Raw genomic sequence first — 52,756 nt, forward strand, 5'->3', positions numbered from 1 at the left:
CGCAGGAAGTAGCGGCCACCTCTGGCATGGGCTGTGCAAGTTCCTCCACGTCCGAACCTGTTGTGGTGTGATAGTGGTCACTTCTAATTCTCAGTCATATTCTGCGCGCTGGGTCTGATAAACGTGGTTAAGTGGGGGTATTCGACTGGCCGATACTAGGGTAAGGCGTCGCTGGCACTACGGTAAGTGCCTGCACCGGCTACGGCACCGGTGCTCCAGTGATGGAGGTAAGGTCATGCCCAGCGTCGCAGAGTTGGAAGGCGAAGTGAGGCGAGAGGCGCCGGTTCGTAAGTTCCGGTGCCTGCGAGGGTTGCTGCACGGCGAAGCGGTCTTTCGGATCGCCGCGTGCCGGGCCGAACCGATGGCGGTTCGGCGGCGGCCCTCGGATTCCTGGATCGCGTCCGGCTTCTTCTCAGAGGATTTGCTGGACGAGTGAGGGTCGTTGGGAGGCCCCAAGGAGGCCGCCCGGGGGGACAGGCCGCAAGGCGGACAATCGGAGTTCGACAAACCAATGGGTACCATCAGTTCCAGCACAGGACTGATCAGCGGGCTGGACATCGAAAGTCTGGTCAGTTCGCTGATCGCGGTGGAAACCCGTCCGATCACGCTCCTCGAGAACCAGAAAAAGGGCCTCGAGGCGGAACGGACGGCGTTTATGACGGTTTCAGCAAGACTGCTGTCGCTGAAGCTCTCGGTCGTTCCGTTCAAATCGGGGGTGACGTTCCGGCCGCGAAGCGCCAGCAGCAGCGATGAGAACGTCCTGACCGCCAAGGCGTCATCGTCAGCCAGTCCGGGCAGCTACTCGTTCCGCGTCCGGCAGTTGGCCCAGACCCACCAGATGGTCAGCTCGGGCTTCAGCGATCCCGATCTGAGCCCGATCTCTCCCGGCACGATCACCATCGAGATGGGCCAGGGGCGGCTTGACCGCGAAACCGAACTGAACTTCCTCAACGGCCACCAGGGCGTTCGGCGGGGAGTAATACGAATTACGGACCGATCGGGCGGATCGGCCGAGGTCGATCTGGGCAGCGCGGTGACGGTCCAGGACGTGATTGATCAGATCAATCAGACCTCTGGGATCAGCGTCCGGGCGTCGATCGACGGCGACCGGCTGGTGCTGACCGACCAGACCGGCCAGAGCACCGGCAACCTGATCGTCGAGGATATGCACCAGGGGTACGCGGCTCAGGACCTGGGCATCGCCGGGATCGGCACGGAGGGTGTGATCACCGGCCAGGATCTGGTCCGGATCACGGAAACCACGACGCTCAAGGCGCTTAACGACGGGGCGGGCGTCCGCTCGTCGCGGGACGCCTCCGCGGACCTGCACATCAAGCTGCACAGCGGGGTCGAATTCGACGTGGGGTTGCCCGAGGCCCTGACCCTCGATACGTCGCTGAGCATGCTCAACCGCGGCAAGGGAGTCCGGCTGGGGGCGATCCAGATCACCATGCGCAACGGTGATGAGAAGATCGTCGATCTGACCGGCGCGACCACGCTGGGCGACGTGGCCTCTAAAATTAGCACTGCTACAGATGGTAAAGTGACGCTGGGAACGGTGGGTACCGGCGTGCGACTGAGCGATAGCACCGGCGGCGAGGGAACGCTGAAGATCGAGAATTTTGGCGGCAGCTACGCCGCCAGCGATCTGGGGATCGACAAGGAGAGCGAGGAGGGGCAGGCGATCGTCAGCGGGGACGATATCTTCTTCACGCTCAGCACGGTGGGCGACGTGATCCGGGCCGTCCAGGACGCTGCGGACCGCAGTGCGGCTGGGCCGGGGGCCCTGACCGCGCGGGTCGCGGCCGACGGCAAGCGGATCGAGTTGATCGACAATACGACCGGGGCCGGGGCATTCGAAATCAGTTCGGCCAACGAGTCGGGTCTGGCGGAGGACCTGGGCCTGGCCGGGGTTTTTGACGGTTCGACGGCTGAGGGTCGGCGGGTGGTTTCGGGGCTCAACGCCGTGCTGCTTCGGAGCCTTAACGGCGGGTCGGGGGTCGAGTTGGGCCAGATCCGGATCCAGGACCGCACGGGCGGCGAGGCGACGCTGGACCTTTCGACGGCTGAGACACTCGACGACGTGCTGGCTGCGATCAACAACTCGCCCGACGTCAACGTTCGGGCGGAGTTGAACCAAGCCGGTACGGGGATTGTAGTTCGCGATATGACCGGTGCGACCACGGGGAACTTCCGGATCAGCGGGGCGATGGCTGAGCAGTTGGGCATTGCCTACGACGGCGAGGCCGCGACGGTGGACAGCGGCAACAACCAGTTCCGTTACGTATCGGAGAACACGCTGCTATCGGAGCTCAACGGCGGGCGCGGCATCAGCAGCGGGAGCTTCACCGTCACGGACAGCACGGGCAACCAGAAGCGTTTTGCCGTGGCGTCGAACAACGACATGACGGTGGGCGCGCTGGTGGACATAATCAACAAAGAGACGGCTGAGGGACGTCTGAATGTCACCGCGTCGATCAACGCCAACGGCGACGGGATTCTCCTGACGGACACCGGCGACGGGGCGGGCACGCTGACCGTGGCGGACAATGCCGGCGGGCGGACGGCTCGCGATCTGCGGATCGCCGGCAAGAGCGAGACATCCGGCAACGGGACGATCGACGGTTCCTACGAGTACCGCATCGAGGTGGACAGCGGCGACGGGCTCCAGGCGGTGGTCGACAAGATCAACGCGTTGGGCGTTCCGATCAAGGCCGGCATCATCAACGACGGCAGCCAGATCAACGGGTATCGCCTGAGCCTTTCGAGCGAGCTGAGCGGCAAGGACGGCCGCATGATCGTCAACTGGGGCCAGACGGACCTGGCCATGTTCGACCTGGTCAAGCCGCAGGACGCGGTGATCGCGTTCGGCGGGGCTGGGTACAACAATCCGATTGTGGCCAGTTCGAGCACGAACACGTTCACCGGCACGATTCCGGGCGTGACACTCAACGTCCAGGCGGTCTCCGACAAGCCGGTCACGGTGACGGTGGCGACGGATGTGGACGGCGTGGTCGCCAAGATCGACGACTTCGTGGCGAAGTTCAACGAGGTGATCGACCTGATAACGCAGTTGACCGACTACGATCCGGAGACCGAAGAGGCCGGCGTGCTGTTGGGCGAGACCACGGTCGATCTGGTCAAGACGCGGCTGTACAACACGCTTCGCGCCGCGGTGCAGGGCGTCGGGGATCTGGACCGGGTTTCGGAACTCGGGATCAGCGTCGGCACCGGCGGCAAGCTTCAGTTCGACGAGGAGAAATTCCGCACCGTCTACGAGAACGATCCGGACGCGGTGGAGGAGTTCTTCTCCAGCTTCGACCAGGACAAGTATCGGGCGGCCGCGGCCGACGGCGAGGACGCCCTGGATCGGTTCTACGCCAACGAGCCGATGGGCTTCGGCCACGTGATGGACCGCCTGCTGGACGTGATGACCCGGACCGACGGGATCATCGCCCGAAAGACCAGCAGCTATCAGCGGCGGGAATCGCTGTTTTCCGACCGCATCGAGTATCTCGAGGAGATGCTGGAGCGCAAGGAGCAGCGGCTTTACCAGCAGTTTTACAATATGGAGCTGGCCCTTTCGCGGATGCAGGAAATGCAGTCCGCGTTGTCAAGTTACACCCCGATTTCACCGATCACTACCAGCAGTTCGACGAGCAGAGCATGAGACGGTGACAATCCAGGTGAGGCCAAGAGATCATGAGCCAGTATGACAAGGCGAAGAGCGAGTACCTGCGGACCAAGATCCTGACCGCGTCTCCGGAAGAGCTTCAGTTGATGCTTTACGACGGCGCGATCAAGTTCACCGAAGAGGCCCGCCTGGCCATTTCCGAGGGCCGGCTCGAGGAGGCCCACGCCGCCAGCGTTCGCGCCCAGAACATCGTTCTGGAGCTCTCATCCAGCCTCGACCACGAGGCCGAACCGGAGCTCTGCGGCAAACTCGCCAGCCTGTACAATTTCATCTACCGCCGGCTGATCGAAGGCAACGTCAAACGGGACGCCGCCGCCCTGGAAGACGCACTGAAGATCCTGACGTATCAACGGGAGACGTGGGAGATGCTGATGGCCAAACTCGCCGCGCAGAAGAAGGCGGATCAGGCGGAGGTCGAAGACGGGAATCCCGCCGAGGAGCCGGCGGAACGGCCGAGCCTCAGCCTCAGCGTCTAGCGCCTGTCGCGGAGTCGGATCGCCCCGCTATTCGCCCGACTCCACTGACGCGGTGATCGTGTTGAACTTCTGGTCCTCGATCTCGAGGGCGAAATCGTCGAACTCCAGTTCGGCGAATTTTTCGACGAACTTCTCAGCGGTGTCGGTGGTCTTGATCTCGAATTTGGCCACCGGCTTGTTCCACTGGCGGTGAACCTCCTTGACCCCGTCGATCGCCTCGAGCTTCTTCTGGATCGCCAGCATCTGCTTGAAGGCGAGGTTGTTGACGGTGACCACGACCTGTCCGCCGCTCGTGGCCTGCCTCGACCACTTCTGGAGGATGGCCTGGAGGCACTTTTTGGCCAGGTCCTGGCCGGATTTTTCGATCGCCTTCTTGGCCCCGGGCGGTCCCTGGGTTCGCGAGCCGCTGCGGTCGCCGACCTTGTTTTCGGCGAAGAGGATGGCGGCGGTCTCGGACCAGAAGGCCTTGAGGGTCACGTCGGTTTCCCACATGTAGAGCGTGGTTCCGTAGGCGTCGGTGAGCTGCGGGCCCGAGGCGCGGGCGTTGCCCACGATGTACATCTGGGCGCCCAGTTCGGTGGCAAGCCGCTTGAGGGCGGCGGTGTCGTTGTCGAGGGTGGCCTGGCGGATCTGGTCCTGCTTGAGCTGCTCGATCTGTCCCTTGTCCACAAGGGCGAAGCCCTTATCGACCAGGAGCTTTTCGATCATGTTGCCCAGCAGGCTGTCGGCGTCGACCTGTTCGACCCGCTTGTCGGCGCGGGTGGTGTCGTGGATGCGTTCGACGATGCTGACGAGGATCTTGGGCCGTCCGAGCTGTCGCAGCAGGATTTCAACCTGGCCCCAGGTGGCGTCGACGACCTGGCGGTCGATCACGGCCTCGATTTCGACGAAATAGCCGCCCAGATCGTCCTCGCCCTTCTTGAGCACCTTGTACTCCTTGATGAGTCCGGTGGCCTGGGAGAGGATGGTGTCGTGGATCAGCTCGTAGTTCTCGGTCTTGCTCTCGGCGTAGAGCTTGAGCTTGCCGCCCTGTTCGACCGCTTTGCGGAGGCCGTCGTCCAGCGCACTCTGCTCATCGGTGCCGAGGCCCTTGACGGTTACCGTGTTCAGGTCTTCTTTGGCGTCATCCGCCGGGGCGAAAGGGGCAGCCATCATCAGGACGATCATCAGGGCCAGTACGTACCGTTTCATGTGGGGGTGTCCTTTACTGGGGCAGATGTTTGGCGATCTCGGAGAGGATGTGGACCAGCGACTCGGCGTCGGCGGTCCAGCTTCCGAGCAGATACCGTCCTCGCGGGGCCAGCACGATGGTATTGCGGTGCAGCGGGCTGGTGGTCGGCAGTTTGAGCATGTCCTGGTAGTTGCGGTAGACCTCCTGGGCCTGCTCGTGGCTGGCGTAGCTGACGATCCAGGCGACGTTGCGGCTTGGCCAATCCTCAACCTGGAAGGCGCCGACGGCCAGGGGGGTCTGCGGGTTCAGCTTCAGGAGTTCAGTCAGCGCTTCGGGATTGTCCATGCCGATCTGCGTTCGGAGGTCCTGAGGCAGGCTGGTCAATCCGTAGACGTAGTAGGTGTCGGCGGGCGGGAGGCCCTCGGCCTGGAAGATCTGGACCAGCACCGGCGCGCCGCCCCGGCCGGGCAGGTTGAACATCACCTTACCCGCGAATTCCTCGAGAGCCTCGTCGGTCAGGCGGGTCTGGCTGGTGGTGCGGTCGGCGAAGATGCCCAGATAGTTGCCGCGCAGGGCGCAGATTCGTCCGGGCCCCGCGAGGCGGTAGACGTCGGCGATCTTGATCTGGTCCTGACCGGGGCACAGCACCGTCATGATACCGTAGGCGTCCTGTCCGTCGGCCGCCTCGATGATGGTCACTTCGACGGTCTGCAGGTCTCCCCTGGCGTATCGCTGGTAGGTCGCGGCGGCCGCTGCATTGATCCGATAGGGCCGCACGAGGCCCGCCGCCTCGGGCAGCAGTTGGGCGACGTTTTCGCCCTGGTTGCCGCGGACGGCCTGGGTCTTGGTCCACTCCTTGAGTTTCTCGCTGGTCGGGAACCACTGGGCGTAAGGGGCCTGGTCGCGGGCGTCGGCCGGTTCGAGCGCGGGAGTCGGCGCGGCCGGAGCGCCGGTCGGGCTGACCTGTGTCCGTCCGGCGGGCCCGTTTGGTTTGCCGGCGGGTTCCTCTTCGTCGCGTCCGCAGCCTGCGATCAGTACGGTAATCAGTAAGACAATCGCGATCCGTTTTGATGACGGCATGCCGGCGACCTCCACGACAATCGAATGGGACCGGGACCGTTGCCTGTTGTACCGCCGGCAACGCGTGCCCGGCTGCGAATTCCTTTCGAACATCGTACCTTCGCCGCAGGCCGTTGACAAGTCCCGGCCGCCGGTTTGTTGGACCCGGCGGAACGTTGCACCGCGGCGGACGCGGGCATACAATCGCTTCGTCAATGCGGTAGTCCATGAGCCTGCAGTTGGAGAACCACGAGATGCAAGCGTTGATGGCTGTCCCTCAGGAGACGTTCAAGAGCTGTTTCACCTGCGAGCAGATCGACCGGCTCAGGCGGCAGCTTGCGGTGGCGCCCTCAAATCCGTGCGAGGAACTGCCCGAGACGATCGATCTGGACTGGATCGGCCGGCGGATCGGCGAGGCGGACATCCTGATCACCGGCTGGGGCACGCCGGGACTGACCGACGAGATCATCGCCAGGGCGCCGAAGCTCCGGGCGATCGCCCACTCAGCCGGGTCGATCAAGCACCTGGCGCCGGCGTCGGCGTATCAACGGCACATCGCGGTGACCAACTGCCGTCACGCGCTGGCCCTGGGCGTGGCCGAGTCGACGGTCGGCATGATCATCGCGGCGTGCAAGATGTTCATCCCGCTGGACCGGGTGATCGAGCGGGGCGGCTGGCGCGGCACGGAGTGGGATGAGTGGGTCATGGAATTGTACAACATCCGGATCGGCGTGGTCGGAGCCAGCGAGGTCGGCAAGCACCTGCTGAACCTGTTGAAGAGCTTTCAGGTCGAGCGGGTGGTCTACGATCCCTACGCCTCCGCCGAACGAATCGCGGAATACGGGGCGGCGAAGGTCGAACTCGACGAGCTGTGCGCGAGCAGCGAGGTGGTTGTGCTGTGCGCTCCGGCCACCGATGAGACGCGGCACATGATCGGCCGCAGGCAGCTCGCTCTGATGAAGGATCGCGTGCGTTTCGTCAACCCGTCGCGAGGCTCGATCGTCGATGAGCAGGCGTTGATCGAGAAGCTGGCGGAGGGCCGCATGTACGCGGTTTTGGACGTGACGGACCCGGAGCCGCCGGCCAAGGACAATCCGCTTCGCCAGAGTCCGTACTGCGCGATGTTCACGCACATCGCCGGCCACGCCTCGAACGGCCGCAGGCGGCAGGGCCAGCTCGTGGTCGAGGAGATCGAGAAGTTCCTCGCCGACGGGACGTTTCGATGGCAGGTGGACCCCAAGACCCTGGGCCGCATGGCGTAGCCGTCGCTCCAGGGCTGCCATGAACCCGCTCAGCGGCGGCGTTTGCCTCGCCGCGCGCCGGATTTCGACTTGCCGCGTTCCTTGGCGGGTTTGGCCCGTTCGCCGCGTTCGGGTCGTCTGGGCGAACGTTCGGCGCGGGCCAGCAGCTTCTCGTCGACCGGGGCCAGGTCGAGCCGTCGCCGCAGCGGATCGGCGGCGACGATCTTGACCTCGATGGGGTCGCCGATGGCGATCCGGCGCTTGGAGCGCCGTCCCTGGATGTAGCCGCCCTCGACGTTCAGTTCCCACCAGTCGCTGCCGAGTTCCTCGACCTTCAGTAGTCCATCGGCCAGGAACTTGCTGAGCTGCACGAACGCGCCAAGGGCGCTGACGCCGCTGACGACGCCCTGGTAGTGCCGGCCGATCTGCTGAGCGAGCAGTTGCAGGACCAGCGTTTCGGTAAGCTGGCGCTCGGCGCTTTCGGCCTGACGTTCGGTGAAGTTGCAGCGGCTGCCGATTTCCTCCAGCGCATAGGCGTGGTCGCGCAGCTTCCGGGCGTTTTTCTTGAGCCGTCCGGCGAAATGCTCGTCGAGCAGGCGGTGCACGGTCAGGTCCGGATAGCGCCTGATCGGCGAGGTGAAGTGGCAGTAGTGGCTGCTGGCGAGGGCGAAGTGACCGGGGTTCTTGGTGGAATACTCCGCCTTCTGGAGGCTTCGCAGGATCGCGATGTTGACCGCGAAACTCGACGGTTTACCGGCCGAGGTCTGGATCAGCCGCTGGAGGTCCGACCGGTCGGGCTGCTTGGGCAGCTTGAGTCCGAAGAGGGTCAGAAACTTGCTGAGCTGCTCGAAGGCCGCCTGTTCGGGCTCCGGATGGATTCGCTGCAGGAAGGGCACGTTGCAGGAGTCCAGAAGCCGGGCGACCGCCTCGTTGGCCTCGACCATGAACATTTCGATGATGGTGTGCGAAAAGCTGTCGTCGGCCGGATGGGCGTCGACGACCTCACCCTTGTCGTTGTAGACCAGTTCGACCTCCGGCAGCATCAGGTGGAGCATGCCTTCGGCGCGTCGGCGTTGCAGGATCCTCTTGGCCAGGTCTTCAGCCTGTTTGATGGCCGCCACGACGGCTGGGGCGATCCCGTCGGTTTTGCCGTCGAGGACTCCGGTCGCCTGGTCGTAGGTCAGCCGCTGTTTCGAGCGGATCACGCTGTTGGCGAACCGCGTGCCTTTGACCTGGCCTTTGCGGTCGTAGGCGATAAAGACGCTCTTGGTCATCCGATCCTGATCCTGCTGAAGGCTGCACAAGCCGTTGCTCAGGGCCTCGGGGATCATTGGAATGACCTTCCGCGGCAGGTAGACGCTGTTGCCGCGTTCGGCGGCTTCGCGGTCGATCGGTCCTTCGGTTTCGACGAAGTAGGAGACGTCGGCGATGTGCACGCCCAGTTCGAAGCCGTCGCGGGTGGCGCGGATCGAGATGGCGTCGTCGAAGTCCCGTGCGTCGACCGGATCGATGGTGAAGGTCAGTTCATCCCGCAGGTCCTGCCGGCCCGCGGGCAGCTTGCCCTTGGTCAGTTCCGGAAGCACCTGGCGGTTGAACCGTTCGATGACCCGGTCCAGATCGTTATCGACCTCGGCTGGAAACGCCTCGGGCAGGTCGAACTCGCGGATCACCGCGCCCAGTTCCGCTTCGTACTCGCCTTCGGCGCCGAGCACCTCGATTACCACGCCGCGGGCAAGCTGCTCCTGTTGCGGAAATTCGGTCAGCCGCACCACCACGCGGTCGCCCGGCCGGGCCTCCTTGGCGCCGACGTCATCGACCGCGATCGGTTGATGGATCACCCTGCCGTCGGTCTGGACCATCCATCGGTTGGCCGCCCGCATGAGCGTGCCGACGAACTTGTCCTTGCCCCGCGTGATGATTCGCGTGATCTCGCCGTAGGAGCGCATCTGGCCGCGGACCTGTCGGCGGCGGACGGTGGCCTCGACCACGTCGCCGGTCATCGCGTCCAGCGTCTCCTGGGCTGGGATGTAGAGGTCTTCGGTCGATGATGGATCAAAGGGAGAGACGAACCCGAAACCCTTTTGGTTGCCCTGGAAGGTGCCGATGATCCGGCCGCCGGGCGGCGGCAGGTGAATCGAGTTGTCTTCGCCGATCACCAGCCGTCCGTCGCGGCGGAGCTGGTCGATGGCGGCTTTGAACTGCGGATACTGATCCTTGTTGACCCCCAACTTCTCCGCCAGGTCCTGCCAGTCGGTCGGTTGCCCCTGCGCCCCGGCCAGGCCGGCCAGGATATTCTTCTGCATCGTCTGTTGCTTGCTCATGTCTTCCCGTTTCGAAAGGACTATCAGTCGGGTTTATCGATTTTTACATTTATCGACCCCCGAAGTCTCTCTATAATAACAGGAAACATGCACCGAATGTAAGCCTGATATTATAAAGGGATTACCATGGCGGACGTGATCAAGATGGCGGAAGACCTCGGCAAGGAGATTGCCAAAGACGCCGCGACCAAACGCTACATCGCGCTGCAGAACGAGTTGAACGCGGACCCGCAGGCCCAGAAGCTGCTGGAGGAATACGAGCAGCAGGCCCACCGGATGGCTGGGCTGGAGGCTCAGGGCCAGCCGATCGAGCCGGAGGACAAGCACAAGCTCTCGCGTCTCCAGGCCGACCTGTCGGGCAACGCGAGCGTCAAGAAGTTCATGGCCGCCCAGGTCGAATACGCCAATCTGATGCGCAAGGTCAATCAGGCGGTGATGGGCCAGGTGTTCCCGGCGGAGAAGGGGCAGTCGGGCCCGCAGGTCGCCCAGTAGGTCGTTTTGGGTTTCCCGCGCCGGTGGCGGTCGGTGTTTCGTTGGCAAGGTGGTTTCGATGCGCCTGGTTCTCGTGCAGTGGCTGATCCTGCTTCCGCTTCCTTCGCTGGCCGCCCAGTCGCTGCGGTTCGCCGTGGTGGCGGACAGCCAGGGATCGGGCGGGTTGGCCGTTAGCGAGAACGCCTTTAACAAGGTCGTGCACCTGGTGCTTCGGGCCGATCCGCCGGTGGACTGCGTAATCGTGGCTGGCGACCTGACCTACGGATTCTACGACAATCGCATCACGGCGGAGGGTTTCGATCTCTGGCGACGGATCGCCTCGCCGTGGTACGAGTCCGAGATGCTCGGCTTGAAGGTCTATCCGGTGCCCGGCAACCACGACCTGGAGAATTTCTTCTGGTGCCAGATGCAGTGGCAGCTTGCGTTTCCGGAACTGCCCGACAACGGCCCGGACTATGAGCGCAAGATGAGCTATTCGTTCGACCTCGGGCCGGTGCACTTTGCGGCCGTCAGCACGTCCAGCCCGATGCGCCGTCACCGGGTGGACCTGGAGTGGCTCGCCCGCGATCTGGGTAATTCCACCGCGCCGGTCCGCTTCGTTTTCGGGCACGCTCCCGCGTTTCCCTACGGCCGTCACGTGGGCGGTTCGCTGGACGCCCATCCGGAAGATCGCGACCGGTTCTGGCAACTGCTTGTCGACCATAACGTCGCGGCGTACTTCTGCGGCCACACGCATATTTACGACCACTGGGCCAAAGACGGCGTGCACCAGATCACCGCCCCGCCGGCCGGCGCCTGCGGTGACGCGACCGGTTACCTGATTGTCGACGTTGACGAGAACGGCGCGCGGGTCACGGTCTACGACCGGGACGGATCGGTCCAGGAGGCGTTCGCTCTTGCCGATTACGGCCCGAATCTCGTTGAGCAGCGGGTCGCCTCGGAGGCATCGCCTTCGCCGGTAGGCTGCGGTGCGCCGCTGCTGTGCCTGGCTGTCGCTATCGGCTTAGCCGGTGTGCTTCTTTCTGGTCAGGACGGCTTCTCATGACGAAGATACTCGGACACGGCATCGATCTGGTCGAGGTCCATCGCATCGAGGAACTCGCGGAGCGGTATGGCGAGCGGTTTCTCGCCCGTGTGTTCACCGAGACGGAGCTGGAGTACTGCCGGGCCCGCAAACGCCGCTGGGAGCATCTGGCTGGGCGGTTCGCGGTCAAGGAGGCGGTGCTCAAGGCGATCGGGACGGGATGGCGGGGGCAGATCGCGTGGACCGACGTGGCGGTGGTGAACGATCCGTTGGGCCGGCCCACCGTTGTCCTGGGCGGCCACACCAAAATGCTGGCGGAGCAGAAGGGGATCGCCGAGATCCAGATTTCGATCAGCCACACCGAGCAGCACGCCATCGCTTCGGCTTTGGCGCTGGGGGAATGAAAGGTCGGTCTATCTGCGTGGTTCGCGATTCCCGATCAGAAGGGCGGCGAGGGCGGCGGCGGCGGTTTCCACCCGCATGACGTAATGTCCCAATCGCACCGGCTGAACTCCGCGTTCGATCAGGAGGCGTTCCTCCTCGTCGCAGAGGCCGCCTTCAGGACCGACGAACACGATGGCGGTTCGCCACGCCTTCGCGAGCGGTTCGCGGGCTAATTGATCCGTCTGGGTCGAGCCGAAGACTTTCAGGTCGAAATCCCCGGTGCGATCCAGTGCCTCAGCCAGCGTGACCGGTTCGGCCACCTCCGGAAGCGAGTTTCGGCCGGACTGCTTGCACGTTTCGACCAGCCACCGTTGCCACCTCGCCGCGGAGACGTCCCGCACGGCGCTGTACCGGCAGACCACCGGCCAGAAGGCGTCCACGCCGACCTCCGCGGCGTGGCTGACCAGGCACGGCTGGACCGGCCCTTTGGGAATGGCGGTGGCCAACACCAGTCGGGTCTCAGCCGGCGGATCGGTCCGGATTTCGCCCACCGTCAGTTCCAGGGCATCTTTGTCGGCCGAGCGGACCTGGGCCGCTGCGCTTCGACCGGCGCCATCGAAGAGTTCCACCGTCTCGCCCGCACCCAGCCGCAACACGCTGCGGGCGTGGTGGGCTTCCGGGCCGGTCACCCTGACCGGTCCGGCCTCGATCCGCGGGACGTAGAGCCGGGTCTGCCGAGCCATCCAACCTTCCTGTGCAACTCAAGGACCGTCTGATAATGATCGATAATCATGATTATAGGGGGCGTTGCCGCGCCCCGTACAGGGAGTTTCGAGGCGATGGCCGATCCGATGGAAGACAATTCGCCGGCCTCCGAAGAGTCGATCGAAGGGGAACTGGCCGATCTGCTGAACGAGGTCAGCCAACTCGGCGAGGAACTCAACGCCGTCACTCAGACCGCTGAGGCGGTCGCGACGGATGTCCCACCGCCACAGGAAGGCGGCGAGTCCCAAGCCGCTCTCGAGGCCGAACCGCCGCCCGCCGAACCGGAAGCGTCCGGCGGCAAGGCGTCATCGGAGCCAGCCGCCGAACAACCGCCGGACCCGCCCAAAAGTCGCCGGCCCAGCTTCCTGAGCCGCAAAAAAACGGACACGCCTCCTGAGGGCAAATCCGCCACGGATCAACCCAACGACCAGGCCGGGACCGCCACTCCGTCTCCCGAGCCAGCATCGGAACCCGACATACCGGAACTGTCCACCGAGCCGGTCATGGACCCGGAAATCCCGGACGATCAGGATTCGAATCTTGACGAGGCGCCGGAAGACGAGGGGGCGGAGATGCCGTCCGACGAGATCGTCGTTCCCGGCGAAGAGGATCTGGAGGTCGGCCCGGAAGACGACCTGGTGGCCGAGGAAGAGATATCTTCGGCTTTGGGCCGGCTTGACGAAGTGCAGAGCGGCGTCTCGGCCTCGCCGCCCACGACCGGGGCTGTGACTCCTGCCTATCGGTTGCCAATGCCGGTCAGAATTGCCGTTGGTCTCGTCAATCTGTTCGACTGGCCGTTCTACTGGGTGCCCAGACCGGTCAAGAATTTTCTGGGTTATTTGGCTGTTTCCACGTTCCTTTTAGGTATCATTGTATGGATACTGCTGCTGGCCCGCTGACAGGCCCGCGCGAGGCCCACACGTGCTTTCCCACAAGGTCAATCCAAGGAGCAAGTACATGAACACCCGCTACCTGCCCCGTAAGTCCTTTATTCTGCCGGTTTTACTGCTATTGTCCATGGCGGCGGTTGGCGGATGCGACGGCAGCGGCCCCAGCATTCTTCCAAGCAACTTCCTTTCGCCCGAGCAGGAGGCCGTCCTGTCGCAGGAGGTGTTGGAATTGACCAACGACGAGCGGGTCGAGGCGGGGTTGGCTCCGCTGACCTGGAATGCGACGTTGGCTGAGGCGGCGGCCGCCCACGGCGAGGACATGATCGAGCGGAACTACTTCGACCACGAATCGCCGGAGGGCGAAAACGTGGCCGATCGCGTGACCGCGCGGGGCTACGTGTACATGCTGGTCGGCGAGAACATCGCAGCGGGACAGGACTCGCCCGAAGAGGTCGTTGACGCCTGGATGAACAGCGAAGGGCACCGGGCGAACATCCTGCGGCCGGAGTTCATCGAACTGGGCGTGGGCGTCAAGCGCAACTACGCGGGCCGCTACTACTGGGTCCAGGTTTTCGGCACGCCGATGCCGGAGTAGTCGCGACGCGGATGGCGGCTAATCGGCGTTGAGTGCCGGGGACGTTTCCGATTCGCCCTGGGGCGTGTCCGCCGTCGGTTTGGCCGGCTGAGTGGCGGCCACCAGCTTCTCGACCATCTGGTCGTACTGGTCCGCCCGCTGGGGGTCGAGCCGTTTGGCCTCGCTGACCGCTTCGATCGCCTTCTGGACCGCTGCTTGCGGGTTCATCCGCAGTTCGACCGCCATGAATCGGGCGAGATTCTCGTAGGCCCTGGCGGTCGCCACGTGCAGGTTGGCCATTTCCGGGTTCTTCTGGATCGCCCGGCTCAGGTAGATGATCGAGCGGACGTGTGCGTACAGCATGTCGACTTCCTTGGTGCGGATCAGGACCAGATCGGCCAGGGCCAGGTAGGGCCTGGGGTCTTGCGGGTTCCGCTGGGTTTCCGCATCGTAGACGCCGCTGATCCCGTCGTAGCACTGGCTGAGCAGATTGATTGTCTCAGGGTTGGCCGGGTCGCTCTGTACGTGCTGGCGGACCAGCTTCATGGCGTCGCCGAACAGCTTGACCGCTTCGCCGAAGTTCGCTCCGCCCGATCCCTGTTCGAGGATCTTCTGGTAATTGAAATTCAGCCGGGCCAGACGGATTCGCAGGTCCGGCAGCATGGCTTGGGCTGTCGGATCTTCCGGTGAGGCCTCAGCCAGCTCCACCGCCCGCTGAATGTGACCGACCGCCTCCTTCATCATTTCCGGGTCGTAGTTTTTCTCCGCGGCCCGGCCGGCGGTGGCCAGACCGAGGTTGGTCAGGCCCGGGATGTGGTTGGGGTTGAGTTCCTGAACCAGGCGCTTGAGGTCGGCGATGGCCAGGGAATAGGCCTCGCGGCCCAAGTAGCAGGACCCTCGCCCGAACAGGGCGGCTTGGCTGTTGGGGTTGGCTTCGAGGTACAGATTGTAGTAATTGACGGCCCGCAGCGGACTGGTATGACGGTAGATCTCGGCCAGGTTGAACAGCGCCCCCATGTGCCTGGGGTCCAGGTCCAGGATGCTCCGCAGGATCGAGGTCGAAACCTCTGAATCCTTGATGGAGAAACCTTGCCGAGCGATCTCCACCAGTTCATCCAGGGACTTCTGGGCCTCAGCCGTCTTGCCGAGCAGGGTCGCCTCGCGGGCCTTGTCCAGCAACACCCTGATCTGCTGCTGATCGATCTTGGGTTCTTCGGTCGGTTCGACCGACTCCGTCTGGGCCGCAGCCGCAGCGATCAGGCACAACACAACGGCAAGGGTTGCCAACGCTTTTGTCATCGAGAAAACCTCCTGCTTATTATAAGCAGAGCTGCGATATTAGTTTTGATAGCCAAATATTGATCCGGCAAAGAGATTATCGGCAAGAAAGGGAGGCGCAAACCCGTAAAATGAGGCGCACTTGCCGTTCTCGCCGAGGCCGCGACTTACCTATTCTACGAGCGGTGTTGGACGCCAGTTCATCGGCCACCCAGCAGCAGGCGGGCCAGGTCGGCTGGCGTATCGACGATCGCCTGGGCGCCGGAGTCCTCGAGTTCCCGACGGTCGCGAAAGCCCCAGGTCACCCCGATGGCGAACATGCCGGCCTTCACCGCCGTCTCCATGTCGATCCAGGTATCGCCCACGTAGGCGATCGTGGCGGGCGGCAGATCGAGTTTTTCCGCGATCGCCAGGGCTCCGGCCGGGTCGGGTTTGCGGGCGATACCCGCGCCCTCGCCGCAGACCGCGTCGAACCGGAACGCCCCGAAGAGCTTTTCGATGGTCAGGTCGACGAACGGCTGGGGCTTGTTCGACAGCACAGCCATACGGATGTTGGCCGCCTGGAGGGCCTTGAGCAGTTCCTCGATGCCCGGATAGGGGGCGGTGAAATCGAAGCAGTGCTCGCCGTAGTACCGGGTCATCAGTTCCTCGAGCCGGGGCGTGAGGTCCTGGCGGTCGGACGGCAAAGCCCGCTGGCAGAGGACGTTACGTCCTTCGCCGACCATGAGGCGGTAGGCCTGCACGGGATGGGTCGGCTGGCCCAGTTCGGCCAGGCCCCAGTTGGTGGCGTCGGCTAGGTCGCGCAGGGTGTCAGCCAGGGTGCCGTCGAGGTCGAAGATCGCAGCCGGGTAGGTCATCGGATGCTCCGGAGGCAGGGTCAGGTCAATCTTGACAGAAGTCCTCGTGGTGGACGATGCTGCTGAGCCGCCGCTTGGGCACGTGCAGGACGTCCTGTTCGTCGAGCCAGTATTCAATCGAGTCTTCGAGGATCTCGGCGACGGGGCGCTCCGCCGGATAGCCCAGGGCGAGCACGCCGAAGAGGTGCCGGTCTTCGGGCACGCTGAACAGCTCGATCACCTTCTGGCGGGTCACCGACCCGATCCAGCAGGAGCCCACGCCGGCGGCCCAGGCGGTCAGGATCATGTTCTGCATGGCGGCCCCGGCGTCGGCGGCGTTAATCCAGTTCAGCTCCTTATCGCGGACCAGGACGATCACGTAGGCCATCGGGCGTTTGCCTTCGGGCGGCGTGCGGCGCGGCTTGACGTAGCCGGCCCAGGCGGTCTGCTCGAAGAGTTTCTGGCGGTTCTGAGGCTCCTCGATCACGAGGAACTCCAGGACCTGGCGATTGGCCGCTGAGGGGGCCAGCCGGCCGGCGTCCAGAATTTTCTCCATCAGGTCGGCTGGGATGGGTTTCTGTTGAAACAGCCGGATCGTCCTTCGCGAGGTCGCGGCTTGATAGACGTCCATGATCCGTTGCCCTCCTTCCGCAGGTCTCCGCTGGGCGGGTGCAGAACCGATGGGGTCTATTATTGCGGTTCGGCGGTCTGTGGCAAGAGTCTGTTGAGGTTTCCGTAGCGGTAGCCGGCCAGATCGACGGCGGTGAAGGCAAAGCCCAGTTCCCGCAGCTTCTCCTCGATCTTCTCCCGCATCGGCAGTTCAGCGGCGCGGGCGATCTGCCCGGCGGCCAGTTCGAGCCTGGCCACCGGCCCGTGGACGCGGACGCGAACCGGCTCGAAGCCCTCAGCCCGCAGGAAAGCTTCAGCCTGGTCGATCTGCTGGAGCAGTTCGGTGGTGATCGTCTGGCCGTAGGCCACCCGCGAAGCCAGGCACGGGCTGGGCGGTTCCGCCCAGTTGGGCAACCCCCATTGCCGCGACAGCACGCGGATCTCCGCTTTGGAAATCTGTGCATCCTTGAGCGGGGTGTGGACGCCCAGTTCCTGCAGGGCTCGGTGGCCCGGCCGGTAGTCGAGCGCGTCGTCGGCGTTCTCAGCGGCCAGAACGTGCTCAAAGCCCTGCTCGCGGGCCAGATTCCTGATCCGGGTCATAAGGAACGTTTTGCAGTGATAGCATCGCTGCGGCGTGTTCCGAACGAATTCGGGCAACCGCTGGACCTCGACCAGCAACTCGAGATGCCTCGCGTGAAGGCCGGAGGCGATCCGCCTTGCCTGTTCCTGCTGATAGGCGGGAAACACCGGTCCGACCGCGCTGATGGCCACCACGTTGTCGCGGCCGAGGGTATCGAGGGCAAGCTTCAGAAGGCATGAACTGTCGACGCCGCCGGAGAAGGCGACGGCCGCTTTGCCCAACTCGGTCAGGTTCGTCCTGGCCCGCTGGAGCTTTTCATCGAGCTGTGAATCGATATCGATCATGCCGGACCCCCAACACACACATGCCATCCGCCGCCGTCGGGCAACGGGCGATGGAAGCGCGACCAACGTCCCGCGATCGCAGGGAATTATATCCTCGCCGGAACCGGGGCGGGCGCCAGCACATCGGAGATTGCCATGGGCAGCGGCGGGGTGCGGCGCATCGCGGTCTCCAGGCAGCCGAGGCGCGGCTTGTTGTTCCGCATGAAGACGATTTCCCAGAGGTCCAGGTTACGGACTTTGTAGCGGAAATCGACCTCCAGATCGGCCTGCTGGAGCAATTCGTGGAGGTTCAGATCGCTTCGCCAGCCCAGATGGACGCAGACCGGCGAGAGCACCTTTTCGAGCCAGGCCATCGGCCGGTAGCCCGACTGGAAATGGTTGATGATGACGATCCGACAGTTGGGTTTGCCAACCCGCTTGATGTGTTCGAGCAGGCGGATCGGGTCGGAGACGACCGTGATGACGTGGCTGATCAGGATGTGATCGAAGGTGCTGTCGGGAAAGGGCATGTTCATGGCGTCGGCGATGACCAGGGAGGCGTTGTCGCGACCGGTCTCGCGGACCCGCTGAACCGCTTTTGAGAGCATGCCTTCGGAGATGTCGATCCCGACGATCTGGCAGTGCCTGGGATACATCTCGAGTGAGACGCCCGTGCCGATGCCGATATCCAGCACCTTGTCGCCCGAACGGATGTTCATCCGGGACAGCGCACTGCCCTGACGGCGACGGATCATGTTGCCCAGCAGCTCGTCGTAGAAGTGCGACTGAATGTTGTATATCTTCCGCGTGATGGGTTCTTTCATTCCCGGCGCCATGATGTCTTCTCCTGACGGCAATTGTTTCGGTTTAATGTAGTCGAAGGTAGACCGACCTGCAAGCACGAAATCGCTTTTTGTTGCTTAAAATGTCCTATAATTAGTGTTGTTAATTAGAATCTGCAGGCTATTTCGGGCGGGTAACGGATTCAGGATGACCGGCTAGACCATTGACAGGAGGGAGGCTCTCCTGTACGATGGTATTACAACCTGTGTCGGTTTGGACGAAATCATGAAAGCCAAGTACGAAGCGTTGGCGGACGACCTGAAGCGGAAGATCTCAGCCCTGGAGCCGGGAACCCGTCTTCCGCCGGTACGCCAGATGGTCCAGGAGAGCGGGGTCAGCCAGTTTACGGTGGTTCGGGCGTTGGAGATTCTCGAGCAGGAGGGCTATGTGATCCGTCGCCCGACGGTTGGGACGTACACCTCGCGTCCGCGGCGAACGCAAGGTTTGGGCTCGGCCACGCGGCGGATACTGCTCCTGTCGCTGGATATCTGCGACATGGCCTTCAACGAGGTTCTTCGACGAACGCTGGTGGAGCGGGGATATCTGCCGCGGATTCACTATTTCGATCTTCGCGAGTCGCCGGAACGGTGGGTGCCGCGGGTGCGGGCGGATGGCATTCTCTTCCTGGCCGCCTGTCCGTCGCACGCGGTTCCGGTGTTGCGGAAGCGCGGCGTGCCGCTGGTCTGCCAGGGCGTGCCGTACTCCCGAGAGGAGGTCGATTGCACCTACGGCGACGAGCGGGGAGTGGGGGTGATGGCGGCCCGGCATCTTCTGGAGTTGGGGCACCGCCGGCTGGCGGTGCTGAACCACGAGCCGGACACGCCGGACGGCCGGGAGCGGATCGCGGGATTCCTGGATGAGGCCGAACGGGCGGCGGCCCAGGTGCGGGTGCTCGACTGTCACGCTGAGTTGCACTGCGATTCCCGGGAAACGGGCAAACGGAGGATCATGGAGACGCTGGAGGAGGGGGCGTTGGACTTCACCGGGCTTTTCGCGATCAACGATGCGGGGGCGGTTGGCGCCCTGCAGGCATTCTATCTGCGGGACATCCGCGTGCCGGATCGGGTGAGCGTGATCGGCTGTGACAACCGGGACGGGGCCGCGTACCTGTGTCCGGCCCTGACCACGTTTGAGTTCAGCCACGCCGACCGGGCCAACGGGTTGGTGGACATTCTCGAGGAAAGACTCCAGGGCAATGACGCGCCGGTTGTCCAGAAGGCGTTTGAGGCGAAGCTGATCGTCCGGGACTCGACGGGAAGGGCGGGGGATTACTGATTTGGGAGAATGGACATGAGCTGCCAGACTGTCTCTTCCGCAAATCCGAACTACGAACTTCGAGGCGCGCAGTCTTTTACCCTCATTGAGCTCCTGGTGGTTGTGGCGATCATCGCCGTATTGGTCGCCATGCTGCTGCCGGCGCTGGCGGAGGCGAGGGAGCAGGCTCGGGCGGCGGTGTGTCTGTCGAATCTGCGGCAGTTGGGACTGGCGTTCGAGGGTTACGCTCAGGACTTCGACGGGTATGTTCCCTGCGAGCGGGTCCGTCCGGAGGGAACCGCGGCGCAGTGGTATGACCTGCTCGGGATGGCGCGTATCATTCCAAGCCGCAAGGGCATTCTTGTCTGCCCCGGCAATCCGAAGGTCCTGGGCGATGAGGCGTGGGTGAACGATCCGAGCACCAACTACGCCCAGGCGCACGCGACGTGCTACGCGTTTCACTACCAGGAATTCCGGGCGGGCCGGCCGTGCTGGTGGCCGCCGTTCCGGATCGGACAGTTCGCCGAGCCGGCCCGCAAGATCCAACTGGTCGGCAGCGGGTACAGCTTCGCGGTCTACGCCACAGACTATATTCTGTTCGGCCATGAGTGGTATCTGGCCCAGGTCGCGTCCGTACATCATGCGGGCGCCCAGGCGCTCTACGCCGACGGCCACGCCGCGTGGGACAGCTACGCGAGCCTGACCGACCCGGCGAACCTGTCGTGGTTTTTCCCGGATTGGGAGTAGGGCGTTCCGTGTAGTTCCTCTCAGAACTCAATCGAGGAGGTTCCATGCGTTTAGCGATAGTGGCGGTGATGCTGGCGGCGGTTTCGGCGGCTTGGGCGGATGAACCGGTGCGGGTGTCGGTGGCGCTGGGGCCGCTCGAGGGGGGTCAGATGCTGGCCCGTGGCGAGGGAATCGAGGCGGCTTTGGCCAAGCCGGAATTCGTGGCCCAGGTCGCCGGCCGGACTTGCTGGACGATCCCCGCCAGCGGCGAAGAGGCCCGCTACCTGTACGTGCGGGTGACCGATCCGCGGCTCAAGGACGGGAGCATGGCGGTGAAGGTCTGGGCCGAGGTGCTGGACCAGCCGGGCGTGTTGCAGATCGACTACGACAGCTACCTCTTTCCGTGGAAGTCGCAGTCGGTGCAGAAGGGCGATACGGGGCAATGGAAGCGATTCGTCTTCGAACTGCCTGATGCGACGTTCATCAACCGCTGCAACGGCTGGGACTTGCGGTTTGCCTCGGATCAGGCGATGTCAATCGCGGCGATCGGGGTGGAACTGGTCGGGCGGACGATCGCGCCGGAGGGATTTAATCGCGATTGGAGTGTGGCCAGACTGAGCCGGACGGACCTGGCCCGCTGCGGGTTCGCCCACGGCGGGGTGTTCTGGGGCCCTGGAGGGATGACCAGGGATATCTACGAGAAGGAACTGGACCTGACCAGCGAGCTGGGCTTCGGCTGGATGCGATATTGGCCGGAGTGGGCGATGCTCGAGCCGAAGAAGGGCGAGTTCGACTGGACGCTGTCGGACTACATGGTGTCCGAGGCGAAGAAACGCGGGATCAAGATGGTGGGGCTGGTGGCGTTCGACACGATGTGGGCGGCCGACGCCCCGGACGAGGTGACCGACTGGTCGCGGACCAAGTATCCGCCGCGGAACTTAAAGGACCTATCGGACTACGTTTACGCCCTGGTCTCGCGGTACAAGGACGATGTCAAGTACTGGGAGGGATGGAATGAGCAGAACGCGGTAGGGGCGTTCTGGCTCGTTCCGCCGTCGGGCCGCGACCCGGTGGAGCACTACGTGGCGTGGCAGCGGACGTTCTACGAGGCGGCCAAGAAGGCGGACCCGCAGTGCGTGGTGCTGACCGGCGGTTTCGCCGACGGGGTGAACCTGATGCGCGAGCTCATCGGCTACTACGAGAAGGGGCTCAAGGGGACCTTCGACGCGATGAACATTCACAGCTACGGCAAGGACCCGCGGGAGCACTGGGTTCCCGGACAGATCGAGGGGGTCATCCGCGTGATGCGGCACTTTGGCGACGGCGACAAGAAGATCTGGATCACCGAGACGGGCTGGCCGGTGGAAAAACACCCGTACTCGGTGACTCCGGCGCAGCAGGCCCAGTGGGCGCCGTGGCAACTGGCGGTGCTGCTGAGCTACCCGCAGGTTGAGCGGGCCTTTTTCTACCAGCTTCGTGACACGACGTCGAATGATGCGTTCGGGTGGTACCACTTCGACTTTGTGGCGCGGCCGGTGGTGGCGGCGTGGAAGGAGTTCCTCAAGACCATGCCATCGACCGACGGTCAATAGCCTGACTGCTACCAGCGGTCGTCGGGATCGTTCTCGCCGCCGGCGCGGAGGGCGTAGAGTTCGAGGCGGTCGAAGTGGATCTGGAGTTTGATTGTTCGGCCGGCCAGTTCGCGCAGCGAGCGTTGGCCGCCGTCCCAGCGGAAGCGGCTCCAGTGCTGGTTGGTCCAGTAGTCGGCGTGGGTCTGATGGCAGGGCGGTTCGAATCCTTCGATTGGCTTGCCTTCAGGAGTCACGACGCGAACCTGGCAGACGCCGCCGGGAATGTGCGGACTTGCCGACGGTCCCTTGAGTTGGAGCCACAGGTCGCCGCCGGGCCAGTTGATCAGCTTGGTGGTCAGTTGTCCCGGCCAGGCGTCGGCGACGATGCCGACCATCAGGTTCGTCCGCTGCGACGCCAAGCCGATGGCGGCGTACGGATGCGGCTCGCCGGTGTGGTGCGAGCAGGACCGGCCGCTGACGTACCACCACAGTTCGCCGTTACGAAGCAGGGGGGCGTTGGAGGGCAGATCGATCCACGTCTCGTACCATGACCCTGTCGGTCCGCACGGAATAAACGCGCCGCGGCAGGAGAGTCGTCGCCAGTTCGTCCCGTCGCGGCTGGTGACCAGTTCGATATCGAGGGTGTCGGTGTTGGACCAGAGCCGCTGCACCCAGCCGACGTATTGATCGTGATACGGAAAACCCGCCATCGCGTAGAACTGGAGTTCCGGCGGGTCGGCCAGGTCCGGAGCCAGGACGAGTTTCGGCTCGGTCCAGTGCAGAAAATCCTCGCTGGTCGAGAGGAAGCACGCCCGTCCGCCGGCGCCCGCGGGATGATTGAAGCGACCCATCTCACGATGGCGGTTCAGGTGCACGAACCGGCCGTTGACGCGGGTCGGGATCAGGTTGCTCCGGTCACCGGTGACGTGGCTGACGGGTTCGGGATGCCACTTCCAGTGGACGCCGTCGCGGGAGAACGCCGCCATCAGGTCGTGCTCCTGCGACTCGGTGAAGCACAGCATCTTATAGCGGCGGGACTCGTCCGGGTCGTCCGGATCGTGGATGACCGACGGGCTGTCGAGCGTCCGCGCGCCTATGGGCATGTCGAGGATGATGTTGTTGTCGGTTGAATTCTCGAAGGGGACGTCGCCGATGGCCGGGCGCTCCCAGTGGAGGCCGTCGTCGCTGACCGCCAGGCAGATCCGGGTGCCGAAGGTCCGGCGGGCCTCCTTGGCGAACACTTGGTAGTACATGTGCAGCCGGTCGTTCTCCGGGCTGTGCAGCACGGTGCCGAACAGGACCACCGCCCGGTACTCCCAGGGGCGATGCGGCTTGAAGATCGGTTCGGGCAGCAGCTTGGGCGGACGAACCTGCCGCTGAAGGCGAAACGCGCTTTCGATCAGCTCGTCGTCGAGGAACAACTGGGTTCGGGCCAAGTCCATGAGCTTTCCCTCCGCGATGACAGGCCGCGGGTTCCGAGCCAAGTTGTGGCGGGCCGATGGCCGCCGCTCAATCGAACATCGGATAGACGATCAGGCCCGTGGCCAGTTTCGGATAGAAGTAGGTGCTCTTCTGGGGCATCAGCATCTTGTCCGAACAGACCTTGCGGACGGACTCGACCGGCGTGGGCGGCACGATCGCGCCCAGGGCGTTTGGATGCCCGTTGACGAACTCGACGGTCTCGTCGGCCCGGTGGAAGTACTCGATCTGCGGCTGATCGCCGTCGAGCCACTTGGGATAGACGACCTTCTCGAAGATGAAATTGTGCAGGATGGCCACCGGAAGCGTCCGCCAGGCCAGCGTGTACTTGTCGCGCATGTGGTCCAGCAGGTGCTCGCCGTCCTGCGGCCAGACCACCAGGGCCCGGTCCTCATCCGGCTTGACGAACGCGAACGACTGATCGCCGGTGGTGACCACCGCCTGCTCGAGGTGTTGAGGATCGTCCTGCTTGCTCACCCAGCGGGGATGGAACTGGTCCTTGAGGGCCTCCGCCAGTTCGGCCAGCGTAAAGGGCTTCAGGTTCATGACCACCCGGTGGGTCGGCAGGACCAGCAGCCCGGGTTCGGACATCGAGACGAACATGGCCGAGACGTAGTTGGCCGGGTGGTTCTGGTGGAGCTGGGCCTGTTGGGCCAGCAGATTGCGATAGTTCAGCGCGGTCGAGTAGCGATGGTGCCCGTCGGCGATGAACACCGGTTTGGGCGCCATCTTCGAGGCCAGCCAGTGGCGGGCGCTGCGCTCGGTGATTACCCAGACCTCGTTCTTCACGCCGTCCAGCACGCCCCAATAGGTCGGATTGCTCTGGGCCTTGGTGAACAGCACGTCGGCGATTTCGTTGTCGGAGTCTTCATAGAGGCAGAAGACCTGCGAGATATAGGCCTGGCTATGGCGGGTCAGCAACAGCCGGTCCTCCTTGGGGCCGCTGTAGGTCTGCTCGTGCGGCAGGACCGACCCCTTGCCCAACTCTTCGAGGCGAAGCCGCCCGATGAACCCGCGGCGGATGTAGTTCTTGCCGCCGTAGGTGAACGACTGGCGGTAGAGGTAGATCGCCGGCTCGATCTCGCGGGTCAGCACGTCCTGTTCGAGCCACTCCCTGAGCCGTTCGCCCGCCTGCCGGTAGAGATGCTCCGGCCCGGCCTGTTTGGGAGGCAGGTAAGGCAGGTCGATGGCGACGATGTTGTGCGGCGAGTGCTCGAGGAGGCGGTTCTTGGCCTGGTCGGTCATGATCGTGTCGTAGGGCGGGGCCAGGTAGGGCGAGATGTCCGTCCCTTGCGTCAGCGAATACCGGATACCGCGAAACCCTTCGATCTGTGCCATAGTCCAACCGCTCCTCGTACAACGTTCGCCGGCCGCCCAAAGCCGCGGTCGGCGGCAAAGTTCCGTCTTCTCCTGCCATTCCCGCGAAGCCCGCCCCTGCCTCCATATGAGACGGGCTCCGCGGGCGACAGGTTATCCTGCGGCTTGTTCGCGGCCCGTTAGGTGCCTTCGCCGCTCTCGTTGAGATAGCGTTCCTGCTCGGGCGTGAGCTTGTCGATGGCGATGCCCATCGACTTGAGCTTGAGCTTCGAGACCTGCTGGTCGATCCGCTCGGGTACGCCGTGAACCTTGATCTCGAGCTTGCCCTCATTCTTGCGGGCGAACTCGGTGGCCAGGGCCTGGGCGGCGAAGCTCATGTCCATCACGCAGGCCGGATGGCCCTCGGCGGCTGAGAGGTTCAGCAGCCGTCCCTCCGCCAGCAGGCGGACCCGCCGGCCGTTGGGCATGGTGAACTCGTCGACGTACTGGCGGACCTTCTTGACCGACTTGGCCATCTTCTTGAGGCCCGGAATGTCGATCTCGACGTCGAAGTGGCCGGAGTTGCACACCATCGCCCCGTCCTTCATCTTCTTGAAGTGCTCGGGACGCAGGCAGTGCTTGTTGCCGGTGACGGTGATGAACACGTCGCCGTAGGCCGCCGCCTGGGCGATCGGGGCGACGGCGAAACCGTCCATCGCCGCTTCAATCGCCCGGACCGGGTCGATTTCGGTGACGGTGACCAGCGCGCCCATGCCGCGGGCCCGGGTGGCCACGCCGCGTCCGCACCAGCCGTAGCCGATCACCACAACCTGCTTGCCCGCCATCAGAATGTCGGTCGCCCGCATCAGACCGTCGATCGTGCTCTGGCCGGTCCCGTAGCGGTTGTCGAACAGGTGCTTGACCTTCGCGTCGTTGACCGCGATCACCGGGAACTTCAGCAGATTGTTCCGCTCCATCGCCCGCAGGCGGATCACGCCGGTGGTCGTCTCTTCCATCGAGGCGATGATGTTCTTGGCCTCCTCCTGGCGCGAGGTGTGCAGCACGTTGACCAGGTCGGCCCCGTCGTCCATCGTGATGTTGGGCCGGTGGTCAATCGCCGCGGTCAGGTGGCTGTAATAGGTCTTGCGGTCTTCGCCCTTGATCGCGAAGGTCGGCACGCCGAAGTGCTTGACCATGCCCGCAGCCACGTCGTCCTGGGTGCTCAGCGGGTTCGAGGCGCACAGCACCAGGTCGGCGCCGCCCGCCACCAGGGTCCGGCACAGGTTGGCCGTCTCGGCGGTCACGTGCAGGCACGCGCTCATCCGCAGCCCCTTGAGCGGTTTTTCCTTGGCGAAGCGATCCCGTATCAACGCCAGCACCGGCATGTCCCGGTCGGCCCAGAGAATCCGTTGCTTGCCCAGGTCGGCCAGGCCCATGTCTTTCACGTCGTGCTTGGCTTTCTTGGCCATTCTGTCTCCTTTCATCAATTGCCGGCTTTGGCTAACCGTATAAACTCTTCGATCTTTTTTGGGTCCTTGACGCCCGGCGAGGACTCCACCCCGCTCGACACGTCCACGCCCATGGGTCGCACCATTCTAATCGCCCGTTCGACGTTTTGCGAACTCAACCCGCCGGCCAGCACCAGTTTCCTGCGGAGGCCCGCATAGGCCGGTGCATCGAGGGCCTCGCCCAGTTCGGACCAGTCGAAGGTCCGGCCGGTGCCGCCTCCGAACGGGCCGTCGAGCAGCAGGCCCAGCAGGCGGTCGGCGTTCGAAAGGCTCCGCTGGAACGCCAGCATGTGCTCCAGCGTCCCGCAGCCGGTGTAGCCGAAGGCCTTGAGCACCCGGACCGACGGCAGTTCCGCCAGCAGGGCCTCCACGCCGTCCGCCGTCTCCTGTCCGTGAAGCTGGATCGCGGTCAGGCCGACCGCCCTGGCGGTCGCGACGACCTGGGCCGTCGGCTGATTCTGAAACAGCCCGATCGCTTCGGTCCTGCCGGATAGCGCCGCGACGATGCGCTTGGCCGTCTCCACCGAGACGACGCGCTTGGATCGCGGATCGCTGGGCGGACGCGGCACGAACACCATGCCTACCCAATCCGCCCCGCAGCCTACGGCGCGGCGCGCGTGATCCGGGTCGCTGATCCCGCAAATCTTGACCAACATCGGCGGCTGTGTTCCTTCCCTGTTGCGGTCATGAAAGTCAAATTATTCACTATAAGTGGCTGTTTGGGGCAAATCAAAACCTTTTCGGCGCCGACGGGTCGCAGGCGAGGAAGATCGCCAGCCGACCAAAAGAAAAGCAGGCAGCCCGAAAGCTGCCTGCCGTCGTTGCCTGAGTCGATGGTCCTGGATTTACTGGCCGGCGGCTGGCGGTTCCTTGACCGTCAGGTCCAGGGCCTTGATGATGTTGATCTTCAACTGGGGGTTGTAGTAGATCTGGCCGGTCACCGTCACGTAACGGTCCAGGTATTTCTCGACGGTGATGCCGCTGTCGGCGGGCACCTCGAGGTAGGCGACCGTCCGCTCGCGGGCCGGATCGTAGAGGCGATACCGCCTCGGCATGCCTTCGCCCTGGAAGACGAAACTGGCCCGCAGCACGCCCTCGCCCTGCCAGACCTTCGGCTCAGCCTCCAGGGCCTTGGCCTGGAGCTGGGCCACTTCCTGCCGCGTACGGGTATGGCTCTTCTGGTACCGGTCCCTCAACTCGACCAGCCGACTCAACCCGGTGCGGGCCTGCTGCTGATATTGCACCACCGCCAGACGCTGCTGGGCATAACTGGCCGCGGCGGGATTCTCCTGCTGTTCAGCGATGGCTTTGTACTCCGCCGCCAGTTCATCCCACTCCTGCTGGTCGAGCGGCTTCTCCAGTTCCGCTTCGTACTGCTTGTCCAAATCCGCCAGCGTGCCGGCGAACTGGCCGAGACGCTGCTCCTGCGGCGTCCGTCCTTCCTCCGCCGGCCGGGTGGTCGCAGCGGGTTGAGTGGTGGTTTCCGGCTCCTCGACCGGTCCTTCCGCCACCTCCCGCTCTTCCGGGCTCAGGACCTCGATCTGCTCGGCCCGCGGCTCGGTGGGAACGCCTTCCTGCTCCTGGACCGGCTGGATGAACTGGCCGGAAATCCACACGAACGAACCCTCGGGCGGCTCGATCTTGAACCAGTCGCCCTCTTCGCCGAGGATCTTGACCTGCTCATCGCGGCCGAGGAGCACCTGAATGGCCATCCGATTGGTCTCGTCCATCACCGACCCGGCCCGCACGGTCACGCGGTCGGCCACCACCCGTCCGGTATCGCCGGTGGTCCGTTCCACGTAGACCCCGTCGTCGCCCTGCCGCTTGACCCAACTGAAGTTGCCCGGCGGAGGCACGATCTTGTACCAGCCGTGCTCTTCGCCCACCACGCGGACCTGGTTGCCCTTCATCAGCCGCGAAACCGAATACCACCCGGTGTCCGGGCCCGAACGGATGTTTACGTAGTCGCCGGTCACCACGCCGGTAAAGGGATAGCGGACGCCCTGACCCTCCTGGGCCAACGCAATGCCCGAGAAGATCAGCAGCACTGATAGGACTTGTGAAATCAAGCGAGTCATGGTTCCAACTCCAGAAATGCCCACTTATTTGCTCCGTTTGTCGCTGATGACGCCAAACACTACCACCAAACCCTCGCCAAGTCAACGCCAAAGCGCAAGTCCAAGGCCCGGCGGAACTTGTCTGCCGCTCCGGGACGATCTGAAATTGTATACCCGCCGGTCCCGGAACGGTCGCCGAACCGACCGACGCGCAGCGGCCAAGGCAAAAAACCGCGGTTTTTCCGGATGTAAATTCGGCTCATGGGCTTGCTGTCGGCGTTCCGAGTGTATATAATGCCAGTTCTGACAACTGGGGACGTGGTGTAATGGGAGCACGCCGCGGTCGCATCGCGGAAATGAGGGTTCGACTCCCTTCGTCTCCATTCAGTCGGCGTGGGCTGCAGCCCACGCCGACGCCAGCGGGCCTTCCAATGCCGGGGGCGGTTGTGATCCAATCCAACCGAGGAGCTTCAACAGGCGTTGTCTGAGCCTTTCATCAGTGCGGTACGACGGCCCGAGGCGATTCATTGGAGTAACAGATGAGCGGAACCAACGACAACGGCGACCAAACCCGATGGCTGATGAAGGCTTACGAGAACATCGAGTTTCTCAAGAGCCCGGACGCCCGGTCCGTTCGCGTGCTCTGCGAGTTGGTCGAGTCGGAGGCCCGGCTGCGGCGTCATCACATCCGCAACACGATCGTGTTCTTCGGTTCGACACGCATTCTGCCCCGCCAGACCGCCCAGAAGATGCTGCAGGACAAGAAGACCGGGAATCATGACCGCCGGACCGACCAGCAGATTCAGGAGCAGGCCCAGCGCGACCTGGTCATGTCGCGATACTACGAGGATGCGGTCGAACTGGCCCGGCGGCTCACCGAATGGTCGCTGGCCATTCCGGACCCGCGCAGGCGGTTCACCATCTGCACCGGCGGCGGGCCCGGAATCATGGAGGCGGGCAACCGCGGGGCGAGCCTGGCCGGCGGCGAATCGATCGGCCTGAACATCAGCCTGCCCTTCGAGCAGGTGCCCAACCCGTACCAGACGCGAAACATCTCGTTCGAGTTCCACTACTTTTTCATCCGCAAGTTCTGGTTCTTCTACCTGGCCAAGGCGCTGGTCGTCTTCCCGGGCGGCTTCGGCACCATGGATGAGCTGTTCGAACTGCTGACCCTGGTCCAGACCCGCAAGACCAAAAAGTACATGCCCATCATCATCTACGGACCGGAGTACTGGAACGAGGTGTTCAACTTCGACGCGCTGGTCAAGTGGGGCACGATCAGCCCGGAAGACCTGACCCTCTTCCAGTTCTTCGACGACGTGGACAGCACCTTCGAATACCTCAAAGCCGAACTGCTCGAGCACTACGTCAATCCGCCCGAGCACGGCGAGGGGGCGCACCACCCGTGAGTCGCCAGCGGATCATCGAGCTGAACGAGGCTTTGGGCCGTCGTCCGGAGCATGAGTTCGCCCTCTACGCCCTGGCCATGGAGCACGCGTCGCTGGGCGAACTGGAGCGGGCGGTGGAGCTGTTCGAACAGCTCGTGCGGACCCACCCGAATTACGTGCCCGCCTACCAGCAGTACGCCTCGGTCCTGGCCCGCCTGCGCCGCTACGATCGCATGCGCACCGTGCTGCAAAGCGGCCTGGTGCACGCCCAGGAGCACGGCCAGTTCCACGCCCGCGACAAGATGCGAGACATGCTCAGCCAGTTGCCGTGAACTGACCGCTGGCGACGTTCTTTGCCTCAGTCATCGGATCGCCGTATCGAACAGGACTTCGTACCAGTGGACGAATGTGACCCCGTCGATGGTGCGCCGCGTCTGATCATCGAGGCGGAACCGCTGGCTCTCGGAGCAACGGCGCTGGCAATAGTGCCGTTGAAGAATGGTCCGTCCCTGTCGGGTGAAGTAGGCCTCGATCAGTGTCGTGTGATCGCCGCTCAGTTCGCCGTCCAGATAGAAGGTCCGAAGGCAGGTGAACGCGCGGGGACCGACCTTCAGCCGGAACATCCCGCAGCCGATGGCGTCGGGCTCGTATCCGCTCTGGCGGAAGACGCCGAACGATTCCTCGATGAACCGGCCGCGGTCCTCGATCCGCCGCGGATGCTGACCCCCGTCTCCCTCGAAATCGTCACCGAGGAATGTGAATACCTTCCGCATTCCATCGGCGATGCGCGAGACCCCAAGCCACTGGGACTTCTCATCCGTCAGCCGGGCAAACACCGTATCGACAGCCTCGCTCCAGCCGCCTTTTCGGGTCCATTCGTTGACCTCGACCTCAACGCAATCCACGTGATGCACCTGGGCCGGGCGAACGCTGCGGGTCGATGTGACGCTGGCCAATGTCCAATCCGGCGGGTCGTACCATCCACCGGACGCTTGGGCGCCGACATCGGGAATGATCGGCCACCACAGCAGTTCTCGTACGCTCACGGCGAAGGGCCTTGCCCGGCTTGGTTCGATGGTGATTTGCGGCCTTCGCTCGGGGAAATCCGGTTTCCTGTCTTTCTTTGATCCCATGACGATTCTCCTCTCTTGGCGGTCGATCCCAGCCATGCTCCGTACCATGTTCCTGGCCGCGAACAGTTGTCGCTTCACGGTGCCCTGCGGCCGCCGAATGCGCCGGGCGATCTGGTCGATGCTCAAACCCTCCAGGTAGAACATCTCGATCAACTTTCGGTTCTCCGGATGCCGGGATTCGAGGGACTCGAGGATCTCTTCGACAAACTCGGCGGCTTCTGATGGATGGTCCCCGGACATCGCTGCCTGCAGGTGCGGTTCGATCTCGATCACCGGTCCCTGCCTTGTCGACCGGCGATGGAAGTCCCGGCAGCGGTTGCGGGCGATCTGGAGGAGCCATGCCCGAAAGTGAGCGGGTTGGCGCAAAGTGCCGACGCCTCGCCATGCCTGCAGAAGCGTCTCTTGAAGCACGTCCTCAATCGAGGCGGGGTCGCGGACCTCGTACCGGACCAGGGCGGTCAGCACACGCTCGTTGCGGCGGACCAACTCCACGAACGCCCGGGCGTCACCGACTGCGCTGTGCCTGACAAGTTGTTCATCGGAAATGTTCGGTGCCATCGCCATGTCTCCATCGTACATGGCGTTGGCGAATGCGGAAAGGTTCGCGAAAAACCCGGATCAGCAACACCGTCGCCGGCGGTCAGTCGGCGAAGCGTCTGACCACGATGCAAGCGTTGTGGCCGCCGAACCCGAACGAGTTGGAGACCGCCACGTTGATCGTGCCCGGACGCGGCTGGTTGGGCACGTAGTCCAGGTCGCACTGCGGGTCCGGATTCTCGAGGTTGACCGTGGGCGGCAGCGTGTCCTTGAGCATGCCCAGGATGGTGGTGATCAGCTCAGCGCCGCCGCTGGCCCCGAGCAGATGCCCGAGCTGGCTTTTGGTCGAGCTGATCGCCAGCTTGCGGGCGTGGTCGCCGAACACGGCCTTGACCGCTTTGGTCTCGCCGATATCGCCCAGTTCCGTGCTCGTCCCGTGGGCGTTGATGTACTCGACGTCCTGCGGGTTGACTCCGGCGTCGGCCAGGGCCCGGCGAAGGGCCATGGCGGCGCCCAGACCGTCGGGCTCCGGCGCGGTCAGGTGATAGGCGTCGGCGCTGGCCCCGAAGCCGAGCACCTCAGCCACGATCGTCGCGCCGCGGGCCTTGGCGTGTTCGAGCTCTTCAAAGATCAGCACGCCGGCCCCTTCGGCCATGATGAACCCGTCGCGGTCCTTGTCGAACGGGCGGCTGGCCCGCTGTGGATCGTCGTTGCGGGTCGAGAGCGCCTTCATGGCACAGAAACTCGAGAGGCCCAGGTGGGTCAAGGCGGCTTCGGACCCGCCGGTGAACATCATGTCGCAGTCGTTTCGCTGAATGGCCCGAAGGGCGTCGCCCATGGCGTTGGTCGCCGAGGCGCAGGCGGTGGCCACCGAGGTGTTGATGCCTTTGGCCCCGAACAGGAGCGAGACGTTGCCCGAGGCGGCGTTGCCCATCAGCTTGGGGATGGTGAACACCGAGACCTTCGAGGGTCCTTTTTCCAGCAGGCGGACGTGCTGTTCCTCCAGTTCGGTCAGGCCGCCGATGCCCGACCCGATGATCACGCCGGTCCGCTCCTGATGCTCCGCGGGCAGGGGCATGGACAGGCCGGCGTTCTTCGCCGCGCTCTGCGCCGCCGCCACCGCGAACTGGGCGAACCGGTCAAGCCGCTTGACGTCCTTGCGGTCGATGTAGCGGGCGGGATCGAAGTCCACGCACTCGCCGCCGATCCGCGAGTCGTAGCACGAGGCGTCGAACCGGCGGACCGGACCGATGCCGCTCTTGCACGCGATGATGTTGGACCAGTACGTCTCCAGGTCTTCGCCCAGAGACGTGACCAGACCCATTCCTGTTATGACAATACGTCGCTTGGCCATCTGCTTACCCAGGGAGGTAGGTTGGACGGTCGCTTCAGGGGCGCCTCAGGACTGCTGCTGCTGTTTGTCGATGTGCTCGGTGATGTAGTCGATCGCCATGCCGACGGTCTGGATCTTCTCGGCCTCCTCGTCGGGAATGTTCATGTCGAACGCGTCTTCCAGTTCCATGACCAGCTCGACGGTGTCCAGCGAATCCGCGTTCAGGTCGTTGATGAAGGAGGTCTCGCGGCTGATTTCCGCTTTGTCCACGCCCATCTGCTCGCTGACGATTTCGATCACCTTGCTTTCGACTTCAGTCTTATCTGCCAAGATCGATCCTCCTAATTGGCATAGCACCGAAACCCGGGTCCACCACCAGCCTTGTGGTTGCATGGACGCCGTAATATACCAAAGCACGCGTACCCGATCAAAGACTTTTTGCCCCGTTACATGAGCATTCCGCCGTCCACCACCAGCACCTGCCCGGTGATGTACGAAGCCCCCGGACCGGCCAGAAACCGCACCGCGGCCGCGATTTCCTCCGGCTGGCCGAACCGTCTGGCCGGAATCATCGGCAGCACCGCCTCCTTGACCTTCTCGGGCAGCACGTCGGTCATGTCCGTGGCGATAAAGCCCGGGGCCACCGCGTTGACGGTCACGCCGCGCTTGGCCAGTTCCTTGGCCGCCGATTTGGTCAGGCCGACCATGCCCGCCTTGGCCGCCGCGTAGTTGCACTGCCCGGCGTTGCCGGCGAGGCCCGAGACGCTGGTGATATTGATGATCCGGCCGCTGCGCTGGCGGATCATGTGCTTTCCCGCCTGGCGCATGGCCACGAAGGCGGATTTAAGATTCACGTTCAGGACTTCGTCAAACTGGCCGTCGTCCATGCTGATCAGCAGGCCGTCGCGGGTGATGCCCGCGTTGTTGACCAGGATATCGAGTTTTCCGTTGGCCTCAGCCACTTCGTCGATCGCGGCGGCCAGCGCCGCGGTGTCGGCGATGTCCACCACCTTGGCCTCGACCGAACCGGGCAGGTCCCCGGCCTCCGCAGCCACCGCGTCGAGCTTCTCCTGATTCCGGGCCATGGCCACCACCTTGGCCCCGGCCCCAGCCAGGGCCAGCACGATCGCCCGGCCGATCCCTCGCGACCCGCCGGTCACGATCGCCAGCTTATCCTGCAGTTCCGCGGTCATCCGCACTCCTTTCGCATGTCTATATATAGTCATTTCAGGTCGGCCGACGTGGAAATGTTGGCGGTTTTGGTCCGGCGGCTGATCCGCTTCATGAACGCGGTCAGCGTCTTTTTCGGCCCCACTTCGACAAACTCGTCCGCCCCCAGCTCCAGCAGCTTCTGCATCGACTTGGCCCACCAGGTGGCCGAGGTGACCTGCGTATAGAGGCTCCGCCGGATGGCGTCCGGGTCGTCGTGGAACTGGCAATCGACGTTGGCGACCACCGGGAATTTCGGCTTCGAAAAGGCCGTCTCCTCGAGAATCGGCTTGAGCTTGTCCGCCGCCGACTGCATCAGCGGCGAATGGAACGCCCCAGCCACGTCCAGGATGACCACCTTCATCGCTCCGGCTGCCTCAGCCGCCCGGGCCGCCCGGTCGATCGCCGCCTTCTGACCGCTCAGGACCACCTGTCCGGGGCAGTTGTAGTTGGCCACCACCAGCACCTCGCCCTGGCCGGCTTCGCGGCAGATCGCCTCGACCTTCTCGTCGTCCAGGCCGATCACCGCCACCATGCCGCCATCGGTCGCCTCCGCCGCCTCCTGCATGAATCTGGCCCGGGCCGCCAGCAACTTCAACGCCGAGTCGAAGCCCAACGCCCCAGCCGCGTGATAGGCGGTGTACTCGCCCAGACTCAACCCGCCCGCGTAGGCGGGCGCCAACTCCCATCGTCCCAGCCCCTTGGCCGCCTCCAGCGCCGCCACCGATGTCACGAAAATCGCCGGCTGCTGGACGTCGGTGGCGTTGAGCCGCTCAGCCGGTCCGTTGAAGCACAGCTCCGAAATCTTATAGCCGAGCACCTCGTCGGCCCGGTCAAAGACCGCCTTGGCCGCTGGGTACTCCCGATAGAGATCGGCGCCCATGCCGACCTCCTGAGCGCCCTGACCGGGAAACATCAGTACCGTTGTCATGTCTCTGCATCTCCTGCACAGCCCACGTTCACGCCCGCTCGATGAGTCGGATTAACATAACCGCCCAACCGCCCCAGTTCAAGCCTTCCACCACCTTTTCAGACTAGAATCTTGGCCCAAACTTAATTTAGCATCATTAAGCATGACTGATAGTTATAATTCCTCCACAATGTTGTACTATCTCCGGTGGTGTGTGCTTTCGCCCGCGAAAACGCACACCACCGGAGGGGCGGCTCGATATAATATCGTCAGTGTCGCTGCGGCGTTGCGGCGAGAGGACCGACAGGAGCATCAGGTAGCGGCGTAACCGAGCGTCAGTTATCCCGTCCGAGACCGGGCTCCGCCCGCCTTCTCGATTTTTCCCCATTTGGACCGGGATGGGTATGCGTCCGGACGTCGCCGCTGGGCGAGGAATTGCCGTGAAGACCGTCCTTCTGCTGTTGATTTCGAACATCTTCATGACCGCCGCGTGGTACGGCCACCTGCGGTTCAAGGAGACTGCGCTGGGCAAGGTGATCCTGATCAGTTGGATGATCGCCTTCGTCGAGTACTGCTTCCAGGTGCCGGCCAACCGGATCGGCCACGGGCAGTTCTCAGCCGCCCAGCTCAAGACCATCCAGGAGGTGATCACCCTGATCGTCTTCTGCGTGTTCTCCGTCCTCTATCTCAAGGAGGGCCTCAAGTGGAACTACCTGGTCGGCTTCGCCATGATGGTGGCGGCGGTCTTCTTCGTGTTCAAAAAGTGGTGAAGCGGTGAAGACACATCACCATTGCGGCAGGCCGAGATTTGCGGTACAAGGGGGAATTGCTGAATGTTAAGGAGGCCGATTGATGTCCAGCCGACAGATTGCCGCGGAGATTGAACAGGAAAAACTGATCGCGATCATCCGGGCCGACAGCGCGGACGGATTGGTTCAGGTCGCCAAGGCCCTGGAGACCGGCGGCTGCCGGCTTATCGAGCTGACCATGACCACGCCAAACGCCCTGGAGATCCTCAAGGAGGCCTCCACGGCCCTGCCGAACTGCGTGTTCGGAGCCGGTACGGTGCTGGACGGTCCGACCGCCCGAATGGCCATCTACGCCGGGGCTCGATACATCGTCTCGCCGATCCTCGACCTGGGCATGATCGAGATGTGCCGGACCTACGACGTGGTGTCGGTGCCCGGCGCGTTCACGCCGACTGAAATGGTCACCGCCTGGCGGGCGGGAACCGAGTTCGTCAAATGGTACCCAGCCAATCCGATCGGGCCCGAGTTCATCAAACACCTCAAGGGCCCGCTACCGCAGCTCAAGGTCATCCCGACCGGGGCCATCAACCTCGACAACGCCGCGGCGTTCCTCAAAGCCGGAGCGACGGCGGTGGCGGCGGGGACGGAACTCGTGGGCAAAGGCCCCATCACCGATCAGCGGCTCAAGGATATCACCGATCGGGCCCGCCGGTTCAAAGCCCTGGTCGGTTCGGTCTAGGCTGCGACTACTGCCCGACGTGACCGCCGGTGCAGGTCATCTCCGAGACCTTGCGCAGCTTGCCGGCCAGGTAGGCCGCGATATTCTCGGCCACTGTGCCTTCCACGCCGCGGTACACGTCGATGGCCATCTGCTGAAGGGCCAGCAGCGGCCCGCCACCGATGCCCAGGGCGATCAGGCTGTCGGCGCCGTGGTCATGGATCAGGTTGACCGGACCGATGCAGCCCTCGGGGCCGTGGCCCGGATTTGGCATGCTCTCCACTTCGCCGGCCTTGCCGTCCTGAATGGTGACGAACGTGAAGAACTCGCAGCCGCCGAAATGGAACGAACTTCGCGAGTCGAGACCTTCGGCATTCATGGTGGGGATCGCGACGATCTGTCTCATCGGCTCACTCTCCTGTCGATTCCTCATAGCGTACGAAAACCGCTTCGGACTGAGCGATCGTCCTTTGACGGTTATCGACAATTCTTGATTTAAGGTGATACTGCCGATCGTCCTCGCCGCGATCGGGCCTCGGCCACGCGGTGATGGTGATCCAACTGCCCGGGGCCAGCGAACGGTGAAACTTGGTCTGCAGCAGGGCGGTGACCGCCACAACCCCGTTCTGCAGGAGCCACTGGGCCATCGCGGCATCCATCAGCGCAGCCAGAATGCCGCCGTGGGTCACGCCGGGCAGGCTCTGCAGGTCCTCGCGGACCTGAAAACGTCCGCTGATCCGCCCGTCGGCCAGCTCGAACCGAGCTCGCAGGCCGGAGGGGCTGTCCTCTCCGCATACAAAGCATCGCCTGTGCATGTGCGTCAACGACTGAGTCGTCATGATGATTCCCCTGAATACTCACGAGCGATTGGCCGGTTCGCGGTGCGACCACCCCCCTGGTTGCCTCGACCGGAAGGCCCCCCTCCCTCGCCGTTCGGCAACATGACAACCACTCCTTTCCAGAAGCCCGGGGCAAAAAAGACTTTCTTTATTGAATGATATTCGTTATCTCGGCCTTAGGCGTGCTGCGGGGCCACTTTGGCAGGAAAAAAAGGCCGGTCGGACCGAACGGTGCATCCGGGTTCAGTCGCCGCTTTTGGGCTAGAACGGCTCGACCGGCCCTAAACTGACTGATAGTGCTAAGGTTACAGAAGCCATAGGAGCTGCTGTATCGCGATTGCGGGGTCGTACAAGGGGGTAATTAGCTAATACTTAACACTATTTACGCATGGTTCGCGCAAGGATTCAACCTTTTTTGGAGAATTTCGTGCTGCAAGGGGTCGTCCGGTGCGAATGGGGAGGTCAGCCGCCACTGAGGCTGAGTGTTTTCAACTCTTATTTGGGGCGGCTCTGACCCGGTAGAGCCGTGGGGCGACGTGGAAGGCCCTGACAAAGAGCCGGGTCATGTATGCGGGGTCGGCGTAACCGCACGCCTGGGCGATCTCGGAGATGTTGAGGGTGCTGTGGAGAAGCAGGTCTTTGACCCGTTCGAGCCGCCGGGCGTTCAGGAAGTCGGTGATGCGGTCGCCGGTTTGCCGGCGAAAGAGGCTCGATAGGTAGTTGGGCGAGCATTCGACGTGGCGGGCGAGGGTCTTGACGCACAGACCCGTATCGTTGAGATGGTTGCGAATGTACTGTTTGCAGAACGCGATCTTGGGGTGTTCGATCGGGGGATTTCTCCCAGCGGCCTCGATGGCCTCGAGCAGGGCGGAAAAGGCGAGCAATGCCGCGCCCCGCGTTTGAATGGGGCCAAAGGGCCTGGGACGCGAACCGCACGCGACCGCCTCGGTCAGCAGCCCGAGCAGGCGATGCATGTCGTGCAGTTGGCAATAGACCAGGTGAGTGGAATGAAAGCGGTCGGCTTCGCTGAAGACGCCCTGATGCCACGACATGCCGTCGTAGCCGAGCATGCCGACCAGGTAGTGAAATCGGGCCTTGCCATGACTGAAATGCTCGCGGTGCGGGGTGTACGGCGGGATGATGCAGGTCTGGCCCGCGCGAAGGCGGAACCGCTGCCAGGGCAGGACGAAATCGGTGGACCCGCTCATTTGAACAAAAATCTCGGGCAGGGTGTGGAAGTGGCCGGCGGGAGCGGGAGGGTTCTCCGGAACGGCGGGGACGATCAGCGCGTGGCCCGGATTCCGGGCAAGCCGCCGGACCAGGGCCCGCACCTGGCGGCTGACCAGGGCCAGGGTGTCCGTCGTCTCCATATTGTAGAAAAATCCTGATATTCGTAGTTATTTACTGTGCCGGGACGGCCGGTTACCTGGTACTGTAGCTTAAAACGCCAGTTGAGGCCTGTCTACAGGCTACCGCGTATTGTGAGAAATGTCCAGGTTATGGAGCAGACGATGAATGCGAAGATCCGGGTGACGGTGTGGAATGAGTTTCGGCACGAAAAGAGCCAGGACGTCGTGCGGTCGATCTACCCGAAGGGGATGCACGTGACGATCGGCGAGGCCCTCAAAGCCGGCGCGGATGTCTCGGTGCGCTACGCGACGCTCGACGAGCCGGAGCACGGGCTGACCCAGGACGTCGTCGACGCCACCGACGTGCTGATCTGGTGGGGCCACTGCGCCCACGATGAGGTGGACGACCGGATCGTCAAGCGGGTCCAGAAACGGGTGCTGGAGGGCATGGGGCTGATCGTCCTGCATTCCGGGCACTTCTCCAAGATATTCAAGGCCATGCTGGGAACCAACTGCAGCCTCAAGTGGCGCGAAGCGGGAGAGAAGGAACGCCTCTGGAACATCGAGCCGGGGCATCCGATCACCGAAGGGGTCGGCGAGTACATCGAGCTGCCCAACACCGAGATGTACGGCGAGCGGTTCGACATTCCCACGCCGGACAAGCTGATCTTCGTCTCGTGGTTCGCCGGCGGCGAGGTTTTCCGCAGCGGCTGCTGCTGGGAACGCGGCCACGGGCGGATTTTCTACTTCCGGCCAGGGCACGAGTCGTACCCGATCTTCCACAACGCCGAGGTGCAGCGGGTGATCGCCAATGCGGTTCGCTGGGCCCGGCCCCGCATCTTCGCGGAGCACTCGGCGCCGTGCACCAAACCGCTCGAGCCGCTCGGTTAAGGAACGTCGCGCTCAGCGGATGGATGTCGGACCATAGGAAGAAGGAGAAGCGGCATGAAGAAGTTGCGCGCGGGCGTGATCGGACTGGGAATGGGCATGGCCCATGTGGCCGGGTATCGGGGCCACCCGGACGTGGAGGTGATCTCGATCGCCGATACCGATAAGGACCGGCTTTCGACCCGGGGCCGGGAACTGCAGATCGCCTCGCAGTACACCGACCCGCTCGAGATGCTCCGCAAGGAGAAGCTGGACGTGGTCAGCGTGGCCACGCCGAACAAGTTCCACCTGCCGCTGACCATCGCCGCCCTCAAGGCCGGCTGCCACGTCCTGTGCGAAAAGCCGATGGCGATGAACGCTGCGGAAGGCCGCCGAATGGTCGCCATGGCCGACAGGGTCAACCGCCGCCTGATGATCAACTTCAGCTACCGCTTCAACGACCAGTCCTACGCCATGAAGAAGGCGGTAGAAAGCGGCATGCTGGGCGAGGTCTACTACGCCCGGACGGTCTGGAACCGCCGGCGCGGCCTGCCGGGGTTCGGCCGATGGTTCGGTCAGAAGGCCCTCTCGGGCGGCGGGCCGCTGATCGACCTGGGCGTTCACCGGCTGGACCTGGCCCTCTGGCTGATGAACTACCCCAAGCCGCTGTGGGTCATGGGCGGGACGTACAACCCGATCGCCACGCGCCTGGCCAGAGAGCAGAACAAGGAGTACGACGTCGAGGATTTCGCCGCTGCGATGGTGCGGTTCGACAACGGGGCCACGCTGGCCCTCGAGGCGTCCTGGGCGGCCAACATCAAAGCCCCGGAAGAGATGGAGACCCGCCTGCTGGGCACCAAGGCCGGCCTGGTCCAGAAGAACGTCAACGAGGGCTATCAGTGGGAGGCCGAGATATACCTCGAACAGGACGGCTGCCAGTTCGACATGAAACTCCACCCGCCGGTGCCCCAGGCCAAAGGGGCAATGGTGCACTTCGCCGACTCCATTCTCGCCAATACGCCGCACATCGCCACCGGCGAGGAAGGCCTGATGGTGATGCAGATTCTCGACGCGATCTACGCTAGCGCCGACCGCAGGGCGCCCGTTCGGATTCTCCAGACGCGGGTCACCAACGGCAAACGAGGGCCCAAGCAGTAGAGAATCCCGGTCCGCGTGCCTCGTTCCCCGATGGCGTTCGTCCGCGGAACCGCTGTGCCATGTCCCGCCGATTTGATGAAGAAAACGTTTGGGCAGAGGCCGGTGGTCATGGTATAATTCCACGTTTTAATTGGAACGCACGCGGTTTTTGATAGCGCAAAATAAAGGAGAAGCGAACGTGGCACGGTTCATGAACTGCAACGGTACCAAGCACCTGTTCACCAGCGAGTCCGTCACGATGGGGCATCCCGACAAACTCGCTGACCAGATCTCCGACGCCGTGCTCGACGCCCTCTTGACGCAGGACAAGTACTCGCGGGTGGCCTGCGAGGTCATGTGCAAGAACTCGCTGATCATCGTGGCCGGCGAGATCACGACCAAGGCCCAGGTCTACATTCCCGACGTAGTCCGCCAGACGGTCCGCGAGATCGGCTACACCGACCCGGAGACCGGGCTCGATGCCGACAGCTGCACGGTGAACGTCTGTATTGACAAGCAGTCGCCCGACATCTCGCGCGGCGTGACGAGCAAGGACGTCAAGCGGCAGGGCGCCGGCGACCAGGGCCTGATGTTCGGCTTCGCCTGCAACGAGACGCCCACCCTCATGCCCCTGCCGATCTACCTCTCGCACCGGATCGTCGAGAAGATGGCCGAGGTTCGCCAGAAGGGCAAGCTGCCGTGGCTCCGTCCGGACGGCAAGAGCCAGGTCACCGTCGAGTACTGCAACAACAAGCCGGTGCGGATCGACACCGTGGTCTGCTCGACCCAGTACTCCGACGACCAGGAATACGTCAAGAAGGGCTGGATCGACAAGGCCGGCTGCATGACCGAAAAGGGCAAGAAGCTCCTGATCGACACCGTCATCAAGCCGGTCCTGCCCGCCAAATACGTCAAGGGCGATGTGAAGTACTTCATCAACCCGACCGGCCGGTTCGTGGTCGGCGGACCGCACGGCGACTGCGGCCTGACCGGGCGCAAGATCATCGTCGACACCTACGGCGGCCGAGGCTGCCACGGCGGCGGCGCCTTCAGCGGCAAGGACCCCTCCAAGGTCGACCGCTCCGCCAGCTACATGGCCCGCCACATCGCCAAGAACATCGTGGCCGCCGGACTCGCCGATATCTGCGAGGTCCAGATCGCCTACGCGATCGGCGTGCCCGACCCGGTCAGCGTCCTGGTCGATACCCAGGGCACCGCCAAGATCGACGAGAAGAAGCTCGCGGACCTCGTTCGCAAGACCTTCCCGCTGCGCCCGGGCGAGATCATTCAGTACCTCAAGCTCCTGCGGCCGATCTACAAGGAAACCGCCCGCCACGGCCACTTCGGACGCGAACTGCCCGATTTCACCTGGGAAAAAACCAATAAGGCCCGCGAGCTGAAGCGCGAGGCCGGAATCTAGTCGATCCACCGCATTTTGCGGCAGTGGCTTAACGGCGGCCTGGAGAGCACCACCCTCCAGGCCGCTGCTTTTTTGATCGGACCTGGTCCGGCGTCAGCGTGACATCCAGCGGATCATCTCGCCCAGCCGCGGAGCCTCCTGGGCGATCGTCGCCCGGTCGCTGGGCCGCCCGTCGGTCAGATTCATCCCGCCGTACTCCAGCGTCGCCACCCGCGGACGCCGCCATTCGCCGCGGCGAATCCGGTCAAACACCCACTCGATGAGCCGCCAGTCCTCGTCCCGCAGAGCGTAGTGATCCATCCACAACCCATCCTCACCAAGCTGGGTGCCGGATATGTGAATCTCGTGGATCAGTTCGCCCGGCAGGGCGGCCAGGTAGTCCCGTTCGTCCACGCCGAAGTACTTGGCCGCCATGGCGGCGTGCGTGATGTCCAGCAGCAGCTTGCCCGACGTCGTGCGAACCACCTCGTCGATCAACGCCGGCTCCAGTGCCGGACGCGGCACCGCGTACGGCTGATGAGGCGTGTAGGGCAGGTTCTCCAGCACGATCGGCAGGTCGGCGAACCGCGCCATCAGGTGCCTTATGTCACGAACGATCGCCTCGCGGACTCGCCGCTGGTCGTCCTCGCTGCGGGTGTCGATGTCCATGCCGGGAAAGTCGCGGACATTCGGGGAGATGTGCATGTTCAATGCAGCCGTCCGCGTCAGCTCCAGCATCTCCGCAGCCCGCTGCACCTGCGGCTCGTCAAGCGGCCCGCACCCGGCGCGGATGCGGAAATGCACGTAGCACGGCCCAGCCCGAAGGGCCGCCTCGATAATCTCCGGCTTGTCGGGACACTTGAACAGGTCCACGCCAATGATACCCTCGCGATGCAGCGCTTCGGCCTCGGGTGAATAGTTGATGGCGAATTGGGTCAAGGGTCGGTCCTCTATGGGTGTGGTTGGTCCAAAGAAAGCATTGTAGCGAGCCGTCGATCGTTCAGCCACCGCCGGATAAAGCGATTCACACCCGATGGCCAAGGGGTATAATTGGCATACAGTCCGAAGACTTTGGCCGAGTCCCCAGCGGGCGGCCGGTCCGATCAAAGGAAGCCGGGAATGAGCTTGAGCGTGTGCGTGCTGGCCAGCGGCAGCACGGGAAATGCGACACTGGTCAGCGACGGACAGACCCATCTGCTGGTCGACTGCGGACTGGTGGCCAGGGAGATCGAAACGCGGATGCTGCGGGCGGGCTTCGATCCCCGCGGTCTCGCCGGCGTGCTGATCACCCACGCCCACACCGACCATTTCCGTTCCGCCGGCACGCTGGCCTACCGCTACGGCGCACCCATCTACGTCGATCCGGCCGCCGACCGGGCCATCCGCGAGCGCCCGAGCAACGGAAGCTATCACCGCGTGCGAAAGTCGCTGCCGATCCCCGAATCGATCGGCGGCATTCGCGTTGAGACCTTCGCCACCAGCCACCACGTCTGGGGCGGGACGCCCGTGGGCTTTGTGCTCTCTGCCGGCGGCGCGCGCGTCGGCGTGATGACCGACACCGGAACCGTCTCAAGCGAGGCCCTCAAGCTCCTGGCCGGCTGTCAGGCCCTCGTGCTTGAGGCCAACTACGACAAGGACACCGTCTCCGCCAAACTCGGCGACCGGCGCTACGCGATGGACTGGCGCTACCTCGAGTGGGTCGCCTCGGACCACGGCCACCTCTCCAACGACCAATGCGCCCGGTTCCTCGCCCGAATCGCCGGAACCGAAACCATGCACGTGTTCCTGGCCCACATCTCCGAAAACCACGCCGATCAGCGCAAGGACAACAACAGCTTCGAAAAGGCCGAGCAGACCGTCCGCGAGTTCTTCAGCCGCGAGGGGCTGTCGCTGCCGCCGCTTCACCGCACCTACCGCCGCGGCGCGACCGAAGGCCAGGCCTCGATCCTGGTGCGGATCGACTGACCGCACGGCTTAGAAGTCATCCAGCGTCGCTAATCCCGCCTTTTCCAGATGCCCGGTATCGCCCCAGAGCTCCAGCGTCCAGCGGCCGTCGCGAACGCCGAACCGGTTGACCGCGCCATTGTAGAGTGAGAATCGCCGCGGCCCGCCGGCCGGCAGGCCCAGCGCATGGCGAAACAGACTCTGGATGGTCCCGCCGTGGGCGATGACGGCGACGGTCCGGCCGCGATGTCGGGCGGCGATTTCAGCCGCGCAGGCCGCCGTCCGCTCGTCGCGCTGACGGCTGCTCTCGCCGTCGGGCAGCACGTAGTCCGGATCGCCCGAACGGAACCGCTCGTACTCCTCCGGGAATCGCTGGCGGAACTCCGCCATGGTGAGGGTCTGCATGATCCCAAGATGCCGCTCGCGCAGGCGAGCGTCGAGAATCGGCTCGAGCGTCAGGACCTCGCCGACGATCCTCGCGGTCTGCACCGCCCGGCCCAGGTCGCTGGCGTGGATGGCCTCGATGCCTCTGTTCCGCAGCGCCTCGGCCACCGCCCGCGCCTGGCGAACGCCCAGCGGCGTCAGCGGGCTGTCCAGATGGCCCTGCTGCTTGCCCGCCAGGTTCCATTCGGTCTCGCCGTGGCGGACGGCAAAGACGGTGGTCTTCTCGGTGGCATTCATCATGTTGCTCCGCGGAGATCGTTCAACCGGCGATCAGCGACCGCAGCAGCGGCGCCAGCGCGTCGGCGTAGCGGACGTAGCCCAGGTCGCTGGGATGCGAACTGTCGATCGTGCCCTCATTGTCGCTTCCCAACAGCGGATCGCCCCCCACGTAGTGCAGATTCGCAACGCCCGAGGCAGCCAGCTTCTCGTACGCGTCGCGCAACGCCGCCCGGCTCGTGCGGTGGCGCTCGCGCCCGATCTGGGCCAGCCACGCGTTCCCGCACGTCCGGTCCTCGACCAGCACGATCGGCGTGTCCGGCCGCGATGCCCGCAACGTCCGCACGAACGGCTCAGCCCGCTCGCGAACGGTCGGCTCGGTCATGTTGGGCAGGCAGTCCACCAGGTACACCGCCGCCTCCAACTCGACCATCAACTCGGCGATCGGCGCATCCATCGTGCCCGCGCCGGCAAATCCGAGGTTGATCACCGGCCGCTCCAGCCGACGTCCCAGGATCGCCGCGTGACACATGCCCGGCCGCGACGCCCCTTCGCCGTGCACGATCGACGTGCCGTAGTAGACGATCGGAAGGCCCGCAAACGGCACAGCCGGTTCTAGCGCCGCCCCTTCCGGCACGCCGACCCAAAGCTTCTCGATGCCGTTTCGCAGCGGCAGGTACAGCAGGTAGTCCCGCATTTGCCCGTCCAGACCGCCGACCAGCACCGCCTCGTTGTCGCGGCCATTGGGACCGCCGTGGCCCGCCCATCGCCAACACCCGGCGGCGTCGCGGGCGTAAAGGTCCAACCCGCTGGCCCCGATCGGGCCCATCATCGGCCGGATGAGCTGCTCGAGCAGAAGCTCCCACCTCGCTGCGATCTTCACCGCATTAGTCCGAAACCCCACGCACAACCCAGCCGACTGGCGGCTCAGGTCCCAGACCGCCTCACGCACCACGCCTTCCGCCCGGCCGGACAACCGGTCAAAAAAACGCTTCGTGTCGCTCCAGCCTTTGCCGCCGACAAAGAGCTCGCGGGCGTCGATCCACTCCTGAGCGGGATTTGCGGTGCCGTTGTTCATCGTAGTGGCAGGTCAATATAGTGTCGCAAGCCGGGCGAATCAAGCCATCAAGCCTATCGACGTTCGCAGCCGAGACCCCGCCGCGGCCTCACTTGGCGCGATTGCGCCTCAAATACTCACGCATCACCTTGGCCCGCTCGGTCAACTCCTTCGGTTTCGGCACTTCGACCTTGGCCGGCGTGCCGTACGGGGCGTAGAACAGGCCTTCGTTGGGGTCGGCCACTCCGGTGCGCACGTAGTTGCCGTCCTTGTCGTACAGATCGACTTCGTCCGGCGCCTCCAGATTCCACACGTCGGCCTCGCGCCACGAATGATAGTTCCAGTCCCAGCCCAGTTCTTCAAACATCTCAATGAGCTCGCGAAGATACGCAGCGCCGTTGGGCGCCCAACGGGCCACGCTGAATTCGCCCACGTAGATCTGAACGCCGTGCTTCTGCTGAAACTCAATGGCGTCCTTGATCTCCTCGCGAAGACGAGTCTTGTCCCACATTCCACCGCCGTGCTCGTTGAACGGCCCGGGGAAGGAGCGAGGTATATTGTTGCTCACTCCCTGGTGCGTATACTCGACGGGTTGATAGGGATGGACCGAATAGATCACGGGCATCACGGGATCGTTGACCGGCGTAAACCCCGCAAAACCCCACGTCAGCATTCCCGGCCCCGGTTCGATGACGACCGGGTGCTTCCTGTCGATTTGTCGGATCGCCTCGGTCGTCTTCTGCGCCCATTCGGGCCACGTGGGCGGATAGCTCGGGTGGCTGTGGACCCGCGTCCAATCGAGCGGCTCGTTGAGCAGGTCGAACCAGATCACCTGATCGCGGTCCTTGCAGAGTTCCGCGAGCTGCTGCCAGCATTCGATCAGCGTCTCCAGGTTGCTCTGGTCAAACCAGTATTCATGGGACGCCTGCGCCCCGTCATCGGAATACTTCTGGGGATGGTCGTTGGGGATCTGGTGCAGATCGAGCACGACGGCCAGGCCGAGCGCCTTGGCCCGATCCAGGCCTGCCGGCAGATCGGCGAGAATCTTCTCCCACGTCGCCTGATAGGACGGCATCTTCCACTGGTCCTTCCACCACACCGGGCACATCATGTACCGCACCTGGTTCGCGTTCCAATCATTGACCGCGCTCTCGAGAACCGCCTGATCCATGGTGGCGACGGTAAAACCGCGGTAGACGGTCTTTCCGCGATCCCCAGCCGCCGGACGCGTTGTCTGACCGAAAACCGCAAAGGTCCCGCCGAAAAACGTGAACATAGCCATAGCGGCGAACAGGGAGGGAATTCGTCTGGTCTTCATGCCGTCATACTCCTTCAGGAAAGCAGCATCGGGTTAGGGTGCGGTTGCGTCTCCGGACAGCCAGCCGCTACTTCGTCGCGGGTGCGGATGTCGGCTGTTGTTGGTTCAACGCCAGGTACTTCTTGACCACCTGGCCGCGCTCGGTCGGCTCCTTCGGTCTCGGCACATCGACCTTGGCCGGCGTGCCGTAGCGGCCGTAAAACAGCCCCTCGTTCGGATCGCCCAATCCGGTCCGCACGTAGTTGCCCTCGGCGTCGTACAGATCGACCTCGTCGGGCTCCTCCAGGCTCCAGATCCCCGCCTCGCGAAACGCGTGGTAGTTCCAGTCCCAGCCGTACTTCTCGAACAGGTCCAGGCAGTCGCCCAGATACCGGGCCGAGTGCGGCGCCCAGCGCGGCGAACTGAACTCGCCCACGTTGATCCGCACGCCGTGCTTCTTCTGGAACGCGATGACCGGCGCGTACTCGACCTCCAGACGCTCGCGATCCCACCAGCCGCCGCCGTGGTCGTTGAACTCGCCCGGCCAGTCGTACACTTTGACGTCGTTGACGCCCTGATGTGTGTAGATCACCGGCTGATACACGTGCGCCGAGTAGATCACCGGGCAGTGCGAATCCTTGATCGGCGGAAAGTCCGTAAATCCCCAGCACAGCATGCCCGGACCCGGCTCGATCACCACCGGATGGCGCGTGTCGATCTTCCGAATCGCATCCGTCGTCTGCTGGACCCACTCGGGCCAGTGCGGCGGATAACTCGGCTGCTGGTGCACGACGGACCACTCCAGCGGCTCGTTCAAGAGGTCAAACCAGATCGACTGCTCTCGGTCCTTGCAGATCTCGGCCATCTGACGCCAGCACTCGAGCATCACCCGAAGGTTGCCTTCGTCATTCCACCACTGGACCGAATCCCAGTGGGGGTTCTTTTCCGGATCGGGATTCGGCGGGACAGGAGCCGGGTTGTCGTTGGGAATCGTGTGCAGGTCGAGGACCACCGCAACGCCCAACTCCGCCGCCCGGTCAAGGTCCGCGGGCAGCCGTTCGAGCAAAGCCTGCCACGCCGCCCCTGTGCTCGGAAATCGATTGCGGTAAATCCAGCTCGGGCACAGCATGTACCGCACCTGGTTGGCGTGCCAGTCATTGATCGCGTCCTCCAGCAGCTTCCGATCCATCGTGCAGACGGTAAAACCGCGGTAGCGGGTGCCCTCGTCGTTCCAGACCGGCTCGACCGCGGGCACAGCCGACTCGCACGCGCCCGCGTTGTCGACAAACAGCGTTCCCGGATCGTGCACGCCCTCGCCGCTCATCGCCTCCCAGAACAGCGTCTTGACCGCCAGCCCGGGCTCGGTCCGCACGTCGAAAACCTCCTCGATGCCGAAACGCCCTTGCGCCCGGCCGGTCTTCGGATCGTACCGCACCACCGCCATCCGCCAGTAACCGTCAAAACCGGTCGCCGAGTCGAACCCGCCCGACTTCGACCCCGCCTTCCACGTCAGCCGCTTGCCGCTGGAATTGACCTCGAACACGATGTCGCTGTTCTGATCGCCCGACCGCAGCGCGAACGTCCGCACGCCGCCCGCACCGCCCTCGCCGCCGACCCAACGCAGATCGCAGTGTACCTGCCACGCCCGGTCCGTCGGCGTCGCACCCTCATCGGTGTACCAGATGTTGGCCGAACGCGGATACCAGCCGACCGTGGCTTCCGCCCGCCGGAAAACATCCGGCCCCACCACGGCCGTCTTCTCCGACGGGCCCGACTCATGGTGACTCCACGTGCCCTTGCCCTCAAACTTCTGAAAAACATAACTGTCGCACCCGGCGAAATGCGGGGCCTCGAAATCCCCACCCGGCACCCGGTGCAGCACGTCAGCACAGGCATAACCGGCGCAGAGGCCCAACAGACCAAACAACAGACAGAACTGTCTCATCATATGTTCCTTGAAGTTGATGGATGCTCGTTGCAGGCGCGCATTCCAGGGCGCCATCGCAGAACCTCTGCGATCCGGGCGGACTGTTACCACAGCCAGCCGGAGTGATCGCCGGAAGTGTTGTACCAGTGCGTGTCCTTGTGCGGAACGTTGGACTCCCACGTCACATGCCAGTCCATCCATAGATAATTCGCGCCGCGCGAGTGCCGTTCGTGTACACCCGGTGGATAGTTGTCCGGATCTGCGGCGGAGTATTTCGGCTGAATGTACACTTCCCAATAGACCGCTGAACTGCCCTCAGCCACCGCGACCTTCATGTTGGGTTCGTTCACCTCGCGGTACGGGAAAAATCCCCCTGGAGGGGACCAGGCCCACTGGAAATACATGAAATTCGCCCGGTAGCTGACGTGCTCACTGTTCTGTGTCTGGTCGCTCAGACACGACAAAATGTCTTTTCCGGACTCGCGGACGTAGTGCGTGTACTTGTCAAGGTACCGATACCATGACATCGCTGTCGCTCCTACGTACCCCGGCGGAAGCTTCTCGTACCATTCATCGAGGTAGCAGATGAACCCGACGCCCAACTGCCTGAGGTTCGACTGGCACGCCACCTGTCGCGCCTGTTCCCGCGCCTGCCCTAACGCCGGCAGCAGCATTGCCACCAGCACCGCGATGATCGCCACCACCACCAGCAGCTCGATCAGCGTGAATCCGCGTTGTCTATCGCCTCGTACCATGTTCTGTGTCTCCTCGGTCCCTGTTCCGTATGACTTCACCGTTGCCCTCGCTTTCGTTTCTCCGGTCAATACCATAGCCACGTGTTCTGGACGAACCACCGGAAGGCGAAGACGTAATTCCATCGCGATTGCTCCGGGCTGGCCGGGTCATCGAGATTCGGCACCCAACCGGTGTTGCCGCCCGCAAACAGAAACACGTCGCCGTTGCTGTGATAGTGCCGGAAATGCAGATTGCCGTAGTTGTGGGCTTCGGCGATGTGGGCGGGATAGCAGCCGAGATAGCTGGCGGCGTCGACCACCAGCGGCGTCCGTGTGGGCTCGGCCAGTTCGTCGATCCGGTAAGAGGTCGTTCGCCACGGCGCGGTGTAAAAACCGCTGAGGAACCGGTTGATGCCGTAGTACGACTGGTGATACGTCCCATTGGCCGACGGCTTCCGCGTATCCGACGGGCAAAGCCAGACGCTCGGCGCCCGGAGCTGATAGTACGCGGCGGGGTTGTCCGAGGCCACCAGGTACTTTTCGTACAGCTTGTACTGCCACGACGTCGTGTCGTGCTGGTTGCCCGTCAGAGGCAGAAAGCCCGCATTGTCGTCGGCGTACATGCCGAACGCGATGCCCATCTGCTTCAGGTTGCTCGTGCACATCACCGTCTTGGCCTGATCGCGAGCGCTCTGAAGCGCCGGCAGCAGAATCGACACCAGCACCGCGATGATCGCCACCACTACCAGCAACTCGATCAGCGTAAATGCTCTGGATCTTCTCATGGTCACTCCACCTCCGGTTCGCCGGCCGGTGTGGCGGGCGAAGCAAGCTCCAGCTCCACTCGCACCAGGCGGCAGGGTTTGGCCTGATAGGCGTTGAGGGTTTCCACGTCGAGCGCCCGCTGCGCCTTGCGGAAAGGATACGGCTTCCCGTCGGTAACCGTCGGCCAGATGTTGGCGGCCCAGGAATCGGCCTCGATCGCGTGCTCGACCGCCTTGACCACCCGCCGGCCGTCGATGGCGGTCGGCACAGCGACGGTGAAGGTGCGGTCCGGCGACCGGTTGACCAGCACGAGGTTGACCGCCCGGTCGGTCGCGGTGGCGTACGCCGTAACGTAGGGCACCACCACGTCGCGCCCCTGGTAGGTGGCCCGGTGGGTGTAGGTCGGCACGTGGGCCAGGCGGACGGGAACGACGCGGTGACCCTTGGCGGCGCTCCAGAACTCGACGGCCGCCCCGCCCGGCTTGGGCACCACGGGCACGACGCTCTTCTGGGCCTCCGCGTTCCAGGCGACGCCGATCCCGAACGTCAGCGTGTGCACCACCGCGATATCGACGTACCCGGTGGCCAGCATCTTGCCCAGGTAGTCCGCGCAGCCGAGCAAGGAGACAAAGGCGTGGGTCGGCGAGTTCTCGTATCCAAGCTGGTCGAAATGGGCCTTCGAAATCGACTTGTTCTCCAGGAAGATACCCTTCATGTCTGGAACGTAGTGCCAGTTGATCATCCACTCGGTGCATGCCAGCCGGACCGGCGAGTTCGCCTCCCTGATCCATGCGATCTGCTGGCGGAGCAGTTGCTCGCCGCACTCGATGTTGGCGAAGAGCGACACGCCGTTCTCCACCGCGTCCACCCCGTCCCCGTCCAGGTAAATATGAGGGGCCAGGTAATCGAACGAACCGTGGGCGTCCTTGAGCAGGGCCCGGGTCCACTTCTCCGCGTTCGTCCGGTTGACGGACCGGGGTTCCCACTCCGGATCGTCCGGAAAATTGAGCCAGACCGGGTTGAACTCCGAGTCCACAGCCAGACCGCAGGCGATGATCTTGATCCCCGGGTCGACCTTCCGCATGGCCGAGGCGTACTCCCGCACGTACACCGGGTACTCAGATTCCTTCAGCCAGATCCAGACCTCGTTGCCGATCTCCCAGTACTTCACGCCCGACTTGTTCTTGACGTTCGCGTGCTCCACCCACCGGGCGGCGTAGTCCGCGCCCATGCGGATGCTCTCGACCCGTGTCGGGTTGATCCGATTGCGCTCGTCGTGCACCCCGGCGAGGTTGCTGTTGACCGTGATGATCGGCTCGTAGCCCAGCGCCTTGCAGAAGGCGACAAAATCGTCCGGACGGGTCTTCGTGCGATTCTTCTCGAAATCGGACGGCCAGTACCCGTTCTCGATGTCGTCCCACGCCAGCCAGTCCGACGGCGTCCCGCAGGGGTAGCGGAACGCGGTCAGCCCCAGCCGACGGTAATCCTCCATGTGGTCGTTACGCAGGTATGGTATCGTGAAAACCTCTTCCTGGACCCCCAAAATACCCGCGGGAAACGCGAAACCATGGGCCGTATCGAACGATACCGCGATCGGCGCGCCGGCCTCTTCCGCCGATGCGGCGCCGCGGACCAAACCCATCAAAACCACAAACGCAACCCACAAACGTTTCTTCATAAACCTGCTCCAACGTATTTACAGACCGAAATGCCCGTGCATCTCCGCGTTCTCCGCGACTTCGGAATCCGTCAGGAACCGGACGTGGCCGTCCCAGAAACCGACATTCAAACCGCCCGCCCCGTGCCGCCCGAACGCGGGCATATCCCAACTGGATGCGGTCCACCCGAAAGCGGCGCAAATCGGGCAATAGTGCGTGGCGTAGCCGAAGGCGTCGCACAGCATGCGGATTTCCGATGGGCGGCTGAACCGACTCGAACGAAGCCAGATGTCGGTCCGGTATTCCTGACCATCGCTGGGAATCATGTGCCGCAGGAGATCCGCGTACGCGTAGTGAATGCCCTCGCCGGCCGCCGCGCCGATCGCCGCGCCGGGTTCCTCAGTCGACGGACAGCAGAACACCCTCATCCGCGCCGTCTGAAGAATCCCCTGCCACGAACCCGGCTGCATGGTCAACAACTCGCCGCCGCCCACGTACTTGCCGATGAACTGTGTCCAGACCGTCCAGTCGGACGACATCCCCGGAATACCCCAGTACACCGGCGGGTAGATGCCCCAATCCGTCTCGTACGCCATCACGCCCTGCGCCTGCGACCTGATGTTCGTCATGCAGATCGTCGTCTTCGCGCTCTCCCGCGCGCTCTGCAGCGCCGGCAGCAAAATCGCCACCAGCAC

51 protein-coding genes and 1 tRNA gene are annotated in these 52,756 nt (G+C 63.8%); 21 read left to right on the plus strand and 31 right to left on the minus strand.

The window, feature by feature from the left end; genetic code table 11:
* Nucleotides 1-235: 235 nt before the first annotated feature.
* The 3 genes from GXY33_13180 to fliS all read left to right on the plus strand — a co-directional run bounded on the left by GXY33_13180 (nucleotide 236) and on the right by fliS (nucleotide 4,170).
* Entirely contained in the window at nucleotides 236-436 is a 201-nt protein-coding gene (locus GXY33_13180; protein NLX06085.1) for a hypothetical protein, read from the plus strand.
* A 75-nt stretch (nucleotides 437-511) separates the two neighbouring features.
* Nucleotides 512-3,670: a flagellar filament capping protein FliD gene (gene fliD / locus GXY33_13185; GenBank protein ID NLX06086.1), complete on the plus strand. Its 3,159-nt coding sequence runs from the start codon at nucleotides 512-514 to the stop codon at nucleotides 3,668-3,670.
* A gap of 32 nt (nucleotides 3,671-3,702) precedes the next feature.
* On the plus strand, nucleotides 3,703-4,170 hold the full coding sequence (gene fliS / locus GXY33_13190; protein ID NLX06087.1) for a flagellar export chaperone FliS: 468 nt from the start codon (nucleotides 3,703-3,705) through the stop codon (nucleotides 4,168-4,170).
* Between the two features lie 27 nt (nucleotides 4,171-4,197).
* Here fliS and GXY33_13195 read toward each other — a convergent pair whose 3' ends face one another.
* Together GXY33_13195 and GXY33_13200 are read right to left on the minus strand one after the other, a co-directional pair.
* On the minus strand, nucleotides 4,198-5,361 hold the full coding sequence (locus GXY33_13195) for a hypothetical protein (GenBank protein NLX06088.1): 1,164 nt from the start codon (nucleotides 5,359-5,361) through the stop codon (nucleotides 4,198-4,200).
* Between the two features lie 13 nt (nucleotides 5,362-5,374).
* Nucleotides 5,375-6,421, minus strand: coding sequence for a hypothetical protein (locus tag GXY33_13200; GenBank protein ID NLX06089.1), 1,047 nt, complete (start codon nucleotides 6,419-6,421; stop codon nucleotides 5,375-5,377).
* A 206-nt stretch (nucleotides 6,422-6,627) separates the two neighbouring features.
* On the opposite strand from GXY33_13200, the gene GXY33_13205 reads away from it, so the two are divergent.
* Complete coding sequence (locus tag GXY33_13205) at nucleotides 6,628-7,662, plus strand: hydroxyacid dehydrogenase (GenBank protein ID NLX06090.1); 1,035 nt, start codon at nucleotides 6,628-6,630, stop codon at nucleotides 7,660-7,662.
* Between the two features lie 29 nt (nucleotides 7,663-7,691).
* Here the strand turns inward: GXY33_13205 and rnr are convergent, their stop codons facing one another.
* On the minus strand, nucleotides 7,692-9,962 hold the full coding sequence (gene rnr, locus GXY33_13210; GenBank protein NLX06091.1) for a ribonuclease R: 2,271 nt from the start codon (nucleotides 9,960-9,962) through the stop codon (nucleotides 7,692-7,694).
* A 126-nt stretch (nucleotides 9,963-10,088) separates the two neighbouring features.
* Here rnr and GXY33_13215 point away from each other — a divergent pair, with 126 nt between their 5' ends.
* The 3 genes from GXY33_13215 to acpS are packed head-to-tail and all read left to right on the plus strand — an operon-like array spanning nucleotide 10,089 to nucleotide 11,882.
* Nucleotides 10,089-10,454, plus strand: coding sequence for a YlbF family regulator (locus GXY33_13215; protein ID NLX06092.1), 366 nt, complete (start codon nucleotides 10,089-10,091; stop codon nucleotides 10,452-10,454).
* 58 nt (nucleotides 10,455-10,512) lie between these two features.
* A complete protein-coding gene (locus GXY33_13220; protein ID NLX06093.1) occupies nucleotides 10,513-11,499 on the plus strand; it encodes a hypothetical protein in 987 nt (328 codons plus the stop codon).
* Nucleotides 11,496-11,882 (plus strand): holo-ACP synthase, encoded by a 387-nt coding sequence (acpS, locus tag GXY33_13225; GenBank protein ID NLX06094.1) that lies wholly within the window; start codon nucleotides 11,496-11,498, stop codon nucleotides 11,880-11,882. The genes GXY33_13220 and acpS overlap by 4 nt, the downstream gene beginning before the upstream one ends.
* 9 nt (nucleotides 11,883-11,891) lie before the next feature.
* Here acpS and GXY33_13230 read toward each other — a convergent pair whose 3' ends face one another.
* Nucleotides 11,892-12,605, minus strand: a complete 714-nt coding sequence (locus tag GXY33_13230; protein NLX06095.1) for a 16S rRNA (uracil(1498)-N(3))-methyltransferase — start codon at nucleotides 12,603-12,605, stop codon at nucleotides 11,892-11,894.
* Nucleotides 12,606-12,701: 96 nt separating this feature from the next.
* Between GXY33_13230 and GXY33_13235 the strand changes: the two genes are divergently transcribed.
* Both GXY33_13235 and GXY33_13240 read left to right on the plus strand, forming a co-directional pair.
* Entirely contained in the window at nucleotides 12,702-13,526 is an 825-nt protein-coding gene (locus tag GXY33_13235; protein NLX06096.1) for a hypothetical protein, read from the plus strand.
* 58 nt (nucleotides 13,527-13,584) lie between these two features.
* Nucleotides 13,585-14,112, plus strand: coding sequence for a CAP domain-containing protein (locus tag GXY33_13240; protein NLX06097.1), 528 nt, complete (start codon nucleotides 13,585-13,587; stop codon nucleotides 14,110-14,112).
* Between the two features lie 18 nt (nucleotides 14,113-14,130).
* Here the strand turns inward: GXY33_13240 and GXY33_13245 are convergent, their stop codons facing one another.
* The 5 genes from GXY33_13245 to GXY33_13265 all read right to left on the minus strand — a co-directional run bounded on the left by GXY33_13245 (nucleotide 14,131) and on the right by GXY33_13265 (nucleotide 18,553).
* A complete protein-coding gene (locus GXY33_13245) occupies nucleotides 14,131-15,390 on the minus strand; it encodes a hypothetical protein (protein ID NLX06098.1) in 1,260 nt (419 codons plus the stop codon).
* Between the two features lie 179 nt (nucleotides 15,391-15,569).
* On the minus strand, nucleotides 15,570-16,226 hold the full coding sequence (locus GXY33_13250) for an HAD family hydrolase (GenBank protein ID NLX06099.1): 657 nt from the start codon (nucleotides 16,224-16,226) through the stop codon (nucleotides 15,570-15,572).
* Nucleotides 16,227-16,251: 25 nt separating this feature from the next.
* Nucleotides 16,252-16,836 (minus strand): nitroreductase, encoded by a 585-nt coding sequence (locus GXY33_13255; protein NLX06100.1) that lies wholly within the window; start codon nucleotides 16,834-16,836, stop codon nucleotides 16,252-16,254.
* Nucleotides 16,837-16,895: 59 nt separating this feature from the next.
* Complete coding sequence (gene larE / locus GXY33_13260; GenBank protein ID NLX06101.1) at nucleotides 16,896-17,738, minus strand: ATP-dependent sacrificial sulfur transferase LarE; 843 nt, start codon at nucleotides 17,736-17,738, stop codon at nucleotides 16,896-16,898.
* An 86-nt stretch (nucleotides 17,739-17,824) separates the two neighbouring features.
* Complete coding sequence (locus GXY33_13265; GenBank protein NLX06102.1) at nucleotides 17,825-18,553, minus strand: methyltransferase domain-containing protein; 729 nt, start codon at nucleotides 18,551-18,553, stop codon at nucleotides 17,825-17,827.
* Between the two features lie 232 nt (nucleotides 18,554-18,785).
* Here GXY33_13265 and GXY33_13270 point away from each other — a divergent pair, with 232 nt between their 5' ends.
* The 3 genes from GXY33_13270 to GXY33_13280 are packed head-to-tail and all read left to right on the plus strand — an operon-like array spanning nucleotide 18,786 to nucleotide 22,132.
* Nucleotides 18,786-19,835 (plus strand): substrate-binding domain-containing protein, encoded by a 1,050-nt coding sequence (locus GXY33_13270; GenBank protein NLX06103.1) that lies wholly within the window; start codon nucleotides 18,786-18,788, stop codon nucleotides 19,833-19,835.
* 15 nt (nucleotides 19,836-19,850) lie between these two features.
* Nucleotides 19,851-20,561 (plus strand): DUF1559 domain-containing protein, encoded by a 711-nt coding sequence (locus tag GXY33_13275; protein ID NLX06104.1) that lies wholly within the window; start codon nucleotides 19,851-19,853, stop codon nucleotides 20,559-20,561.
* Between the two features lie 44 nt (nucleotides 20,562-20,605).
* Entirely contained in the window at nucleotides 20,606-22,132 is a 1,527-nt protein-coding gene (locus GXY33_13280; GenBank protein NLX06105.1) for an endo-1,4-beta-xylanase, read from the plus strand.
* 8 nt (nucleotides 22,133-22,140) lie between these two features.
* On the opposite strand, the gene GXY33_13285 is transcribed toward GXY33_13280, so the two are convergent.
* The 5 genes from GXY33_13285 to GXY33_13305 form a co-directional block, all read right to left on the minus strand.
* Nucleotides 22,141-23,553 carry a hypothetical protein gene (locus GXY33_13285; protein ID NLX06106.1) on the minus strand — a complete coding sequence of 471 codons (1,413 nt, stop codon included), beginning with the start codon at nucleotides 23,551-23,553 and terminating at the stop codon, nucleotides 22,141-22,143.
* Nucleotides 23,554-23,620: 67 nt separating this feature from the next.
* A complete protein-coding gene (locus GXY33_13290) occupies nucleotides 23,621-24,928 on the minus strand; it encodes a DUF1015 domain-containing protein (protein ID NLX06107.1) in 1,308 nt (435 codons plus the stop codon).
* A 158-nt stretch (nucleotides 24,929-25,086) separates the two neighbouring features.
* A complete protein-coding gene (locus GXY33_13295; protein ID NLX06108.1) occupies nucleotides 25,087-26,355 on the minus strand; it encodes an adenosylhomocysteinase in 1,269 nt (422 codons plus the stop codon).
* Between the two features lie 14 nt (nucleotides 26,356-26,369).
* Complete coding sequence (locus GXY33_13300; GenBank protein ID NLX06109.1) at nucleotides 26,370-27,050, minus strand: phosphoribosylanthranilate isomerase; 681 nt, start codon at nucleotides 27,048-27,050, stop codon at nucleotides 26,370-26,372.
* A gap of 189 nt (nucleotides 27,051-27,239) precedes the next feature.
* Nucleotides 27,240-28,472, minus strand: coding sequence for a hypothetical protein (locus tag GXY33_13305; protein ID NLX06110.1), 1,233 nt, complete (start codon nucleotides 28,470-28,472; stop codon nucleotides 27,240-27,242).
* Nucleotides 28,473-28,763: 291 nt separating this feature from the next.
* Between GXY33_13305 and GXY33_13310 the strand changes: the two genes are divergently transcribed.
* The 3 genes from GXY33_13310 (at nucleotide 28,764) to GXY33_13320 (ending at nucleotide 30,171) form a co-directional block, all read left to right on the plus strand.
* A tRNA-Ala gene (locus GXY33_13310) sits at nucleotides 28,764-28,834 on the plus strand.
* Between the two features lie 156 nt (nucleotides 28,835-28,990).
* Entirely contained in the window at nucleotides 28,991-29,860 is an 870-nt protein-coding gene (locus GXY33_13315) for an LOG family protein (GenBank protein ID NLX06111.1), read from the plus strand.
* The gene (locus GXY33_13320; protein ID NLX06112.1) at nucleotides 29,857-30,171 is read left to right on the plus strand and encodes a tetratricopeptide repeat protein; all 315 of its coding nucleotides are present in this window, start codon (nucleotides 29,857-29,859) and stop codon (nucleotides 30,169-30,171) included. The genes GXY33_13315 and GXY33_13320 overlap by 4 nt, the downstream gene beginning before the upstream one ends.
* A 30-nt stretch (nucleotides 30,172-30,201) precedes the next feature.
* Here the strand turns inward: GXY33_13320 and GXY33_13325 are convergent, their stop codons facing one another.
* The 5 genes from GXY33_13325 to fabD form a co-directional block, all read right to left on the minus strand.
* Entirely contained in the window at nucleotides 30,202-31,530 is a 1,329-nt protein-coding gene (locus GXY33_13325) for an RNA polymerase sigma factor (GenBank protein ID NLX06113.1), read from the minus strand.
* Nucleotides 31,531-31,612: 82 nt separating this feature from the next.
* Nucleotides 31,613-32,863: a beta-ketoacyl-ACP synthase II gene (gene fabF, locus GXY33_13330; GenBank protein NLX06114.1), complete on the minus strand. Its 1,251-nt coding sequence runs from the start codon at nucleotides 32,861-32,863 to the stop codon at nucleotides 31,613-31,615.
* A gap of 45 nt (nucleotides 32,864-32,908) precedes the next feature.
* Nucleotides 32,909-33,235, minus strand: coding sequence for an acyl carrier protein (gene acpP / locus GXY33_13335; GenBank protein ID NLX06115.1), 327 nt, complete (start codon nucleotides 33,233-33,235; stop codon nucleotides 32,909-32,911).
* Nucleotides 33,236-33,288: 53 nt separating this feature from the next.
* Nucleotides 33,289-34,035 carry a 3-oxoacyl-[acyl-carrier-protein] reductase gene (fabG, locus tag GXY33_13340; GenBank protein NLX06116.1) on the minus strand — a complete coding sequence of 249 codons (747 nt, stop codon included), beginning with the start codon at nucleotides 34,033-34,035 and terminating at the stop codon, nucleotides 33,289-33,291.
* Between the two features lie 29 nt (nucleotides 34,036-34,064).
* A complete protein-coding gene (fabD, locus tag GXY33_13345; GenBank protein ID NLX06117.1) occupies nucleotides 34,065-34,967 on the minus strand; it encodes an ACP S-malonyltransferase in 903 nt (300 codons plus the stop codon).
* Between the two features lie 434 nt (nucleotides 34,968-35,401).
* Between fabD and GXY33_13350 the strand changes: the two genes are divergently transcribed.
* Nucleotides 35,402-35,731 (plus strand): DMT family protein, encoded by a 330-nt coding sequence (locus tag GXY33_13350; protein ID NLX06118.1) that lies wholly within the window; start codon nucleotides 35,402-35,404, stop codon nucleotides 35,729-35,731.
* A gap of 82 nt (nucleotides 35,732-35,813) precedes the next feature.
* Nucleotides 35,814-36,449: a bifunctional 4-hydroxy-2-oxoglutarate aldolase/2-dehydro-3-deoxy-phosphogluconate aldolase gene (locus GXY33_13355; protein ID NLX06119.1), complete on the plus strand. Its 636-nt coding sequence runs from the start codon at nucleotides 35,814-35,816 to the stop codon at nucleotides 36,447-36,449.
* 7 nt (nucleotides 36,450-36,456) lie between these two features.
* On the opposite strand, the gene GXY33_13360 is transcribed toward GXY33_13355, so the two are convergent.
* The 3 genes from GXY33_13360 to GXY33_13370 all read right to left on the minus strand — a co-directional run bounded on the left by GXY33_13360 (nucleotide 36,457) and on the right by GXY33_13370 (nucleotide 38,637).
* The gene (locus tag GXY33_13360) at nucleotides 36,457-36,834 is read right to left on the minus strand and encodes a dinitrogenase iron-molybdenum cofactor biosynthesis protein (GenBank protein NLX06120.1); all 378 of its coding nucleotides are present in this window, start codon (nucleotides 36,832-36,834) and stop codon (nucleotides 36,457-36,459) included.
* A 4-nt stretch (nucleotides 36,835-36,838) separates the two neighbouring features.
* A complete protein-coding gene (locus GXY33_13365; protein ID NLX06121.1) occupies nucleotides 36,839-37,267 on the minus strand; it encodes a hotdog fold thioesterase in 429 nt (142 codons plus the stop codon).
* A 488-nt stretch (nucleotides 37,268-37,755) separates the two neighbouring features.
* Nucleotides 37,756-38,637: a helix-turn-helix transcriptional regulator gene (locus GXY33_13370; GenBank protein NLX06122.1), complete on the minus strand. Its 882-nt coding sequence runs from the start codon at nucleotides 38,635-38,637 to the stop codon at nucleotides 37,756-37,758.
* Between the two features lie 129 nt (nucleotides 38,638-38,766).
* On the opposite strand from GXY33_13370, the gene GXY33_13375 reads away from it, so the two are divergent.
* The 3 genes from GXY33_13375 to GXY33_13385 all read left to right on the plus strand — a co-directional run bounded on the left by GXY33_13375 (nucleotide 38,767) and on the right by GXY33_13385 (nucleotide 42,040).
* The gene (locus tag GXY33_13375) at nucleotides 38,767-39,507 is read left to right on the plus strand and encodes a trehalose utilization protein ThuA (protein NLX06123.1); all 741 of its coding nucleotides are present in this window, start codon (nucleotides 38,767-38,769) and stop codon (nucleotides 39,505-39,507) included.
* A gap of 54 nt (nucleotides 39,508-39,561) precedes the next feature.
* A complete protein-coding gene (locus GXY33_13380) occupies nucleotides 39,562-40,641 on the plus strand; it encodes a Gfo/Idh/MocA family oxidoreductase (protein ID NLX06124.1) in 1,080 nt (359 codons plus the stop codon).
* A gap of 190 nt (nucleotides 40,642-40,831) precedes the next feature.
* Nucleotides 40,832-42,040: a methionine adenosyltransferase gene (locus GXY33_13385; protein ID NLX06125.1), complete on the plus strand. Its 1,209-nt coding sequence runs from the start codon at nucleotides 40,832-40,834 to the stop codon at nucleotides 42,038-42,040.
* 93 nt (nucleotides 42,041-42,133) lie between these two features.
* Here GXY33_13385 and GXY33_13390 read toward each other — a convergent pair whose 3' ends face one another.
* Nucleotides 42,134-42,958: a DUF692 family protein gene (locus GXY33_13390; GenBank protein NLX06126.1), complete on the minus strand. Its 825-nt coding sequence runs from the start codon at nucleotides 42,956-42,958 to the stop codon at nucleotides 42,134-42,136.
* A gap of 180 nt (nucleotides 42,959-43,138) precedes the next feature.
* On the opposite strand from GXY33_13390, the gene GXY33_13395 reads away from it, so the two are divergent.
* The gene (locus tag GXY33_13395; GenBank protein ID NLX06127.1) at nucleotides 43,139-43,984 is read left to right on the plus strand and encodes an MBL fold metallo-hydrolase; all 846 of its coding nucleotides are present in this window, start codon (nucleotides 43,139-43,141) and stop codon (nucleotides 43,982-43,984) included.
* Nucleotides 43,985-43,993: 9 nt separating this feature from the next.
* On the opposite strand, the gene GXY33_13400 is transcribed toward GXY33_13395, so the two are convergent.
* From GXY33_13400 to GXY33_13435, 8 genes are all read right to left on the minus strand, one after another.
* The gene (locus GXY33_13400) at nucleotides 43,994-44,644 is read right to left on the minus strand and encodes a histidine phosphatase family protein (protein ID NLX06128.1); all 651 of its coding nucleotides are present in this window, start codon (nucleotides 44,642-44,644) and stop codon (nucleotides 43,994-43,996) included.
* A gap of 22 nt (nucleotides 44,645-44,666) precedes the next feature.
* Entirely contained in the window at nucleotides 44,667-45,701 is a 1,035-nt protein-coding gene (locus tag GXY33_13405) for a hypothetical protein (protein NLX06129.1), read from the minus strand.
* Nucleotides 45,702-45,789: 88 nt separating this feature from the next.
* The gene (locus GXY33_13410; protein ID NLX06130.1) at nucleotides 45,790-46,998 is read right to left on the minus strand and encodes a glycoside hydrolase family 5 protein; all 1,209 of its coding nucleotides are present in this window, start codon (nucleotides 46,996-46,998) and stop codon (nucleotides 45,790-45,792) included.
* Nucleotides 46,999-47,065: 67 nt separating this feature from the next.
* Entirely contained in the window at nucleotides 47,066-48,922 is a 1,857-nt protein-coding gene (locus GXY33_13415) for a cellulase family glycosylhydrolase (protein ID NLX06131.1), read from the minus strand.
* An 86-nt stretch (nucleotides 48,923-49,008) separates the two neighbouring features.
* Nucleotides 49,009-49,659, minus strand: coding sequence for a prepilin-type N-terminal cleavage/methylation domain-containing protein (locus GXY33_13420; GenBank protein NLX06132.1), 651 nt, complete (start codon nucleotides 49,657-49,659; stop codon nucleotides 49,009-49,011).
* A gap of 65 nt (nucleotides 49,660-49,724) precedes the next feature.
* Complete coding sequence (locus GXY33_13425) at nucleotides 49,725-50,423, minus strand: prepilin-type N-terminal cleavage/methylation domain-containing protein (protein NLX06133.1); 699 nt, start codon at nucleotides 50,421-50,423, stop codon at nucleotides 49,725-49,727.
* A gap of 2 nt (nucleotides 50,424-50,425) precedes the next feature.
* Nucleotides 50,426-52,081, minus strand: a complete 1,656-nt coding sequence (locus tag GXY33_13430) for a hypothetical protein (protein NLX06134.1) — start codon at nucleotides 52,079-52,081, stop codon at nucleotides 50,426-50,428.
* 18 nt (nucleotides 52,082-52,099) lie between these two features.
* On the minus strand, nucleotides 52,100-52,756 hold a 657-nt coding region (locus GXY33_13435), incomplete at its 5' end, for a hypothetical protein (protein ID NLX06135.1).

Source organism: Phycisphaerae bacterium, from assembly GCA_012729815.1.
Classification (GTDB): Bacteria; Planctomycetota; Phycisphaerae; order JAAYCJ01; family JAAYCJ01; genus JAAYCJ01.

Coding starts and splice junctions, on each gene's coding strand:
- GXY33_13395 (NLX06127.1), top strand. CDS start 43,139: ATGAGCTTGAGCGTGTGCGTGCTGGCCAGCGGCAGCACGGGAAATGCG.
- larE (NLX06101.1), bottom strand. CDS start 17,738: ATGATCGATATCGATTCACAGCTCGATGAAAAGCTCCAGCGGGCCAGG.
- GXY33_13245 (NLX06098.1), bottom strand. CDS start 15,390: ATGACAAAAGCGTTGGCAACCCTTGCCGTTGTGTTGTGCCTGATCGCT.
- GXY33_13420 (NLX06132.1), bottom strand. CDS start 49,659: ATGGTACGAGGCGATAGACAACGCGGATTCACGCTGATCGAGCTGCTG.
- GXY33_13275 (NLX06104.1), top strand. CDS start 19,851: ATGAGCTGCCAGACTGTCTCTTCCGCAAATCCGAACTACGAACTTCGA.
- GXY33_13415 (NLX06131.1), bottom strand. CDS start 48,922: ATGAGACAGTTCTGTCTGTTGTTTGGTCTGTTGGGCCTCTGCGCCGGT.
- GXY33_13375 (NLX06123.1), top strand. CDS start 38,767: ATGGAGCAGACGATGAATGCGAAGATCCGGGTGACGGTGTGGAATGAG.
- GXY33_13235 (NLX06096.1), top strand. CDS start 12,702: ATGGCCGATCCGATGGAAGACAATTCGCCGGCCTCCGAAGAGTCGATC.
- GXY33_13385 (NLX06125.1), top strand. CDS start 40,832: ATGAACTGCAACGGTACCAAGCACCTGTTCACCAGCGAGTCCGTCACG.
- GXY33_13295 (NLX06108.1), bottom strand. CDS start 26,355: ATGGCCAAGAAAGCCAAGCACGACGTGAAAGACATGGGCCTGGCCGAC.
- fliS (NLX06087.1), top strand. CDS start 3,703: ATGAGCCAGTATGACAAGGCGAAGAGCGAGTACCTGCGGACCAAGATC.
- GXY33_13355 (NLX06119.1), top strand. CDS start 35,814: ATGTCCAGCCGACAGATTGCCGCGGAGATTGAACAGGAAAAACTGATC.
- GXY33_13425 (NLX06133.1), bottom strand. CDS start 50,423: ATGAGAAGATCCAGAGCATTTACGCTGATCGAGTTGCTGGTAGTGGTG.
- GXY33_13400 (NLX06128.1), bottom strand. CDS start 44,644: ATGAATGCCACCGAGAAGACCACCGTCTTTGCCGTCCGCCACGGCGAG.
- GXY33_13200 (NLX06089.1), bottom strand. CDS start 6,421: ATGCCGTCATCAAAACGGATCGCGATTGTCTTACTGATTACCGTACTG.
- GXY33_13325 (NLX06113.1), bottom strand. CDS start 31,530: ATGGCACCGAACATTTCCGATGAACAACTTGTCAGGCACAGCGCAGTC.
- GXY33_13270 (NLX06103.1), top strand. CDS start 18,786: ATGAAAGCCAAGTACGAAGCGTTGGCGGACGACCTGAAGCGGAAGATC.
- GXY33_13265 (NLX06102.1), bottom strand. CDS start 18,553: ATGGCGCCGGGAATGAAAGAACCCATCACGCGGAAGATATACAACATT.
- GXY33_13195 (NLX06088.1), bottom strand. CDS start 5,361: ATGAAACGGTACGTACTGGCCCTGATGATCGTCCTGATGATGGCTGCC.
- acpS (NLX06094.1), top strand. CDS start 11,496: ATGACGAAGATACTCGGACACGGCATCGATCTGGTCGAGGTCCATCGC.
- fabD (NLX06117.1), bottom strand. CDS start 34,967: ATGTTTCCCGGTCAGGGCGCTCAGGAGGTCGGCATGGGCGCCGATCTC.
- GXY33_13250 (NLX06099.1), bottom strand. CDS start 16,226: ATGACCTACCCGGCTGCGATCTTCGACCTCGACGGCACCCTGGCTGAC.
- acpP (NLX06115.1), bottom strand. CDS start 33,235: ATGCAACCACAAGGCTGGTGGTGGACCCGGGTTTCGGTGCTATGCCAA.
- rnr (NLX06091.1), bottom strand. CDS start 9,962: ATGAGCAAGCAACAGACGATGCAGAAGAATATCCTGGCCGGCCTGGCC.
- GXY33_13240 (NLX06097.1), top strand. CDS start 13,585: ATGAACACCCGCTACCTGCCCCGTAAGTCCTTTATTCTGCCGGTTTTA.
- GXY33_13180 (NLX06085.1), top strand. CDS start 236: ATGCCCAGCGTCGCAGAGTTGGAAGGCGAAGTGAGGCGAGAGGCGCCG.
- GXY33_13360 (NLX06120.1), bottom strand. CDS start 36,834: ATGAGACAGATCGTCGCGATCCCCACCATGAATGCCGAAGGTCTCGAC.
- GXY33_13255 (NLX06100.1), bottom strand. CDS start 16,836: ATGGACGTCTATCAAGCCGCGACCTCGCGAAGGACGATCCGGCTGTTT.
- fabF (NLX06114.1), bottom strand. CDS start 32,863: ATGGCCAAGCGACGTATTGTCATAACAGGAATGGGTCTGGTCACGTCT.
- GXY33_13300 (NLX06109.1), bottom strand. CDS start 27,050: ATGTTGGTCAAGATTTGCGGGATCAGCGACCCGGATCACGCGCGCCGC.
- GXY33_13230 (NLX06095.1), bottom strand. CDS start 12,605: ATGGCTCGGCAGACCCGGCTCTACGTCCCGCGGATCGAGGCCGGACCG.
- GXY33_13405 (NLX06129.1), bottom strand. CDS start 45,701: ATGAACAACGGCACCGCAAATCCCGCTCAGGAGTGGATCGACGCCCGC.
- fabG (NLX06116.1), bottom strand. CDS start 34,035: ATGACCGCGGAACTGCAGGATAAGCTGGCGATCGTGACCGGCGGGTCG.
- GXY33_13410 (NLX06130.1), bottom strand. CDS start 46,998: ATGAAGACCAGACGAATTCCCTCCCTGTTCGCCGCTATGGCTATGTTC.
- GXY33_13285 (NLX06106.1), bottom strand. CDS start 23,553: ATGGACTTGGCCCGAACCCAGTTGTTCCTCGACGACGAGCTGATCGAA.
- GXY33_13315 (NLX06111.1), top strand. CDS start 28,991: ATGAGCGGAACCAACGACAACGGCGACCAAACCCGATGGCTGATGAAG.
- GXY33_13305 (NLX06110.1), bottom strand. CDS start 28,472: ATGACTCGCTTGATTTCACAAGTCCTATCAGTGCTGCTGATCTTCTCG.
- GXY33_13220 (NLX06093.1), top strand. CDS start 10,513: ATGCGCCTGGTTCTCGTGCAGTGGCTGATCCTGCTTCCGCTTCCTTCG.
- GXY33_13365 (NLX06121.1), bottom strand. CDS start 37,267: ATGACGACTCAGTCGTTGACGCACATGCACAGGCGATGCTTTGTATGC.
- GXY33_13205 (NLX06090.1), top strand. CDS start 6,628: ATGAGCCTGCAGTTGGAGAACCACGAGATGCAAGCGTTGATGGCTGTC.
- fliD (NLX06086.1), top strand. CDS start 512: ATGGGTACCATCAGTTCCAGCACAGGACTGATCAGCGGGCTGGACATC.
- GXY33_13215 (NLX06092.1), top strand. CDS start 10,089: ATGGCGGACGTGATCAAGATGGCGGAAGACCTCGGCAAGGAGATTGCC.
- GXY33_13280 (NLX06105.1), top strand. CDS start 20,606: ATGCGTTTAGCGATAGTGGCGGTGATGCTGGCGGCGGTTTCGGCGGCT.
- GXY33_13380 (NLX06124.1), top strand. CDS start 39,562: ATGAAGAAGTTGCGCGCGGGCGTGATCGGACTGGGAATGGGCATGGCC.
- GXY33_13370 (NLX06122.1), bottom strand. CDS start 38,637: ATGGAGACGACGGACACCCTGGCCCTGGTCAGCCGCCAGGTGCGGGCC.
- GXY33_13430 (NLX06134.1), bottom strand. CDS start 52,081: ATGAAGAAACGTTTGTGGGTTGCGTTTGTGGTTTTGATGGGTTTGGTC.
- GXY33_13290 (NLX06107.1), bottom strand. CDS start 24,928: ATGGCACAGATCGAAGGGTTTCGCGGTATCCGGTATTCGCTGACGCAA.